The organism is Micromonospora sp. NPDC048063 (assembly GCF_043202855.1).
GTDB lineage: Bacteria > Actinomycetota > Actinomycetes > Mycobacteriales > Micromonosporaceae > Micromonospora.
On record NZ_JBIDBG010000021.1, the window covers coordinates 1 to 57305 of the forward strand.

Annotated in this window: 47 protein-coding genes, 2 tRNA genes and 1 riboswitch (1 of these 50 running past the window's edge); of the genes, 25 read left to right on the forward strand and 24 right to left on the reverse strand. The window is 74.5% G+C overall.

Annotated features, from left to right (window positions below; translation table 11 throughout):
- Nucleotides 1-99: 99 nt before the first annotated feature.
- A complete protein-coding gene (locus tag ACGFZ2_RS30260) occupies nt 100-1830 on the reverse strand; it encodes a glycoside hydrolase family 3 protein (RefSeq protein WP_393459444.1) in 1731 nt (576 codons plus the stop codon).
- 76 nt (nt 1831-1906) lie between these two features.
- Entirely contained in the window at nt 1907-2398 is a 492-nt protein-coding gene (locus ACGFZ2_RS30265; RefSeq protein WP_350707719.1) for a DUF3145 domain-containing protein, read from the reverse strand.
- 307 nt (nt 2399-2705) lie between these two features.
- Here ACGFZ2_RS30265 and ACGFZ2_RS30270 point away from each other — a divergent pair, with 307 nt between their 5' ends.
- Nucleotides 2706-3035, forward strand: a complete 330-nt coding sequence (locus ACGFZ2_RS30270; RefSeq protein ID WP_393263165.1) for a hypothetical protein — start codon at nt 2706-2708, stop codon at nt 3033-3035.
- A 131-nt stretch (nt 3036-3166) separates the two neighbouring features.
- Here the strand turns inward: ACGFZ2_RS30270 and ACGFZ2_RS30275 are convergent, their stop codons facing one another.
- A complete protein-coding gene (locus tag ACGFZ2_RS30275; protein WP_393263166.1) occupies nt 3167-3811 on the reverse strand; it encodes a carbonic anhydrase in 645 nt (214 codons plus the stop codon).
- Between the two features lie 147 nt (nt 3812-3958).
- On the opposite strand from ACGFZ2_RS30275, the gene ACGFZ2_RS30280 reads away from it, so the two are divergent.
- From ACGFZ2_RS30280 to ACGFZ2_RS30295, 4 genes are all read left to right on the forward strand, one after another.
- Nucleotides 3959-4894, forward strand: coding sequence for an alpha/beta fold hydrolase (locus ACGFZ2_RS30280; protein WP_393459447.1), 936 nt, complete (start codon nt 3959-3961; stop codon nt 4892-4894).
- 146 nt (nt 4895-5040) lie between these two features.
- Nucleotides 5041-7158 carry a HelD family protein gene (locus ACGFZ2_RS30285; protein ID WP_393459450.1) on the forward strand — a complete coding sequence of 706 codons (2118 nt, stop codon included), beginning with the start codon at nt 5041-5043 and terminating at the stop codon, nt 7156-7158.
- 92 nt (nt 7159-7250) lie between these two features.
- On the forward strand, nt 7251-8168 hold the full coding sequence (locus tag ACGFZ2_RS30290) for a cation diffusion facilitator family transporter (protein ID WP_393459453.1): 918 nt from the start codon (nt 7251-7253) through the stop codon (nt 8166-8168).
- Nucleotides 8169-8321: 153 nt separating this feature from the next.
- Nucleotides 8322-8453, forward strand: a riboswitch (cyclic di-AMP (ydaO/yuaA leader).
- A gap of 13 nt (nt 8454-8466) precedes the next feature.
- Nucleotides 8467-9528 carry a coiled-coil domain-containing protein gene (locus ACGFZ2_RS30295; protein ID WP_393459604.1) on the forward strand — a complete coding sequence of 354 codons (1062 nt, stop codon included), beginning with the start codon at nt 8467-8469 and terminating at the stop codon, nt 9526-9528.
- Between the two features lie 106 nt (nt 9529-9634).
- On the opposite strand, the gene ACGFZ2_RS30300 is transcribed toward ACGFZ2_RS30295, so the two are convergent.
- Together ACGFZ2_RS30300 and ACGFZ2_RS30305 are read right to left on the reverse strand one after the other, a co-directional pair.
- Nucleotides 9635-10102, reverse strand: a complete 468-nt coding sequence (locus ACGFZ2_RS30300; protein ID WP_393459456.1) for an SRPBCC family protein — start codon at nt 10100-10102, stop codon at nt 9635-9637.
- 183 nt (nt 10103-10285) lie between these two features.
- Entirely contained in the window at nt 10286-10648 is a 363-nt protein-coding gene (locus ACGFZ2_RS30305) for an STAS domain-containing protein (protein WP_350683044.1), read from the reverse strand.
- Between the two features lie 330 nt (nt 10649-10978).
- Here ACGFZ2_RS30305 and ACGFZ2_RS30310 point away from each other — a divergent pair, with 330 nt between their 5' ends.
- The 5 genes from ACGFZ2_RS30310 (at nt 10979) to ACGFZ2_RS30330 (ending at nt 13398) form a co-directional block, all read left to right on the forward strand.
- Nucleotides 10979-11122: a hypothetical protein gene (locus ACGFZ2_RS30310; RefSeq protein WP_350707704.1), complete on the forward strand. Its 144-nt coding sequence runs from the start codon at nt 10979-10981 to the stop codon at nt 11120-11122.
- A gap of 164 nt (nt 11123-11286) precedes the next feature.
- Nucleotides 11287-11694 carry a hypothetical protein gene (locus tag ACGFZ2_RS30315; RefSeq protein WP_393459459.1) on the forward strand — a complete coding sequence of 136 codons (408 nt, stop codon included), beginning with the start codon at nt 11287-11289 and terminating at the stop codon, nt 11692-11694.
- A 186-nt stretch (nt 11695-11880) separates the two neighbouring features.
- Entirely contained in the window at nt 11881-12567 is a 687-nt protein-coding gene (locus ACGFZ2_RS30320; protein WP_393263178.1) for a BON domain-containing protein, read from the forward strand.
- Nucleotides 12568-12694: 127 nt separating this feature from the next.
- Nucleotides 12695-12853, forward strand: a complete 159-nt coding sequence (locus ACGFZ2_RS30325) for a hypothetical protein (RefSeq protein ID WP_393263180.1) — start codon at nt 12695-12697, stop codon at nt 12851-12853.
- Nucleotides 12850-13398 (forward strand): DsbA family protein, encoded by a 549-nt coding sequence (locus ACGFZ2_RS30330; RefSeq protein WP_393263182.1) that lies wholly within the window; start codon nt 12850-12852, stop codon nt 13396-13398. The genes ACGFZ2_RS30325 and ACGFZ2_RS30330 overlap by 4 nt, the downstream gene beginning before the upstream one ends.
- A 17-nt stretch (nt 13399-13415) precedes the next feature.
- Here the strand turns inward: ACGFZ2_RS30330 and ACGFZ2_RS30335 are convergent, their stop codons facing one another.
- On the reverse strand, nt 13416-16466 hold the full coding sequence (locus tag ACGFZ2_RS30335) for a LuxR C-terminal-related transcriptional regulator (RefSeq protein WP_393459462.1): 3051 nt from the start codon (nt 16464-16466) through the stop codon (nt 13416-13418).
- A gap of 232 nt (nt 16467-16698) precedes the next feature.
- Between ACGFZ2_RS30335 and ACGFZ2_RS30340 the strand changes: the two genes are divergently transcribed.
- From ACGFZ2_RS30340 to ACGFZ2_RS30365, 6 genes are all read left to right on the forward strand, one after another.
- Nucleotides 16699-17145, forward strand: a complete 447-nt coding sequence (locus ACGFZ2_RS30340) for a hypothetical protein (RefSeq protein ID WP_393459607.1) — start codon at nt 16699-16701, stop codon at nt 17143-17145.
- Nucleotides 17138-18319 carry a saccharopine dehydrogenase family protein gene (locus ACGFZ2_RS30345; RefSeq protein ID WP_393459465.1) on the forward strand — a complete coding sequence of 394 codons (1182 nt, stop codon included), beginning with the start codon at nt 17138-17140 and terminating at the stop codon, nt 18317-18319. Before ACGFZ2_RS30340 ends, ACGFZ2_RS30345 begins: the two co-directional genes overlap by 8 nt.
- 127 nt (nt 18320-18446) lie before the next feature.
- Nucleotides 18447-19523, forward strand: coding sequence for a MerR family transcriptional regulator (locus ACGFZ2_RS30350; RefSeq protein WP_393459610.1), 1077 nt, complete (start codon nt 18447-18449; stop codon nt 19521-19523).
- Between the two features lie 208 nt (nt 19524-19731).
- Nucleotides 19732-21018, forward strand: a complete 1287-nt coding sequence (gene serS, locus ACGFZ2_RS30355) for a serine--tRNA ligase (protein WP_393459468.1) — start codon at nt 19732-19734, stop codon at nt 21016-21018.
- A 261-nt stretch (nt 21019-21279) separates the two neighbouring features.
- On the forward strand, nt 21280-22728 hold the full coding sequence (locus ACGFZ2_RS30360; RefSeq protein WP_393459471.1) for an alpha-amylase family glycosyl hydrolase: 1449 nt from the start codon (nt 21280-21282) through the stop codon (nt 22726-22728).
- A gap of 87 nt (nt 22729-22815) precedes the next feature.
- Nucleotides 22816-23724 (forward strand): L,D-transpeptidase, encoded by a 909-nt coding sequence (locus tag ACGFZ2_RS30365; RefSeq protein WP_393459474.1) that lies wholly within the window; start codon nt 22816-22818, stop codon nt 23722-23724.
- A 136-nt stretch (nt 23725-23860) separates the two neighbouring features.
- On the opposite strand, the gene ACGFZ2_RS30370 is transcribed toward ACGFZ2_RS30365, so the two are convergent.
- Together ACGFZ2_RS30370 and ACGFZ2_RS30375 are read right to left on the reverse strand one after the other, a co-directional pair.
- Nucleotides 23861-26230 (reverse strand): ABC transporter permease, encoded by a 2370-nt coding sequence (locus tag ACGFZ2_RS30370; protein WP_393459477.1) that lies wholly within the window; start codon nt 26228-26230, stop codon nt 23861-23863.
- A complete protein-coding gene (locus tag ACGFZ2_RS30375; RefSeq protein ID WP_393459480.1) occupies nt 26227-26919 on the reverse strand; it encodes an ABC transporter ATP-binding protein in 693 nt (230 codons plus the stop codon). The genes ACGFZ2_RS30370 and ACGFZ2_RS30375 overlap by 4 nt, the downstream gene beginning before the upstream one ends.
- Nucleotides 26920-27062: 143 nt before the next feature.
- Here ACGFZ2_RS30375 and ACGFZ2_RS30380 point away from each other — a divergent pair, with 143 nt between their 5' ends.
- Nucleotides 27063-27878 (forward strand): sensor histidine kinase, encoded by an 816-nt coding sequence (locus tag ACGFZ2_RS30380; protein ID WP_393459613.1) that lies wholly within the window; start codon nt 27063-27065, stop codon nt 27876-27878.
- Between the two features lie 41 nt (nt 27879-27919).
- Complete coding sequence (locus ACGFZ2_RS30385) at nt 27920-28597, forward strand: response regulator (RefSeq protein ID WP_393263195.1); 678 nt, start codon at nt 27920-27922, stop codon at nt 28595-28597.
- Between the two features lie 268 nt (nt 28598-28865).
- Here the strand turns inward: ACGFZ2_RS30385 and ACGFZ2_RS30390 are convergent, their stop codons facing one another.
- Nucleotides 28866-30464: a hypothetical protein gene (locus ACGFZ2_RS30390; protein WP_393459483.1), complete on the reverse strand. Its 1599-nt coding sequence runs from the start codon at nt 30462-30464 to the stop codon at nt 28866-28868.
- Nucleotides 30465-30510: 46 nt separating this feature from the next.
- Nucleotides 30511-32676 (reverse strand): prolyl oligopeptidase family protein, encoded by a 2166-nt coding sequence (locus tag ACGFZ2_RS30395; RefSeq protein ID WP_393459486.1) that lies wholly within the window; start codon nt 32674-32676, stop codon nt 30511-30513.
- Nucleotides 32677-33012: 336 nt separating this feature from the next.
- Here ACGFZ2_RS30395 and ACGFZ2_RS30400 point away from each other — a divergent pair, with 336 nt between their 5' ends.
- The gene (locus ACGFZ2_RS30400) at nt 33013-34158 is read left to right on the forward strand and encodes a site-2 protease family protein (protein ID WP_393459489.1); all 1146 of its coding nucleotides are present in this window, start codon (nt 33013-33015) and stop codon (nt 34156-34158) included.
- 94 nt (nt 34159-34252) lie between these two features.
- Here ACGFZ2_RS30400 and ACGFZ2_RS30405 read toward each other — a convergent pair whose 3' ends face one another.
- From ACGFZ2_RS30405 to ACGFZ2_RS30420, 4 genes are all read right to left on the reverse strand, one after another.
- Nucleotides 34253-35494, reverse strand: coding sequence for an FAD-binding protein (locus tag ACGFZ2_RS30405; RefSeq protein WP_393459616.1), 1242 nt, complete (start codon nt 35492-35494; stop codon nt 34253-34255).
- Nucleotides 35495-36030: 536 nt separating this feature from the next.
- Nucleotides 36031-36960: an LLM class F420-dependent oxidoreductase gene (locus ACGFZ2_RS30410; protein ID WP_393459492.1), complete on the reverse strand. Its 930-nt coding sequence runs from the start codon at nt 36958-36960 to the stop codon at nt 36031-36033.
- Between the two features lie 192 nt (nt 36961-37152).
- Entirely contained in the window at nt 37153-37839 is a 687-nt protein-coding gene (locus ACGFZ2_RS30415; RefSeq protein WP_393263206.1) for a response regulator, read from the reverse strand.
- A gap of 55 nt (nt 37840-37894) precedes the next feature.
- The gene (locus ACGFZ2_RS30420; RefSeq protein ID WP_393459495.1) at nt 37895-40195 is read right to left on the reverse strand and encodes a sensor histidine kinase; all 2301 of its coding nucleotides are present in this window, start codon (nt 40193-40195) and stop codon (nt 37895-37897) included.
- Nucleotides 40196-40415: 220 nt separating this feature from the next.
- Here ACGFZ2_RS30420 and ACGFZ2_RS30425 point away from each other — a divergent pair, with 220 nt between their 5' ends.
- From ACGFZ2_RS30425 to ACGFZ2_RS30435, 3 genes are all read left to right on the forward strand, one after another.
- Nucleotides 40416-41585 (forward strand): acyl-CoA dehydrogenase family protein, encoded by a 1170-nt coding sequence (locus ACGFZ2_RS30425; RefSeq protein ID WP_393459498.1) that lies wholly within the window; start codon nt 40416-40418, stop codon nt 41583-41585.
- A 686-nt stretch (nt 41586-42271) separates the two neighbouring features.
- Nucleotides 42272-42541, forward strand: coding sequence for a hypothetical protein (locus tag ACGFZ2_RS30430; RefSeq protein WP_350686327.1), 270 nt, complete (start codon nt 42272-42274; stop codon nt 42539-42541).
- Nucleotides 42541-43578, forward strand: coding sequence for a hypothetical protein (locus ACGFZ2_RS30435; protein ID WP_393459501.1), 1038 nt, complete (start codon nt 42541-42543; stop codon nt 43576-43578). The genes ACGFZ2_RS30430 and ACGFZ2_RS30435 overlap by 1 nt, the downstream gene beginning before the upstream one ends.
- A gap of 46 nt (nt 43579-43624) precedes the next feature.
- Here the strand turns inward: ACGFZ2_RS30435 and ACGFZ2_RS30440 are convergent, their stop codons facing one another.
- Both ACGFZ2_RS30440 and ACGFZ2_RS30445 read right to left on the reverse strand, forming a co-directional pair.
- Nucleotides 43625-44803, reverse strand: a complete 1179-nt coding sequence (locus tag ACGFZ2_RS30440) for a hypothetical protein (RefSeq protein ID WP_393459504.1) — start codon at nt 44801-44803, stop codon at nt 43625-43627.
- Nucleotides 44800-45330 (reverse strand): SigE family RNA polymerase sigma factor, encoded by a 531-nt coding sequence (locus tag ACGFZ2_RS30445; protein ID WP_357450806.1) that lies wholly within the window; start codon nt 45328-45330, stop codon nt 44800-44802. The genes ACGFZ2_RS30440 and ACGFZ2_RS30445 overlap by 4 nt, the downstream gene beginning before the upstream one ends.
- A 276-nt stretch (nt 45331-45606) precedes the next feature.
- Between ACGFZ2_RS30445 and ACGFZ2_RS30450 the strand changes: the two genes are divergently transcribed.
- Nucleotides 45607-47862, forward strand: a complete 2256-nt coding sequence (locus ACGFZ2_RS30450; RefSeq protein ID WP_393459507.1) for a DUF4153 domain-containing protein — start codon at nt 45607-45609, stop codon at nt 47860-47862.
- A gap of 45 nt (nt 47863-47907) precedes the next feature.
- On the opposite strand, the gene ACGFZ2_RS30455 is transcribed toward ACGFZ2_RS30450, so the two are convergent.
- From ACGFZ2_RS30455 to ACGFZ2_RS30490, 8 genes are all read right to left on the reverse strand, one after another.
- A complete protein-coding gene (locus ACGFZ2_RS30455; RefSeq protein WP_393459510.1) occupies nt 47908-48717 on the reverse strand; it encodes a hypothetical protein in 810 nt (269 codons plus the stop codon).
- A gap of 150 nt (nt 48718-48867) precedes the next feature.
- Nucleotides 48868-49536: a TOPRIM nucleotidyl transferase/hydrolase domain-containing protein gene (locus tag ACGFZ2_RS30460; protein WP_393459513.1), complete on the reverse strand. Its 669-nt coding sequence runs from the start codon at nt 49534-49536 to the stop codon at nt 48868-48870.
- Nucleotides 49537-49978: 442 nt separating this feature from the next.
- Entirely contained in the window at nt 49979-50548 is a 570-nt protein-coding gene (locus ACGFZ2_RS30465) for a dihydrofolate reductase family protein (RefSeq protein WP_393459516.1), read from the reverse strand.
- A gap of 246 nt (nt 50549-50794) precedes the next feature.
- Nucleotides 50795-51409, reverse strand: coding sequence for a hypothetical protein (locus ACGFZ2_RS30470; protein WP_393459519.1), 615 nt, complete (start codon nt 51407-51409; stop codon nt 50795-50797).
- A gap of 208 nt (nt 51410-51617) precedes the next feature.
- A tRNA-Ile gene (locus ACGFZ2_RS30475) sits at nt 51618-51691 on the reverse strand.
- Nucleotides 51692-51839: 148 nt separating this feature from the next.
- Nucleotides 51840-53081, reverse strand: a complete 1242-nt coding sequence (locus ACGFZ2_RS30480) for an NAD(P)/FAD-dependent oxidoreductase (protein WP_393459522.1) — start codon at nt 53079-53081, stop codon at nt 51840-51842.
- Nucleotides 53071-55191 carry an MMPL family transporter gene (locus ACGFZ2_RS30485; protein WP_393459525.1) on the reverse strand — a complete coding sequence of 707 codons (2121 nt, stop codon included), beginning with the start codon at nt 55189-55191 and terminating at the stop codon, nt 53071-53073. The genes ACGFZ2_RS30480 and ACGFZ2_RS30485 overlap by 11 nt, the downstream gene beginning before the upstream one ends.
- A 201-nt stretch (nt 55192-55392) precedes the next feature.
- Nucleotides 55393-55465 (reverse strand) — tRNA-Asn (locus ACGFZ2_RS30490).
- Between the two features lie 271 nt (nt 55466-55736).
- On the opposite strand from ACGFZ2_RS30490, the gene ACGFZ2_RS30495 reads away from it, so the two are divergent.
- Nucleotides 55737-56141, forward strand: a complete 405-nt coding sequence (locus tag ACGFZ2_RS30495) for a hypothetical protein (protein WP_357450779.1) — start codon at nt 55737-55739, stop codon at nt 56139-56141.
- Nucleotides 56142-56420: 279 nt separating this feature from the next.
- Nucleotides 56421-57305, forward strand: partial view of a ThuA domain-containing protein gene (locus ACGFZ2_RS30500; protein ID WP_393459528.1) — the beginning only. The gene runs 2445 nt beyond the window's last position; only the first 885 of its 3330 coding nucleotides appear in the window; the start codon lies at nt 56421-56423; its stop codon lies beyond the right edge, outside the window.

Genomic DNA, 57305 nt, shown 5'->3' on the forward strand with positions numbered 1-57305 from the left:
AGAGCCGTGCTCGACGCCACCCACCGGACCAGCCGGGATGCTCATGCAACCCCAGGACCACCGGGCTGATCAAGCACCGGAGTCCTTTACATGAGGCGGTCAGCCGGCGCAGGTGGTGGCGGGCAGGCCGGGCACCGGCACCGGGGACCGACCCTCCGGCCGTGCCTTGCCGGCCAGCACCCCGGCGAGGGCGGTCATCGACGCCCGGCTGGACGAGTACGTCGCCAGCAGGGTCGGTGACTTCGCCTTCGCCAGCACGTACGGGGTGTCCATGGCGACCGTGACGGCGGCGTCGGCGCGCAGGTCGCCGGCGCCATCGCCGTACCCGACCAGGTGCACCACCGTGCCGCCGCTGGGCACCACCTTGACCCCGGCCGCGGTGAGCGCCTCGGTCAGCGCCGCCCGGGTGTGGTCGCGCCCGCCGGAGGAGGTGACGGTCACCGGGCCCCGGACCCCGCCGCCGCAGGCGCCCCGGAACACCGTCACGGCCGCCGCCGCCAGGTCCGCCGCCGCCTTGCGGTGCGCCGGGCCGCCCAGCGTGGACAGCTCGGGCGCGGGCCGGTCGGCGAGCTTGAACTTCATGGTCAGCACCCGGGTCGCGGCGTCGACGAGGCGGGCCCGGGGCAACGAGCCGTCGCGGAGCGCGGCGAGCAGCCCGTCGTACGCCTGGCCGACGTGCGGCGTCATCAGGATCAGGTCGTTGCCCGCCTGCAGCGCGCGCACCGCCGCCTCCCCCGGCGACCAGCGCTTCGCCGGCGGCATGTTCATCCCGTCGGTGATCACCACGCCCTGGAAGCCGAGCTGGCCGCGCAACACGTCGGTGAGCAGCTTGCGCGAGAACGTCGCCGCGGTGCCCGGGTCCACCGACCGGGCGTCGAGGTGGGCGGACATGACGGCCATCGCGCCGGCGTCGATGCCGGCGGAGAAGGGCGGCCAGGCACCGGTCTCCAGCGCCTTGCGGGACTGGTCGAGCACCGGCAGGTCCTCGTGCGAGTCGGCGGCGCTGTGCCCGTGGCCCGGGAAGTGCTTGACGGTCGCGGCGACGCCCGCGGCCTGCAACCCGCGGACCGCGCCGGCCACCTGCCCCGCGGTCACCTTCGGGTCCGCCCCGTACGACCGAGAGCCGATCACGGTGCTGCGGGTGGCGAGCACGTCGGCGACCGGGGCGAAGTCGAGGTTGATGCCCATCGCGGCGAGTTCGGTGCCGGCCGCCCGCCAGGCGGCCTCGGTCAGCTCCGGCTTCCCGGCCGCGCCCGCGGCGAGGGCGCTGGGCAGCAGGGTCACCCCGTCGGTGATCCGGGTGACCACGCCGTACTCCTGGTCGGTGCCGATCAGGAACGGCGCCTGACCGGCGGGCAGCCGACCGGCGGCCTCGCGCAGGCCGGTGGTGAGTCCGCGGACCTGCTCCGGGTTGTCGACGTTGGTGGTCTCCTGGTTGCCCTTGGTCGGGTCGTCGGCGCTGAAGCCGACCAGGATCAGCCCGCCGAGCCGGTACCTGGCGATCATTTCGGCCGGGGTGTCCACCCCGGCGAGCGCCTGGTTGCCGGCCTTCGATCCGGGCGAGACCCGGGTCGCCGAGTCGCCGTAGGCGTAGGGCATCAGCACCTGGCCGACCAGGTCCTCGTCGGCGAGCGTGCCGACCAGGGCGGCGGCGCGGGCGGCCGGGTCGGCGGCGGGCAGGCTCGCGCCGGGTGTCGGGGTGGCCGCGGCGCTCGTCGACGCGGGCTCAGGGCGGCGGTCCGCCGGCCCCGAGCATGCGGAGAGGAGCAGCGCGGTCAGGGCGGCGAGCGCGACGCCGGCACGTCGCGGGGTAGTCGACACGCGGCCCATCCCACCAGTTCACCCTTATCGGGGCAACCCGACCTTCGCGCCGCCGACGGGTCGGGACGCGGTCGGACGTGGGACGTCAGCCGACGCGGGTGAGCAGGGTCACCGGGGCGCCGTCGCCGGCGTAGCGGTAGGGCTCCAGCTCGGCGTCCCAGGCGGTGCCGAGCGCCTTGTCGAGCGCGTGCGCGAGGGCCTCCGGCGCCCGCGCGCCCGCCATCAGGCTGCGCAGCCGGTCCTCGCCGAGCTGGATGTCGCCGGCCGCGCCCACGGTCGCGCGGAACAGGCCGCGCCCCGGGACGTACATGAAGCGCTCGCCGTCGGCGCCGGCGCTCGGCTCCTCGGTGACCTCGAAACGGATCATGGGCCACTGCCGGAGGGCAGCAGCCAGCTCGGCGCCCGTCCCCGGACGACCGGTCCACCCGCACTCGGCCCGGCGGGCGCCGGGGTCGACGGGCTGAGCCGTCCACTGCAGGTTGACCGGCGCGGCGAGGACGCGCGCGATCGCCCACTCGACGTGTGAGCACACGGCGAGCGGGGTCGAGTGGACGTATACGACGCCACGCGTTGGCACGGTGACCTCCCGGAGAGCGAGGTGCGTCTTCCCCTACGACCTCGATCACCCGAGTGGCTTCTGGAACACATGATGACTGCTGTGACGGATGGTGCGCCAGGGAATCGGAAAATTCGCCGGTCGGAATAGTCGGACGGGTGACCGCCGTTGACCCCTCCAGACGCGATGACCAGCCAGGGACCGTGGTCGTGTACAGTTCCATCGGCGGCCTGTGCCGCGCACATCTTCCGCGGGCCCACTCACCAGGTGCCGTCCGCACAGCCCCCGGACGTTCCGTCCTCCCGTACGTCTTGCAAGGAGTACCTCCGTGGCGAGCAACACCTCTAAGACCGCGCGCGCGTCAGTCCGGGCCGGCCAGGCTGGCCAGGGTGGCGCCCTCAGCGTGCTGGGCGAGTTCAAGTACCTCATCCCGCTCAACGGCGGCAAGCACGCCTACGTGCGTAACCTGACCAACGGCAAGACCGCGCACCTGCGCACCGACTCCGAGGCCTTCGTCGAGGAGATCCGGACGCTGGCCGCCGCCGGCCACGCCGCGAAGATCCGGGCCGAGCTCAACAACCTCAACGCCACCCACCCGGGTGACGGCTGGGACGCCACCGAGAAGCGCCTCGTCGAGGCCGGCGTCTTCGAGGGCTGAGCCCTCCCCACGCGACACCTGGACCGCCCGTCGGGATCATCCCGGCGGGCGGTTCTTTTCACGCGCGCCTGACGTGTAAGGAAGGGCCCCTTCCTAACGCATTGCGTTAGGAAGGGGCCCTTCCTTACACGTCACCCCTCGAGCAGGGCGACCTCGCCGGTGGCCAGGTCGTAGAGGGCGCCGACCACGGCCAGCCGGCCGGCGGCGACGGGGCCGGCGAGCAGGTCGTCGGCGCGCAGCGCGGCCACCGTCCGCAGCACGTGCCGGCGGACCGCCAGCGGATGCGCCCGAGGATCGTCGACGCCCACCTCGGTCACCGCCGGGGCGATCTGTTCGACGAGGTGCGCCAGCGCGCCGCCCGGTGACCGTCCGCCGCGCAGCGCGTCCACGGCGGAGGCGACCGCGCCGCACCGCTCGTGCCCGAGCACCACCACCAGCGGTACGCCCAACTCCCCGACCACGTACTCGATGGAGCCGAGCACCGCCCGGTCGAGCACGTGCCCGCCGGTGCGGATCACGCAGATCGAGCCGAACGTCTGGTCGAAGATCGCCTCCAGCGGCACCCGCGAGTCGATGCAGCCGAGGAGCACCGCGTACGGCTGCTGGTCCCCGGAGGCCGCCGCGGCGGCGGCGGTGACGTCGTGGCCGTGGATCGGCTGGCCGCTGACGAACCGGCGGTTGCCGGCGAGCAGTTCCGCCAGGGCGGCCCGGGGTGTGCCGCCGGCCGCCCGCCCGGCCGGCGCGGGCCCGGGCGGCGTTGCCTGCGGCGACCCCATGCCCCCAGCTTGGCCGGCCCGGCCGGCGCCCGGACCGGGTTGCGAATCTTCTCACCGGCACGGTTGCCGTGGTGTCATGACGGGTAGCCGGTGTTACCACCGGGTATCCCCGGTGTTGCGGACCAGCGCGGCCTTGGGGAGGTGGCGATGCCGGAGCACGTCGAGGTACGTCTTCCCGACGACGTGCGGCTGCACGTCGAGGCGACGGGGCCGGCCGACGCCGAGGTCACCGTGGTGCTGCTGCACGGCTGGACGCTGGACGGGCGGGCCTGGCACCGGCAGCTCGCCGACCTGCGGGAACGCTTCGACGCCGCGGTACGGGTGGTGACCTACGACGCCCGCGGGCACGGCCGGTCGAGCTGCATGGCGCTGCCCACCGCCACCCTCGCCCAGCTCGGCGACGACCTGGCCGCGGTGCTGGACGAGGTGGCCCCGGACGGCCGGGTGGTGCTCGCCGGCCACTCGATGGGCGGCATGACGATCATGGAGTACGCGCACCGGCACCCCGAGCACTTCGCCGCACGCGCCGCCGGGTTGGTCTTCGTCTCCACGACGGCCGAGGGGCACACGCACACCGTCTACGGCCTGTCGCCCCGGATCGCCCGGTTGATCCGGCTCGCCGAGACCACCGGGGCCGGCGTGCTGGCCCGGTGCGGGTCCTGGCGGCCGCCCCGGGCACTGCTGCGGGCCCTGCGCCCCAGCATCCGCTGGATGCTCTTCGGCGACCGCTGCGACCCGCACGACATCCGGCTGGTCACCTCGGCGGTGGCCCGCGCCTCGCTCCGCTCGATCGGCGGGTTCCGCGCCTCGATCGGGGCGCAGCACCGGCTCGACACCCTCGCCCGGCTCGCCCACCTGCCGGCGGCGGCGCTGGTCGGCGACCGGGACCGGCTCACCCCGCCGCCGTGCGCCGAGTCGATCGCCGCCGCGCTGCCGGCGACGGAGCTGACCGTCTGTCCGGGCGCCGGGCACATGCTGATGATGGAACGCCCCGCCGAGGTCAACGCGGCGCTGGGCGGCGTGCTCGGCCAGGTGCTCGACGACGCCCGCTCCGCCGCTCCCGCCACCACCCGCAAGGGGTGACGCGGGCCGGCCGGGCGGGGTGACGCGGGCTCCTTTCCCGCACCTCAGGCGCAGCTGGTTGCGCGCGGGCCGTACCCTCTTGCGGTTGGCCTGGCGTGGTTCGCGCGGTTCGCGCCGCCCGCCGCCCACGTCAGGAGGAGCGACCGTTGACCGACCAGACCACCCTGGCGCAGGAGACCGCCGTCGAGCAGCGGCACCTCGACCGGGTGTACGCCCGACTGGCCGAGCTGCGCCGGTCGGCGGTCCGCGCCGAGAAGGAGGGCTACCGGCTCGCCCGGGTCGGCAACTTCGGGGCGCTGGTCGAGCGGGACGCGATGGTGTTCCACGCCGCGCAGCGGCGGCACGTGCTGGACGCCGAGCACGAGGGGCTGGTCTTCGGCCGGCTGGACCTGCGCGACCGGCAGGTGCTGCACGTCGGGCGGCTCGGCATCCGGGACGAGGACGCGACCACCCTGGTGGTCGACTGGCGGGCCCCAGCCGCCGCCGCCTTCTACCAGGCCACCCCGGCGGAGCCGCTGGGCGTGGTGCGGCGGCGCATGATCCAGTCCTCCGGTGAGCGGGTCACCCGGATCGAGGACGACCTGCTCGATCCCGCCGCCGCGCCCGCCGACATGGCGGTGGTCGGCGACGGCGCGCTGCTCGCCACGCTGTCGAAGGCCACCGGCCGGGGCATGCGGGACATCGTCGCCACCATCCAGCGGGAGCAGGACGAGGCCATCCGCTCCCCCGGTTCCGGGGTGACGATCGTCTCCGGCGGCCCGGGCACCGGCAAGACGGCGGTCGCCCTGCACCGGGCCGCGTACCTGCTCTACTCCGACCGCAGCCGGTACGCCGGCGGCGGCATCCTGGTGGTCGGCCCGTCCTCGGTCTTCGTCGAGTACATCGCCTCGGTGCTGCCCTCGCTCGGCGAGGACACCGCCACGCTGCACTCGCTGGGCACGCTGTTCCCGGGCATGAGCGCCACCCGTACCGACCCGCCGGCCGTGGCGGCGGTCAAGGGCTCGCTGCGGATGCGCCGGGTGCTGGAACGGGCGGCCCGGGACGCGGTGCCGGACGGCCCGGCCGAGCTGCGACTGCTCTACCGGGGCGAGCTGCTCCGGCTGGACCGCCGCGAGCTGGACGCCATCCGGGAGCGGGCGATGCCCCGGGGCGCCCGCCGCAACGAGGTGCGCCGCGCCGGCTTCGACGGCGTCTTCGCCGCGCTCTGGGCGCAGGCCCGTCGGCTGGGCATCGGCCGGCTGCCCGAGCAGCGCGCGTTCGAGGACGAGGTCGCCGAGCGGCCGGAGTTCCGGGAGTTCCTCAAGGCGTGGTGGCCCCGGCTGCACCCCCGGCACGTGCTGGGCTGGCTGGCCCGCCCCGACCGGCTGCGCCGGTACGCCGGCGGGATCCTCTCCGGCGCCGAGATCCGGCTGCTGACCGACGCGTACCGGAGCCTGGACCGCGCCGGGCTGACGATCGCCGACATCGCGCTGCTGGACGAGCTGGACGCGCTGCTCGGCAAGCCGATGAAGCCGGCCCGGCCGAAGCGGGACCCGTTCCAGCTGGCCGGCGGGGTCCGCGAGCTGAGCACGTTCGCCGACCGGCAGCGCGCGGCCCGCGAGGCGGCGCGGCAGCGCCCGGAGGACTACCGGGAGTACGCGCACGTCGTGGTCGACGAGTCGCAGGACGTCTCGCCGATGCAGTGGCGCATGATCGGCCGGCGCGGCCGGCTGGCCTCGTGGACGGTGGTGGGCGACCCGGCGCAGACGGCGTGGACGGGCGACCCGGAGGAGCTGACCCGGGCCCGGGACCAGGCGCTGGGCCGGCGCAAGCGGCACCACTTCACCCTGACCACGAACTACCGCAACTCGGCGGAGATCTTCGCGGTGGCGGCGGCCGAGATCCGCCGGCTGCACCCGGATCTCCCGCTGCCCAGGGCGGTGCGCTCCACCGGCGTCGACCCGGTCGAGCTGGTGGTGCCGCCGGCGGAGCTGGAGACCGCCGTGGTGACGGCGGCCACGGCGCTGCTGGCCGAGGTGGAGGGCACCGTGGGCGTGATCACGCCGGTGCCCCGCCGGGACGAGGTGGCCGGGTGGCTGGGCGGGCTGGGCGCGCCGCGCCTGCAGGTGGTGACCAGCCTGGAGGCCAAGGGCATGGAGTACGACGGCGTGGTCCTGGTCGCCCCGGGTGAGATCCGGGCCGACCCGGGTTCGGGCGTACGGACGCTCTACGTCGCGCTGTCGCGGGCCACCCAGCGGCTGACCACCGTCGACCCGACCGGCTGAGTCGTCCCGGCCGCCGCCGGGCAGTCACTTGCACATATTGCGATGTGAGCATAGATTGAACCGGGTCCGGACGGGTGACGGAAGGTGGGCGCGTGGGTGCAGGTCATGACCACCACCACGGGTCGGTCGCGAATGCCGCGCACCGCCACCGGGGCCGCCTCTGGGCGGCGTTCGCGCTGCTCGGCGCCCTGATGGTGGTGGAGGCGGTGGCCGCCTTCCGCACCGGCTCGCTGGCCCTGCTGAGCGACGCCGGGCACATGTTCACCGACGTGCTCGGCATCGGCATGGCGCTCGCGGCGATCACCGCGACCCGGCGCGCCGGCGCGGACCCGCAGCGCACCTTCGGCCTCTACCGGCTGGAGGTGCTGGCCGCCCTGGCCAACGCCGTGCTGCTCTCCGGCGTCGCGGTCTACGTGGTCGTCGAGGCCGTACGCCGGTTCGGCGACCCGCCGGAGGTGCTCGCCGGCCCGATGCTCGCGGTCGCCGTGCTCGGCCTGCTCGCCAACGTGGCCGCCTTCGCCCTGCTGCGGTCCGGGGCGAAGGAGAGCATCAACATGCAGGGCGCGTACCTGGAGGTGCTGGGCGACCTGCTGGGCTCACTCGGCGTGATCGGCGCGGCCCTGCTGATCGCCGTCACCGACTGGTGGTGGGCGGACCCGCTGGTCGCGGTGGCCATCGGGCTGTTCATCCTGCCCCGCACCTGGCGGCTCGGGCGCGCCGCGCTGCGCATCCTGGTGCAGGCCGCGCCGGAGCACCTCGAGGTCGCCAGGGTGCACGACCGGCTGGCCGCCGTGCCCGGCGTGGCCGAGGTGCACGACCTGCACGTCTGGACGCTGACCTCCGGGATGGAGGTGGCCTCGGCGCACCTGACCATGGCGCCGGGCGCGGAGGTCGGCGCGGTGCTCACCGCAGCCCGGACGGCCCTGCACGAGGACTTCCAGATCGAGCACGCGACGTTGCAGATCGAGCCGGGGGCGTCTCCCGGGGCCTGCGGGTCGGTTGAGTGGTAATGAGCACAGCCTTAAATCTGGGAGAGTATTGTTGACTTATGTCGGATTTGACGGTAAGCGGACAGGCACCCTCAGTCACCTGTGCTACACCAGTCACACCCGCACCGGTAGGCTCGGTTCCGGCCTCCGCCAGGCGGCACCCACCGGTGCCGGCGGTGGCCGCCGCCTAATCGCCCGGCGGGGCGAACCGGGGAACCAAGTTCGTGGGGTGCATCCGCGTCAGCGGTAGGGATCTTCCGTCCCGAACCCGTCAGCTAACCCGGTCGGCGGCTGACGGAAGGACACGTGTATGCCAGTGATGGCACCTGTACGACGACGCGCCGCCCGGTTGGCGGCCCTGATCGCCGTGACGCTCACCCTCGGCGCCGCGGTCGCCCCGGTCACCACCGCCCCCGCGGCGGCCGCCTCCCGGGCCGGCCTGCTCGCCGCAGCCCCCGGCCAGGACCAGGAGGGCGGCACGCCCGCCCTGCGGGCCCAGCTCGAAGCCGCCAGCAAGGGCTACCTGGACGCCAAGCGGGCGCTGGACACGTCGGTCAAACGGCAGCAGCAGCTCGCCACACAGCTCAAGGCGACCGAGAGCGAGCTGACCGAGCGGAGCAGCAAGGTCGGCGAGATCGCCGGGGTGGCCTACCGGACCGGCCGGCTGGGGGTGGTGTCCGCCCTGCTCAACAGCAGCTCGCCGGACGGCTTCATGGACCGGGCCGCCGCTCTCGACGCGGTGGCCGCCAACGAGGACCGGGCGCTCCGCGAGCTCCAGGAGACCCGTGACCAGGCCGCCCGCACCAAGCTGGCCCTGGACGGCGAGATCCGGGAGCAGCGCAAGCAGGTCACGCTGATGGCCAAGCGCAAGGACCAGGCGGAGCGGGCGCTGACGGTGGCCAACCGGTCGCAGTCGAGCGGCGGCGGGCCGGGCGGCAGCTCCACCGCGACGGCGAAGCCGGCGCCGCGCAACTCCGACGGGTCCTGGCCGTCCGAGTCGTGCAGCGTCAACGACCCCACCCCCGCCAACGGCTGCATCACCCCGCGCACCCTGCACGCGCTCAACCAGGCCAAGGCGTCCGGCTTCACCCGCTACGTCTCCTGCTACCGCCCCGGCGGCTCCGGCGAGCACCCCAAGGGCCGGGCCTGCGACTTCGCGGCTCAGAAGAGCGGGTTCGGGGGCGACGCCACCGGCGGCGACAGGACGTACGGCAACAACCTGGCGACGTACTTCGTCAAGAACGCCGACCGGCTCGCCGTGCTCTACGTGATCTGGTACAGGCAGATCTGGCTGCCCAGCAGCGGATGGAAGTCGTACAGCGGCGCCAACGGCGACCCGTCCAGCGACCACACCAACCACGTGCACCTGTCGGTCTACTGACGCCCCGGCCCCGGTGACCCGCTCGCGGGTCGCCGGGGCGACCGCCTTCCCGCCGCCACCTCCCCGGCCGACGGCCGGGCATGCCGCCGTGTCGTCGATGCCCGGCTCAGGCGGGCGGTGACTCCGGCGGGTGCCCGCCCAGGGCGACGCCGAGCCGGGCCGCCAGCCCCAGGTGGGCGGCGCGCGCCTGGCTGAAGGCGTAGCCGAAGAGCGGGACCGGCGCGGTGAGGGTGATCTCGACGTCGATCCGGACCACGCCGTCCGGCTCGGCCCGCAGTCGGGTCCGGTTGCGCACCGTGGTGGCCGGCCACTGCCGCGCCACGGTGACGATCTCGTCCGGCCCGTCGACCAGGACGTCGGCCCGGTAGGTGACCGGCAGGCGCAGCGGCCCGACGGCCAGCCGGTCGGTGATGAGGTAGCTGGCCCGCGCGCCGCGACGGGGCGACACCCGGCGGACCCGGGCGATCAGCGGGTGCAGGTCCTGCTGCCGGGCCGGGTCCGCGAGCAACCCTGCGGCGTCGGCGAGCGAGCAGCGCGCCTGGACGGTGTAGCTGAAGGAATCCCGCCTGAGCACGCCGTCTCCCCACCGTCGCCGTCGCCCGATCGTCGCGCACCGGCGGCGCGCTGGCAACGGCGCGCCGCTCCGCGCGGATGCCGGCCTTGCGATCCGCGCGTCACCGAGGCGTCCGACATCGACCTGTCGGGCCGCGGCGACGACTGACGCCAACGGGGCACCGGCGGGACCCCTGCCGGCGGGTCAGGCGCCGGGGAGGACCTCGGGGGCGGGCGCGCCGGCGTAGTAGGGCTCAGGGGCGCCGAAGAGGCCGAGCAGGCCGGTCACCCAGAGCTGCCGGTGCACGAACCGGCTCGGCTCGGTGACGACGAGCTTGACGCCGCTCACCTCGGCGGTCTGGAAGCCGGCGACCATCGCGCTGATACCGACGGAGTCGATGAAGGTGACGAGCCTCATGTTGAGCTCGATCCGGCTGGGGCGCCCCTTGGCCAGGACCTCGGCGATCGCCTCGCGCACCTCGTATGCGGTGTCGACGTCGATCTCGCCCCGGGGGGCGATCTCGATGACACCACCGGGCATAACCGACTTCACGATCGACAGGCTCACGCGAGCACCTCCACTCGCCCGTCCGACGGGCGCCTCATCAGTACGCGGGCCGCGACCGAGAGTATTCCTCCGACGGCCTCGGTCGCCACCCCTCGGGATGAGCAATTCGCGGATGAGGGCGCACCAAGTCGCCCTTGTCCGGACTTTTCACTTCTTGTTCACCCAACGATCAGCTGCCGCTGACGCGTCGCCGACCCAGGGTAGCCGTCTCCCGCCGGCACCGCCCGGCACCCGAACTTCCTGGCGTGGCCGGCCCCGCTCCCGCCCGCGGGTTGCCCATCCTGCCTAGCATCGGCCCGAAGAACGAGTGCCACGACGGGAGGACGATCGATGATCAGGAGACTTGCCGCGCTGGCCGGTGTCGGCGCGTTGCTGGCCCTCGTGCTGGCCTGCGGCTTCGGCGGCGGCGACGATGACGACGACGATGACGACGACTTCGCGCGCGGCGTGACCGCGGTGGTCACGCTCCGCTGACGCACGGCGAGGGCCCCAGCCCGGTGTCCGGGCTCGCCCCGCGCCCGGCGAGGGTTTGCGGAGGTGCCCGGTTGGGCACAGGCGGAACGAGCGAGCCATGACGCGCCGGTGAGACGTCGAAGTCCGAAGTGGCCGCCGGCTTCGGCCCGAGGAGGTAACCCACCATGTTCGGTACCAATCTGCTGGATCGCCGCAGCAAGCCCGAGCGGATCGCCGACCAGGCGTGGCAGAACCTGGTCTCGGCGGTCAGCTCCGCGGGCGACAGTGTCCGCGACACCGCCCGGTCGGCCCGCCGCGGCGGCTCCGGCCTCGCCGACGAGGCCGGCGACCTGGTGGGCTCCGCGGCGGACGAGGCGCGCCGCCGGGCCACCCTGGCCTTCGACGCGCTCGCCGGCCGCCGCCCCACGCTGCCCTGGACGCTGTTGATCGGCGCCGCGCTGGTCGGCGCGGCGATCGGCTGGGCCGCCGGCACCGCCGCGCGGGCCGCCGGCAGCCGGGACGACCGGGCGGCGGACGACATCGAGTTCGTCGACGTGGACCGTCCCAACTCCCCCGTCGGCCTCGACGGCTGACCCACCCCGACCTACGGGCACACCGCGGGCCCCGGTCGACCCCTGAGGGTCGGCCGGGGCCCGCGCCGTACCTCCCGGACAGGGCACAGCCACCCGGGTCGGGTGAGGGTCGCTCACCCCCGCCCGCGCCAGGATCGGTCCCGGCGGGCCCGTGTGCACAGGCAGCTATCCCGTGAGGAGTGACAGATGGCCATCGAGACGATCACCCGTACCGACCAGGACATCCAGTCCGCCGTCCTCGACGAGCTGACCTGGGAACCCCGGGTGAGACCGCACGAGATCGGCGTGACCGTCTCCGAGGGCGTGGTCACGCTGACCGGTCGGGTCGACAGCTACGCCAAGAAGTGGGCCGCCGAACGGGCGGCGCACCGGGTCGCCCGCGTCCGGGCGGTCGCCAACGACCTCGCGGTACGCATCGGCACCGGCGCCGAACGCGCCGACCCGGACATCGCGGCGGCGGCGGGGCACGCGCTGGAGTGGGACGCCTTCGTCCCGCTGGAGCAGCTCGACGTGACGGTCTCGCAGGGCTGGGTGACGCTGCACGGCGAGGTGGACTGGGAGTACCAGCGCCGCGCCGCCGAACGGGCGGTGGCCCGGCTGACCGGCGTACGCGGGGTCAGCAACGGCATCACCGTCCGCCCCGCCATCCGGCCGGACGGGCACGCCCTGGCCGCCCGGATCGTCGACGCGCTGGCCCGCAACCGGGCCACCGAGGCGGAACGGATCACCGTCCGGGTGCACGGCGACACGGTGGTGCTCGGCGGGCTGGTCCACTCGATGCCGGAGCGGGCGGAGGTGGAACGCACCGCCTGGTGTGCCCCGGGCATCCGGGAGGTGCAGAACCACATCGCGGTCGCCCCCGTGCTGGCCTGAGCCGCCGTGCCCCGGTCGGCCCCCGACCCCGGCGGCGAGGCCTCCGACGTGGCCCGACGGGCACGCGGGCCGAACCACCCGGGCGGGGTGAGCCGCCCTCACCCCGCCCCGGGCCAGCCTGGGAGACATGACTGATCCGAAGGGGTCGACCCGTGCCGGGCGCGCCGCGCCCGGGTCCCGCCCGCCGGCCACCCGGCCCGGCGCCGCACGCCTCCGGCGGGCGGACGACGGCCGGCTGCTCGCGCCGGAGCGCCTCGGCACGGATCGGCGGGTGACGACCGGATGACCACACCACTGCAGGTCACCGCCCGCCTACGGACCCCGGTGACCGAGCACGACCACGTCCGCGGGCCGGTGGACGCGCCGGTGACGATCGTCGAGTACGGCGACTTCCAGTGCCGGTTCTGCGGGGCCGCGTACCAGAACCTGCGGGAGGTGCTACGGCAGCGCGCCGAGACGGTGCGGCTGGCGTACCGGCACTTCCCGATCACCAACATGCACCCGTACGCCGAGCACGCCGCCGAGGCCAGCGAGGCGGCCGGGCGGCGGGGACGGTTCTGGGCGATGCACGACTGGCTCTACGAGCACCAGGACCAGCTCGACCCGGTGCACCTGTCGCTCGGCGTCGCGCAGCTCGGCCTGCCCGCCGACGAGGTCAACGCGGAGGTGGAGCGGCAGGCGCACGGCGACCGGGTACGGCGGGACTTCGTCGGCGGCATCCGCAGCGGCGTCGAGGCCAGCCCGACCCTGTTCGTCAACGGGGTCCGCCACGACGCCGGCTACGACCTCGCGGACCTCCTGGCCGCGGTCGACGCCGCCGCCAACCCCTGACCCACCCGCCCACGCGGTCAGATCAGGTGGAGGTCGCGGGCGCGGCGGACGGCTTCGCGGCGGCGGGTGGCGTCGAGCTTGCGGTAGATGTTGCGCACGTGGGTCTTGACCGTGTTGACCGACAGGGACAACTCGGCGGCGATCTCCACGTTGGACAGGATGCTCTGCAGATAGCGCAGGATGGTCAGCTCGCGCTCGGTCAGCGGCTCGTCCAGCGCCGCCGGGCGCTGGTCCGCCGAAGTCCGGTCGGGCGGCGTGTCGGCGCCCCGGACCAGGTCGCTGACGGTCGGCCAGTGGGCGGTGCCCGCGTCGAGGTGGGCGGCGAGCAGGTCCCGGACCCCGGGTTCGGCTCGGGTGAACGCCCGCCGGAACCCCTCCGGGCCCGCCAGGTCGAGGGCCCGCTCCAGCACCCGTCCGGCCCGCCGGTCGTCGCCCGCCCGCCGCGCCAGCACCGCGTCCAGCACCGCCGCGTCCAGGCGTACGGGCAGCGGCCAGTCGGCCGCCCCGGGCGCCTCCCAGTCGGGCAGCGCGTACCCGGCGGCGCGCGGGTCGCCGGCGCGCAGCTCCACCCGGGCCAGCGCGATCGCCAGCGGCGGGTCGGCCCCGTCCCGGACCCGGTCGGCGAGCAGGTGCCGGGCCGTGTCCAGGTCGCCCCGGATGCCGCGCAGGTCCGCCTCGGCGGCCAGCAGCCAGGACGCCAGCTCGGCGGCCCGCGGCCGGTCGGCCAGCCGCTCCCGGGCCTCGGCCAGCGCCCGGTGCGCACCGGGCAGGTCGCCGGCGTCCCGCAGCAGGCCCGCCCGGCACAGCGCCGCCGTCGCCGCCACGGTCGACTCGCCCGTGGCCGGCGCGGCCAGCGCCAGGTGCGCCTCCGCCTCCTCGGGTTGGTCGCGGTGCAGCGCGACCAGGGCCAGCGCCAGGTACCCGTGCGCACAGTCCTCCCGGCACGACCAGCCCCGGCACGGCGGCATGGCCAGGGCGTCCCGGGCCAGCGCCTCGGCGGTCCGCAGCTCGCCCCGCACGGCGTGCAGGAGCGCCGCCCGGCTGGCGCACACCAGCTCGGTACGCGGCCGCCCCGCGTCCCGGGCCGCCGCCAGCGCCCGGGCGAAGGCGGACCCGGCGGCGGCCAGGTCGCCGTCGGCCAGGTCGGCCAGCCCGAGCGCGGTGCCGGCGACGGCACGCACGTCGGCGTCCTCGACGGCGTCGCCGCGCGGCTCGACCGGCAGTGCCGGCCCCGGGGCGAGCGGCCAGGCGGCGGTTCCCAGCCGCTCCCGGCCGGTCGGGGACACACCGGTCGGCCCGCCCGTCGCGAGCACGCCGGTCGGGCCGCCGATGGGCCCGCCCGTTGTCGGCACGCCGGTCGGGGGCACACCGGTCGGGGATGCGTCCGTCGCGGGAGCGCCGGTCGCCGGTGGCGAGGACGGAACCGTCGAGCCCGGCGCGGGGCGGCCGGCGAGCAGCCGGGCGGCGGCGGCGCGTACCGCCTCGGGGTCGCCGGCCAACCGGGCCAGGGTGACCTCCAGCGCGGCGACCAGCCGACGGAACCGGTCCCGGCGCGGCGCCGGCAGCGACCGGGCGGCGTCCACGGCGGCGCGCAGGTGCCCGGTGGCCGCGGTCGCGTCCCCGGCCCCGGCGCGCTCGGCGGCGCAGGCGAGCGCCAGCTCCGGGTCGCGCCGCACGGCCTCCGGCGGCGGGGGGGCGGGCGCCGGTCCCCCGGGCTCGTCCCGGTCGTACGGGACCAGCTCCGGCCAGCGGGTGACGAACAGCTCGGTGGCCCGGTCCCAGTCCCCGCCGGCCAGCGCGTGCCGCAGCCCGTCGGCGGGCCGCCCGTTGTCGGCGTACCAGCCGGCCGCCCGCAGGTGCAGGTCGCGCAGCTCGTCGGCGGGCAGCCAGCCCAGCTCGGCCCGCAGCAGGTCGGCCAGCAGCGGGTGGCAGCGGTACCAGGGCGGGCGGCTGTCGTCGCGGCGGAGCAGCCCGCCGTCGCCGGCCAGGGCCGCCAACGCCTGCTCGCCGTCGGCCCGCCCGGTGAGCGCGTCGACGAGCCCGGCGCAGACCGCGTCGGCCACGGCGGAACGCCGCAGCACGTCCCGGGCCTCCGGCGCCAGCCCGGCCAGCACCTCCTCGCGCAGGTAGCCGGCGACATCCGGCTGGTCGCCGCCGAACTGCTCGGCCCAGCGGGCCGGGTCTGGCTGCCCGCGCAGCGCCAGCGACGCGAACCGCAGCGCCGCCGGCCAGCCGCCGGTCCGCTCCCGCAGCCGGCGCACCCCGGCCGCCGGCAGCGTCACCCCGTGCGCGGTCAGCAGGTCGGCGACCTCGTCGCCGGTGAAGGCCAGCTCCTCCGGGCCGATCTCGGTCAGCTCCCCGGCCAGCCGCAGCCGGTGCACGGCCAGCGGCAGCCCGCCACGCGCGCCGACCACCAGCCGCAGCCGCTGCTCGGCGTGGCGCAGCAGGAAGTCCAGCCCGGTCAGCGCTGCCGGGTCGGTGATCCGGTGCAGGTCGTCCAGGACCAGCAGCACCGGCCGTTCCCGGGCGGCGAGGGCCGCGGCCAGCACCTCCAGCTGGTCGGGGCGGGGCGAGCGGTCGGGCACGGGCGGACCCGGCGCGTCGTCGGCGGGATCGGCGGCCGCGCGCAGCGCCGCCGCCAGGTAGGACCAGAGCCGGTCCCCGTCGTCGCCGGCCTCCACCGACACCCACGCCGGCAACGGCCGGACGGGCCCCGCCGGGGCTTCCGCCGCGCCGAAGTCGCCGGGGCTCGCGCCGGACGCCACCGTGTCCCGGGCGCCCTCGGCCGCGGCCGTCACCGGCCCCTCCCCCGTCCGGCCCGGGTGGCACCCGGCCTCCCCGGCAGCCCGGAACCAGGAGGCGAGCAGCGTCGTCTTGCCCCACCCCGCCGGGGCGCAGACCAGGGTGACCGGGCCGGCCGTCCCCGCGTCCAGCGCCCGCAGCAGCCGGGGCCGCAACAGCAGCGGCTCCGGCGGCGCGGCCGGGCTCAGCCGGGACGCCAGCAGCGGCGCCCCCGCCGGCCCGCCCGCGACCGCGACGACCCCGGTGTCCCGTACGTGCTCCGGCATCCGGCCCCACCCCCACGGACGCGTCCACTCCCCAGGCCATGCGACGGGCGGTTACCCGGCCGGGCCCGGTTCACCCCTTCGGGGGGAGCCTGCGTCACCCGGGCCACGGCGACTTTGGTGGCACGCGGGCGACCGGCCGCGCCCGACGGCGCGCGACCCGGGGGGCCGGTGGGACGGAGGACACCGAGGTGGACGCGCGAGGACGGAGGGACCGGTGGGACGCATCGCGGGGATGGCCGGAGCCGGGCTCGCCCTCGCCGCGGCGGCCGGGGCGGCGCTGCGGGCGCTGGCCGTACGCCGGCAGGGACGGACCTGTCCCCGTGCGGCCGGAGCCGACCCGCGGCCCGCGCGCTGGCAGGTGGTGACCGTCGACCGCGCGCCCGGCGAGGTGCTGCCCGGCGGACGCTGGCCGGAGCCCCTGCGCCGGCTCGGCGGCGCGGTGCAGGTGGAGCTGCGCCCGGCGCCCGGCTGCCGGGGCACGGAACTGGCCGCGCGGCCGCTGGCCGGCGCGACCCCCACCGGACTCGCCGCCCACCTCGTCGGCGACGATCCGGGGCTGCTGATCCGCCAGGCGCTGCGGGAGGTCAAGCAGCTCGCCGAGACCGGCGAGGTGCTCCGCGCGGACCGCTCCGCCGTCGACCGACCGGCGTCGTGGGTGGCAGACTCGGCGGATGCGTGAGCAGCGGGCGTACGACGTCGTCCTGTTCGGGGCCACCGGCTTCACGGGCGGGCTGACCGCCGAGTACCTCGCCCGCCACGTCCCGCCCGGGTTGCGCTGGGCCCTCGCCGGGCGCAACCCCGGCAAGCTCGCCGCCGTCCGGGACCGGCTGGCCGCGATCGACCCGGCGCTGGCCGGGCTGCCCCTGCTCATCGCGGACGTCACCGATGCCGCCTCGCTGCGGGCGGTGGCCGAGAGCGCCCGGGTGGTGGCCACCACCGTCGGCCCGTACGTCCACCACGGGGAGCCGCTCGTCGCCGCCTGCGCCCGCGCCGGCACCGACTACCTGGACATCACCGGCGAACCGGAGTTCGTCGACCTGATGTACGTGCGCCACCACGACGAGGCGGTGCGCACCGGGGCGCGGCTGGTGCACGCCTGCGGCTTCGACTCGGTCCCGCACGACCTGGGCGTCTGGTTCACGCTCAGGCACCTGCCGGCCGGCGTGCCGATCACCGTCGACGGCTTCGTCCGGGCGGGCGGGCGGTTCTCCGCCGGCACGTACCACTCGGCGCTGCTCGCCTTCTCCCGGCGGGCCGAGACGTCCCGGGCGGCGCGCGAGCGCCGGCAGGTCGAGCCGCGCCCGACGGGGCGGCGGGCCCGCGCGGTGCCCGGGCGGGTCGGCCGCGACAGGGCGCTGGGCATGTGGACGGTGCCGCTGCCGACCATCGACCCGCAGGTGGTACGCCGCTCCGCCGCCGCCCGCCCCGAGTACGGCCCGGACTTCCGCTACCGGCACTTCGCCGCCGTGAAGCGGCTGCCCACGGTGCTGGCGGGCGCGGTCGGGCTGGGTGGCCTGGTCGGCCTGGTGCAGCTGCCGCCGGCCCGGCGCTGGCTGCTCGGCCGGCTCGCCGCCGGGCAGGGGCCGACGCCGCGGCAGCGGGCGAAGTCCTGGTTCCGGGTCCGGTTCGTCGGCACCGGCGGCGGCCGGCGCGTGCTGACCGAGGTGGCCGGCGGCGACCCCGGGTACGACGAGACGGCGAAGATGCTCGCCGAGTCCGCGCTCTGCCTGGCCACCGACGACCTGCCGGCCACCTCGGGCCAGGTCACGCCGGTGACCGCGATGGGCGACGCGCTGCTGGACCGGCTGGTGCGGGCCGGGATGACGTTCCGGGTGCTCGACGAGCCCCGCTGACCCGTGGGCCCCGACCGACCGGCCGACGTGACCGGCGACGAGGCCGGACACGACCGGCGGCCCGGGCGGTCGGTGGCTTGACCCTCGACCAGGTTGAGACGACAGGATCACCGCCGTGGAGAGCGACCTGCGCAGCATCGGCGAGCTGGCCCGGGCCAGCGGGCTGACCGTGAGCGCCCTGCGGTTCTACGACTCGGCCGGGGTGCTGACCCCCGCCCGGGTCGACCCGGTCACCGGCTACCGCTGGTACACCGGCGACCAGGTGGCGCCCGCCCGGCTGGTGGCCGGGCTGCGCCGGGTCGGCATGCCGGTGGCCGAGATCGCCGCCGCGCTGCGGTCCGCGCCCGCCGAGGTGCACCGCCTGCTGGACGCGCACCTGCGCCGCCTGGAGGACGGCCTCGCCGACGCCCGCCGCGAACTCTCCCGGATCCGTACGCTGATCGATCCCGAGGAGCGCCCCATGGCCACCCGCCTCGTCCTGTCCCGTGTCGACCTGGCCGCCGCCGTGGACGCGGTCCGCTTCGCGGTCGGCACCGACCCCGACCTGCCGGTGCTGACCGGCGTGCTGTTCGACGCCGACGGCGACGGCGTACGGCTGGTGGCGACCGACCGGCACCGGATGGCCCTGGCCCGGGCGGCCGGCCGGGTCGACGGGCCGCCGGCGCGGGTGCTCGCCCCCGTCGCCTTCGTCGACGAGGCGCGGGCCCTGCTCGACACGGGCGCGGGGAGCACCCCCGAGGCACGCCTGACCGTGGCCGGCGGCGCGATCTCGGTCTCCGTCGCCGGCCGTACGGTCGACGCCGCCGTCCTGCCGTACGACTTCCCGGACTACGCCCGCCTGCTGCGCGCCGCCCCCGGCGACGGGCCGGCGCACCGGCTGACGGTCGACGCCGCCGCCCTGCGGTCGGCCCTGACCAGCGCCGACGCCCCCGTCGTCAGCCGGCGGCACGACGGCGCCCCGCTCGCCGTGACCGTGCTCGGGCCGGACGGCCGGGGCGGGGTGCGGCTGCTCGGGGCCGACGAGCTGGCCGGGGAGGAGGACGCGTTCCGGGTCGGCGTCAACGGCGACTACCTGCTCCAGGCCCTCGACGCCGCCGGCCCGGGGCAGTTGCTGCTGGAGCTGGACGGCCCGATCGCGCCGCTGGCCGTCCGCCGCCCCGACGACGCCGACGCCTTCTCCATCCTGATGCCGATCCGGCTCTGAGGTGTAAGGAAGGGTCCCTTGCAATCGCCTGGCGATTGCAAGGGACCCTTCCTTACACGAGGGCGAGCACGTCGGGCTCGCGGGTCGCGCCGCGCGGGGCGGTCGTGGGGGCGGCGGGCGGTGTCCGGCCCGGCCCGGGGCGCGACCGGGCCGCGACGGTAGCATCGGTGGGTCCACCTGACGTCCGGACGGAGGCGTACGGAGCAGCATGCTCGACATGGAGTTGATCCGGAAGGATCGCGAGGCGGTGGAGACCGCGCTGGCGAAGCGACTGGATCCCGCCGAGGTCACCCGCGCCCTGGACGAGATCCAGCGGCTCGACCAGGAACGCCGTGCCCTGATCAGTGGGATCGACGCCGAGCGGCAGCGCCGCAAGGCCGAGGCGCGCGCGTACGCGCAGGCGAAGCGGGCCGGCACCGAGCCGCAGGTGACCGCCCCGGAGGCCGAGCGCAAGCAGCTCGCCGAGCTGGAGAGTCAGCTCGACGAGGTGCAGACCCGGCTGCGCGACCGGATGAGCGAGCTGCCCAACCTCCCGGCCGACGACGTGGTCGGCGGCGGCAAGGAGGCGAACCGGGTCGTCAAGACCTTCGGTGCGCCGCCGGCCATCGAGAAGGTCCGCGACCACGTGGAGCTGAGCCGCGCGCTGGGTCTGGTCGACCACGAGCGCGGCGTGAAGCTCGGCGGCTCCGGCTTCTGGATGTACACGGGCCTGGGCGCCCGGCTGGAGTGGGCGCTGGTCAACTGGTTGATCGAGCGGAACATCGAGGCCGGCTACGAGTTCCTGCTCCCGCCGCACCTGCTGCTGGACACCGCCGGCTTCGCCGCCGGCCAGTTCCCCAAGTTCTACGACGACGTCTACCACCTGGACCGGCAGTCCGCGCCGCGCGGGCAGTTCCTGCTGCCCACGGCGGAGACCGCGATCCTCGGGGCGTTCCAGGACGAGATCCTGGACACCGCGAAGCTGCCGCTGAGGGTGTTCGCCTACACCCCGTGCTACCGGCGCGAGGCGGCCGGCTCACACTCGGACGAGCGCGGCACGGTGCGGGGCCACCAGTTCAACAAGGTGGAGATCTTCCAGTTCACCCTGCCCGAGCAGGCCGACGCCGCGCTGGAGGCGATGGTCGGCCACGCGGAGAGCCTGGTCGAGGCGCTGGGCCTGCACTACCAGCGCACCCTGCTGTCGGCCGGCGACGCCAGCGCCGCGATGCGGAAGACCCTCGACATCGAGGTGTGGATGCCGAGCACGGGCAAGTACAAGGAGGTCTCGTCGGTCTCCTGGGGCGGCGATTACCAGGCCCGCCGGGCGGCCATCCGCTACCGGGAGCCGGGCGGCAAGCAGACCCGCTTCGTGCACACCCTCAACGGGTCGGCGCTGGCCACCAGCCGCCTGTTCCCGGCCATCCTGGAGCAGTTCCAGCAGCCCGACGGCTCGGTGCTGGTGCCGGAGGTGCTCCGCGACCGGTTGGGCACCGACCGCCTCACGCCGGCCCGCTGACCTTCGGCCCTCGCCCCCGCCTCGCGTCTGCCGCGGGCGGGGGCGACTCGGCCGTGGCGAGCCGCGGTGCCGCCCGCACGGACGGCGCGACTGCCCTTCACTTCACGACAACACAGTGACGCATGTGCATGCGTTGACAGTCACTGCAACGCGCTTGTAATCTTTCGGAAACTTTCAGACCGGGCTGCAACTTTCCGGCAGCATCGGGCCCTCCCCCGGCCCGCCGCCGCCCCGCCCCCGCACCCCGTCAGGAGTCCTCCGATGCAGAGACGTCGACGTCTGTCGGCGATCGTCGCCCTCGGCGTGATCGCGGGCCTGATCGTCCCCACCGCCGCGACGGCGCCCCCGGCGGCCGCGGCCCCGGCCGGCAGCAAGAAGGTCATCGCCAACCTCTTCGAGTGGAACTGGGCCTCGGTGGCGACCGAGTGCGGGACCACCCTCGGCCCCCGGGGCTACGGCTGGGTCCAGGTCTCCCCGCCCCAGGAACACGTCCGGGGCTCGCAGTGGTGGCTGGCCTACCAGCCGGTCAGCTACCGGATCGAGTCCCGCAAGGGCACCCGCGCCCAGTTCAAGTCGATGGTCGACGCCTGCCACGCCGCCGGGGTGAAGGTGATCGTGGACGCGGTGGTCAACCACATGTCCGGGCAGGACAACGGCGGCACCGGGTGGGCCGGCTCGTCGTACGGCCACTACGACTACCCCGGGATCTACCAGACCCAGGACTTCCACCACTGCGGTCGCAACGGCGGCGACGACATCGCCAACTACAACGACCGCTGGGAGGTGCAGAACTGCGAGCTGGTCAACCTCGCCGACCTGAAGACCGAGTCGGACTACGTCCGGACACGGATCGCCGGCTACCTCAACGACCTGCTCTCGCTCGGCGTCGACGGCTTCCGGATGGACGCCAGCAAGCACATGCCGGCCGCCGACATCGCCGCCATCAAGGGCAAGCTGTCCCGCCCGGCGTACCTGGTGCAGGAGGTCATCCACGGGGCCGGCGAGCCGATCCAGCCGGGTGAGTACACCGGCAACGGCGACGTGCACGAGTTCCGCTACGGCAAGGACCTGGCCCGGGTCTTCCGCTCCGAGAAGCTCGCCTACCTGCGCAACTTCGGCGAGGGCTGGGGGCACCTGCCCAGCGGCTCGGCGGCGGTCTTCATGGACAACCACGACACCCAGCGCGACGTGGGCGGCGTGCTGACCTACCGCGACCGGGGCATCTACGCGCTGGCCAACGCGTTCATGCTCGGCTGGCCGTACGGCTCCCCGACGGTCATGTCGAGCTATACGTTCAGCCAGCGCGACCAGGGCCCGCCCTCGGACGGCTCGGGCCGGACCCTGGACACCACCTGCTACTCCGGCTGGGAGTGCGAGCACCGCTGGCCGGTGATCGCCAACATGGTCGGCTTCCGCAACGCCACCGAGGGCGCCGGCGTCGCCAACTGGTACGACAACGGCAACAACCACATCGCCTTCAGCCGCGCCGGCAAGGGCTATCTGACGGTCAACGACGAGGACCACGCGATCACCGGCCGGTCCTACCACGCCGGGCTGCCGGCCGGCCGCTACTGCGACGTCATCCACGGCACCTTCGCCAACGGCACGTGCAGCGGGCCGGTGATCACTGTGGACGGCAACGGCTGGTTCGCCGCGAACATACCCGCCCACGACGCCGTCGCCATCCACGTCGGCGCCCGGCTCAGCTGACCCGCCACCCCACCGACGGCCCCCGCCCCCGGTCGACTTTCCGGCCAGGGCGGGGCTTCGTCGCTCCCCACCCGTTACAGTGACTTTGTGCGTTTTGACCGAATGATCCGGCGACGGGCGGGCCTGCTGGCCGTCGCCGTGGGCGTACCCCTGCTGCTGGCGGCCGTCGGGGCCACGGGCTGGGCACTGACCTACCGCACGCCCTCCGCACCTCCGGTCGTCGCGCCGCCCACGCCGACCGTCGCCGCGCCGAGCAGCGCGGCCCCGACGCCGGAGCGGGTGCCCGTCGCCGCGCCCGCGCCCGACGACCTGCCGGTGGTCGACTACGACCCGGCACCCACCGGATTCCCGGCCGACCCGGACACCCTGGACACCACGCCGCTGACCGAGGGCCTGCACCCGACCCGCGAGATCGCCGCCTACACCGCCCCCGGCGGGCGGCCGCTGGCCTTCCTCGCCCCCACCATCAACGGCGTTGAGCTGACCATGCCGATCGCCCAGCGGCGCGCCGGCTGGACGGCCGTGCTGCTCCCCTCGGCCAACCGCACCCTCGCCTGGCTGCCGCCCGGCGGCTTCACCACCGTGCCGCTGCGCGACCAGCTCGTGATCGAGCGCAGGCCGCACCGGCTGACCTGGTACCGCGCCGGCCAGGCCGTCCAGTCCTGGGAGATCAGCCTCGGCCAGCGCGGCCAGGAGACCCCGCTGGGCCGGACCTTCGTCCTCGGCCGCACCCCGCCGCCGCAGGACGTGTACGGGGGCGTGGACATCTTCGCCCTCGGCGCGGTGCCCGACGACCCGGAGTCGGTGCCGGCCAGCCTGCGCGGGGCGCACATCGGCATACACAGCTGGTACCACGACGGCGAGCTGGGCAAGAAGACCACCAACGGCTGCATCCGGCTGACCAAGAGCGGGCAGCGGAAACTGCTGGCCGAGGTGCGCCCCGGCACCGAGGTGGTGGTGGTCGACGAGCTGCCCACCCCACCCCCGACGGCCTGACGGCATCGACGCCGCCCGCACCGAACGCAACCGTCCGGACGAGCGCTTCCGGTAGCAGAAGTTCACCACTGCCTGCTTCCGACCCTGTCAGCTCGGGGCTTGCGGTACCTGCGTCCAGAGGCCCCGAGCCGACAGCTCACTCGGTGTGGAGCACCTCGGCGATCGTGAGCCGGGCCGCGCCGCGGGCCGGGACCAGTGCACCGAGGAGCGCGATCACGACGCCAGCGAGGGCCATGAGCGCGAGCGTCGGCGCCTGCCACACCTCCAGCACCGAGTGTGGGATGGCGATCCGGGCCGCGTCGGCGGTGGTCGGCACGATGTACCTGTGCGCGACGATCCCCAGGGGGATGCCGAGCACACCGCCGGCCGCGCCGACGACGGCCATCGACGTCAGCACCATCGTGACGACCTGGCGCGGCGTCATCCCGATCGACTTGAGCATGCCGAGGTCGCGGCGGCGTTCTCGGACGTTGAGCACGACCGTGTTGAAGACGCCGAGGGCCGCGACGGTGGACAGCAGTAGCGAGAGCACCGACGAGAAGCCGATCACGGTCACCGCGAAGTCGCTGAGCTGGGAGGTGTCCCACGCGTCGATCCCCGGGTCGGCCGCTTTGACCGCGGCGACGTACGCCGCGACGTTGCCACCGGTCTTGAGCTGGACCTGGTAGTACACCTCGTGTGGTTTGACGGCGCGGTCCGGTGCGAGTTCGGTGAGGACGCGCCAGTCCACGAACATGCCGGGCGGTCCGGGCGCGCCGTCCATCGTCTCGCCGATCACGGTCAGCACCGTCCGCCGTCCGCCAAGCTCCAGGGTGAGCTTGTCTCCGACGTTCAGTCCGCGCTCACGCATGAGTTCCGACGGCACGACTGTCTCGTGCACCCGCGTCATCCAGCGTCCGGCGGTGAGCTCGTCCTGGTACCCCATCGACGAGTAGTCACCGCGAACGAAGTTGACGGTCAGCGGCTGGGTCTGCCCGAGGGCGGGGACCGGCAGTCTGAAGACGGGGGTGACCCGGGCGACGTCCGGCAGCCCGCGCAGCAGCTGCTCGACCTGGGCGTCGGTCCGAGTGGTGGTGGCCTGCGGCCCCGTGGGCGGCAGCTGACCTTCGGGGGCGATCCGCGTCCGGCCGTCTGACGGCCGGACCCCGATCTGTCCCGAGGCCCGGTCTTCGATCGTGGAGATCCGGGTCAACGTGTCGGCCAACCCGGTCGCGAACGTCACGGTGGTCACGCCGAGCAGGACGGCCACGACGGTGAAGGCGGTCCGGCCCGGTCGCGCGAACGGCAGGCCCAGCCCGAGGGTGACCGGACGCGACAGCCGGACACCGGCGAGCCAGCGCTGGATCCGCGTCCCATGCCCGGTCCGTGGGGAGCTGCCGGCGCTGATCGCCTCGGCGGCTGACAGCCGGTGTGCCCGGACGGCGGGCACGAACGCCGCCAGGGCGACGAGTGCCGGCACGCCGCCCAGCCCGGCGGCCCAGATCCAGACGCCGACGTTGATGCCGACGTCGAGTCCGAGGCCCTGGAACCCGTCGCTCAGCAGCGGCTGGGCGGCGAGGGTGCCGACGACGGTGCCGAGGACACAGCCGATGAGGGCGGGTACCGACACCATGACGAGGTAGACGGCGACAACCTGGCGTGGTGTGAATCCGAGCGCCTTGAGGATCCCGATGTGCCGGAAGCTGGAGACGACCGCGCCGCTGACCACGTTGCCCACGATGACGACCGCGACGATCAGTCCGAGCATGCCGAACGTGGCGAGGAACGGCACGTACACGCCGATGTCCGAGGCGACCTTCTCCTTGACGACGAGATACGGCTGCGCGGCGATCAGCGCGCCCGCCGGCAGGCTGGCCGTGACGGCGGCCAGGTCGGCGTGGACAGCGGGCTTCGTCGACACGTCACCGGTGAACCGGTAGAGCATCTGGGCCGACGTGGGGTGCAGCGCGGTCATCTGTTCCGGTGACACCCAGGCGTCAGCGGTCTGGCTGAGACTGTGAGCCCGGCCGACGACGGTGTACCGCTTGCCGCCGAGGGTCATTTCTCCGCTGTCCGGCGGGAATCCCCTTGGGTCGGCGCCGGGATCGGGCTGGTTGAGGACGATCTCACCGGGGGCTGTGGGCCAGCGCCCCTGCCAGAGGTCGAGACGGTCCACCGAGCCGCCCGGGTCGGCGCGTCCCACGACGGTCAGCGGACCCCGTGGGCCCGGCCCGCCGCCCTCGGTAAGGTCGAGCGTTACCTGCCCGAACGGTCCCGCCGCGGCCGCCACGCCGGTTCGCTGGCCGGTGAGCTGCGCGTCGTTGACCTTGGCGAGGTCGTACACGGCGATCGCGTGTGGCCCCTGCTGCCTGGCGAAGGCGCGGTCGAACGGCGCCGAGGACGCCTCGAGCAGCGCCAGCGCCACGACGATCGTCGTGGTGGAGAGCAGGACGACCAGGCCGATGACGAACGTCTGCACCCGGCGTCGCCGGACTGCGGCCCGCGAGGCCCGCCACACGGCACTCATGCGCGTTCCAGACTGCGTTCGCGGGTGATCCGCCCGTCGGCCAGTTCGACCACACGGCTGGCACACCGCGTCGCGAGCCGCTCGTCGTGGGTAACGATGAGCAGGGTCTGTCCGATCTGGTTGAGGTCCAGCAGCAGGTCCATCACCTGCTCGCCGGAGCGGCTGTCCAGGGCACCGGTCGGCTCGTCAGCGAGCAGCAGTGCCGGGCGGTTCATCAGGGCCCGGGCCACCGCGACGCGCTGGCGCTCGCCGCCACTGAGAGCCGCCGGATACGCGTTACGCCGGTCGGCGATGCCGAGTTCGTCGAGCAGTTCCATGGCCCGCTTGCGTGCCGGGCCCGCCTTGGTACCGGTCAGCTGGGCGGCGAGCGCCACGTTGTCGATCGTCGACAGGTCGTCGAGCAGGTTGAAGAACTGGAAGATCATGCCGATCCGGTGCCGCCGGAACAGCGCCAGCTTCGTTTCGTCCAGCCGGCCCAGCTCCTCGTCGTGGACGCGCACCGATCCGGATGTCGGCCGGTCCAACCCGGCGATCATGTTCAGCATGGTGGACTTGCCGCAGCCCGACGGGCCCATCACCGCCACCGCCTCACCGGTGCGGATCTCGAGCGACACGCCGTCGAGGGCGGTCGTGTCGCCGTACTCTTTGCGGACTTTGTCCAGCCGCACGACGCAGGTGTCAGTGGTCATGGCAGCACGCTATGGCCGCGGGTAGCGCCCGGCCGTCGGTCCCGGGATGTAAACCGTCGGGGCTGTCATCCCAGGGATGTACCCGGCTGGACACCGGGGATGATGTGGCGCCGATCCGCGTTTGCGAAGATTCTTGGGTGGGATTGGGGGCGGTGTGGCTGGTCGGCGCGCTCGTCGCAGCCTGCGCGACCGCGGTATGGCTCGGTATCGCACTCGGCCGGGCCCGGCGCGAGCACCGTCGGGCGCTGGAGGAGCGGGGCTGGCTCCTTGAACGGGAGCGGGAGAGCGCGGCCCGGACCGCGGTCGACGCCGAACGTGCCCGCATCGCCCGGGAACTGCACGACATCGTCAGCCACAACGTGAGCCTCATGATCGTGCAGGCCGCCGCCGCACGCGAGGTGCTCGCGACCATGCCCGAGGAGGCCACAGCGGCGCTGTCGGCAGTGGAAGGCGCCGGAAGGACCACGATGACCGAGCTGCGGCATCTGCTCGGTCTGCTGGCACCCCCGGCGGACGGCGCCGATGGCACGGACGGAGCCGATCTGGCACCGCAGCCCAGCCTGAGCAGGCTCAGCCCATTGATCGACCGAATCGCGTTCGCCGGCCTGCCGGCAGAGGTGCGCATCTCCGGTGAGCCCCGGCCACTGCCGTCCGGGATCGACGTCACCGCATACCGCATCGTCCAGGAGGCACTGACGAACGCGCTGAAGCACGGCGCCGGAGGCAAGGCGGAGGTGACGATCCGCTACGCCGAGCACTCACTGCGGGTGGAGGTGCTCACCACGGGCCCCAGCGTGCTGACGGGCGACCAGCCTGCCCCGCGCGCCGGAGACGGCGCCGGGCGAGGATTGCTGGGGCTGCGACAGCGCGTCGCGGTCTACGGTGGCGATCTCGACGCCCGCCGGCGGCTCGGCGGCGGATACCGGGTCCGCGCCCGCATCCCGGTGGAGCACCCGTGAAGGCCCAGCCCGCCCCTGCCAGGCCGCCCGGGCCGGCGCCCTTGCCCTCGCCGCGTGTGCTCATCGCCGACGACCAGGAGCTGATCCGCACCGGCTTCCGGCTGATCCTCACCGCCCGCGGCATCGACGTGGTCGGCGAGGCCGCTGACGGCGTCGAGGCGGTGGCGGCCGAGCGGCGGCTGCGCCCCGACGTCGTGCTCATGGACATCCGCATGCCGACGATGGACGGGCTCGAGGCAACCCGACGCATCCTGGAGTACGGCCCCCGCTGCCGGGTGCTCATGCTCACCACCTTCGACCTCGACCGCTACGTCTACGCCGCCCTGGCACTTGGCGCCAGCGGCTTCCTCCTGAAGGACGTCACCGCCGACCACCTCGCCGCCGCCGTACGCCTCGTCGACACCGGCGACGCCCTCCTCGCGCCCTCGATAACCCGGCGGCTCGTCCAGCGCTTCGCCGGCGCGGACCGATCGGCCGGCGACGGACCCACCCCCGCCATCCACCGGGATCTCGCCGCGCTGACGCCGCGCGAGCTGGAAGTGCTGACTCTCCTCGGCCGCGGTCTCTCCAACACCGAACTGGCCCAGGCGCTGACCCTGAGCGAGGCGACGGTGAAGACCCACGTGGCGCGGATCTTCGCCAAACTCGCCCTTCGCGACCGTGCGCAGGCGGTCGTCCTGGCCTACGAGACCGGCCTCGTCACGCCCGCCGACACCTGATCATGCCCCGCGCGTGTGGGACGTACGGCGTGGTCGGAAACGGTCGCTATCGGCGGGCCTGCGGGCCTCGATATCAAGGCGGCGCCCGCACCGCCAAGGACGCACAGCGTGCGCGGTGACTGCTGAGTGGCTGCCGAGCGACACGGAGCCACCGTCCTGCACTACGACGGCGACCTCGACCTGATCACCGCGATTACCGGCCAGCCCACGACCTGGGTGGTTCCGGCCGGCACCGCCGACTGACGCGGAGCAGCCACCCTACTCGGCGTCAACCGCCCCCGGTGCAGAGCGGCACGTCGGGGATGGTCTGCGAGCGTTTCACGATGTCCCACAGGAACTCGCTCTCCAGGTCGGCCTTGAACTTGGGCCGGCCGGGAAGGCGATCACCGATGAGCTTCCCCAACTCGCCGTCGATGTTGATGCCCATGCCGAAGCCGCCCTTGATGACCAGGTCGACCCGGGTGCACCGGGCCAGCGGAGCGCCGAACGCCGAGCCGTTGGTCACCCCCGCCGCGAACCGGAACTTCGCGTACGGGCCGGCGGACGCCCCGGGCACCCCGAAGCCCAGCGAGAACTTGAACTCCGGCGCGATCACGAGCCCGCTCGGGCCGAGCGTGATGCCGCTGATCGAGTCCATCATGCTCGTGATGACGCTGAACGTGGGCACCAGCGGCGTGCCCGACTGCATGCCGAGCGCTCCCACCAGCCCCCACTTGCCGGACGCGGTGAGCGTCGAGTTCTTCCCGGTCAGCGCCGTCTCGACGACCAGCTTCACCTTGCCGACCAGCACCATCGGGAGGCCGTTGACCATGATCGGTTTGTTGAAGATCTCGGCCGGCACCTCGAGTTTCACCTTGGAGTTGCTGTCGGTGCCGCCGCCGAGCCCGGCCTGGAGCTTGACCTCCAGCGACTCGAGGCCGTGCAGGGCGACGACCGGGTTGGTGACCATGGTCCCGCCGGTCAGGGCGACGTCCGTGGCCAGCCGCAGCGTCTTGAAGCCGAGGGTGATGTCGGCGCCGAACTTCAGGTGACTGCCTTCCTTGCGGTACACCGAGACGGTCAGCCCCTTGGCGTCGAGCGCCGTCGTCACACCCCAGTCGTTGAGGGCGACGTCCAGCTTCTCCTTGGCCGGCGACGGCAGCTTCTGGTCCGACCCGGCGATCTTCCCGACCGGCTGTTGTGGCACCGTCACGGCGGCGAACCGGTGCGCCGCGGCTCCCGCGCCGAGGCCCGGCTCGCGGGCGACGCCCGCGCCGCCGGCCGTGGCGAACACGGTCGTCGACTGCCGCGCGCCCCGGGCGGGCATGCTGACCGGTCGCAGGTCGGTGTCGGCCCGATCCGGGGTCGCGACGGTGCCGGGCAGGTCCGGGATCTCCTGGATGCCGATGCTGTCGGTGCCGATGTCCGCGACGTCGATCGCGGCGTCGACCTTGATCCGGCCGTCGCGGATGACCTCCTGCGGCTGCACCGGCACGAGCGTGACCGCGACATCGCCGCCGACCCGCTCCTTCGCCGCGACCCGGCCGACCGCCCGCGAGGTCAGGAACATGACCTCACCCACGTCGAGGTCGCCCAGGCCGCGCACGCCGCCGTCGATCGTCCAGACCAACCCGTCGCCGCTCACCGACCGGACGGCCGCCGCGCCGCCGTCGACCACGACCACGTCCGGCTGGTACGTGAACCCGGACGGATCCTTCGCCGGGGACTGGCCGTAGCGGGCCGTCAACTCGGGCGACTCCCCGGCGGTCGAGGTGCCGCCCGGGGTGGACGAGCAGCCGACGAGCGCCACGCAGCAGGTGACCGCGAGCGCGACGCGGGCCCTGGTGGCGCCGCGACCCGGCGCAGCCGGGAACAGTCGAAGCGTCATGCCGCGACGCTAGGCGCTGGCGCGCGCCGCGTAATCGGTCGTTTCCCTATCCTTCGAGCCCCTGATCAGCGGGGACGCTGCTCCCCCGCGTCTGTGAGCTGTCGGCGCCGGATTCTCCGGCCAGACCCACCGTCGGCACGTCGACCGGCGGAAGCTGGCGCGGCAGAGGCTGGCGCGGCTGTCCGGCCAGCTTCCGCCACAGGAACTCACACGTCAGCGCCCAGATGAAGGCGCGCTGCTCGCTGTTCGACGCCGCGCCGTGCCCGCCTTCGACGTTCTCGTAGTAGGACACGTCGTGGCCGTGCTCGCGCAGCCGGGCGGCCATCTTGCGGGCGTGCCCGGGATGCACCCGGTCGTCGCGGGTCGAGGTGATCAGCAGGACCGGCGGGTACGCCGACCCGCCACTGACGTTGTGGTACGGCGAGTATTCCCGCAGGTAGGCCCAGTCGGCCGGCTCGTCCGGGTCGCCGTACTCGGCCATCCACGAGGCGCCGGCCAGCAGCCGGTGGTACCGCCGCATGTCCAGCACCGGCACGCTCGCGGCGACCGCGCCGAAGAGCGACGGATAGCGGGTCAGCATCACCCCCATGAGCAGCCCGCCGTTGCTGCCGCCCTCGATGCCGAGCTGCGCCGGCGTGGTGATCCCGCGTGTCACCAGCTCGGCCGCCACCGCCGCGAAGTCCTCGTACGCCCGGAGTCGGTTCTCCCGCAGCGCAGCCCGGTGCCACCGCGGGCCGTACTCCCCGCCGCCCCGGATGTTCGCCACCACGTAGGTGCCGCCCCGGGCCAGCCATCCCCGGCCGATGATTCCGCTGTAGTGCGGGGTCTGGGAGATCTCATACCCGCCGTACCCGGTGAGCAGCGTCGGCCCGGCGGGTGCCTGCGGATCCCCCACCACGAAGTACGGCACCCGCGTGCCGTCGGCCGAGGTGGCGAAGAACTGGCGCACCGTCAGGCCCTCCGCGTCGAAGAACGCCGGCTCCCGCTTGAGGGTCTCGACCGGGCCGCCGACGTGGCCGAGCCGAAGCGTCGCCGGCCGGAGGAACCCCTCGGAGGCGAGCAGGTAGGCGTCGCTGTGGTCCGGGTCGGTCCGCACGATCCCGCTGTGGTCGAACTCCGGCACCCCCGCGAGCGGCTCCCGCCGCCACCCCGTCCCGTCCGGCGTCAGCACCTCCAGCCGGCTCCGCACGTCGGTGAGGGTGGCCAGGATCAGGTGGTTGCGCGTCCAGGAGTGGTCGCTCAGCGCCGTGCGGTCGTCCGGTCGGAAGAGCACCGCCAGCTCGCGCTCCCCGGCGAGGAAATCGTCGAACCGGGTCACCAGCAGGGCGCCCGCGGGATGGGTCGTCCCGCCGACCGCCCACGGCGAGCGCAGCCGGATCAGCAGCCACTCCCGGCGTACGTCCCACTGGGCGTCCTCCGGCACAGGGATCCGGATCCGCTCGCCGGCCGCCGTCAGCAGGTAGTTCTCGGTGCGGTAGAAGTCCAGGCTGCGGCCCACGAAGTCGCGCTCGAAACCGGGCGTCGGGTCGTGCGAGGCGTACACGGCGACGTCGTCCGTGGAACCCTCGTAGACGACATCGGCCTCGCTCAGCGGCGTGCCCCGCCGCCACCGTCGGACGGTGCGTGGGTGGCCGGAGGCGGTCAGCGAACCGGGCCCGAAGTCGGTGCCGACGTAGACGTGGTCCGCGTCGATCCAGCAGACGTCGCTCTTGGCCTCGGGCAGCGTGAAGCCGTCCTCGACGAAGGCACGGCGGGCCAGGTCGAACTCGCGCACCACGACCGCGTCCGCGCCGCCGCGGGACAGGCTGACCAGACAGCGCCGGTAGCCGGGCCGCAGAACCGTCACCCCGCTCCAGACCCAGTTCTCGCCCTCCTCGGCGGCCAACGCGTCGACGTCGAGCAGCACATCCCACTCCGGCTCGGGCCGGCGGTACTCGTCGAGCGTGGTCCGCCGCCACACCCCGCGCGGGTGCGCCGCGTCGGTCCAGAAGCCGTAGTAGAAGCCGTCCCCACGCCACCCGGGATAGGGAATGCGGTCCTCGGCGTCGAGCACCTGCCGTAATTCGGCCCGCAGCGCGGCGAACGCCTCGCCGCCGGTCAACGCGGCGACGGTCTCCGCGTTGCGGTCCCGCACCCACCGGACCGCGTCCGCCCCACCAAGATCTTCCAGCCAGAGGTACGGATCGTCGCTCTCAAGGGTCAGGCCCGCCACCCTCGCAACTATCCCGACGAGCGACCCTCATCCATGCCCAGATGTCGGCATGGCGACTCAAGCCATCCAGGGGTGTGACGTGGGGCCTTCCGCCCCTGTCCCCGGACCGGCGTCGACATCGAGGATCTTCGTCCCATGGGGGCACCGGCCCCTTCGGTGCTCAGCACCGGCCCGTCGGCGGCGGCGGGCGACCCGGGGAAGCCGGGGCACCCGCCCAAGGCCACCAGAGCGGTCAGAGTTCCTGCACCCAGTACCCGGTGACGTCCATCCAGCCGTTGCCCGGCCGCGCCGTACTTTTCAACGCATGGAAGCCCTTTTCGGGGGTAGTCCCGAGGCATGAGGGCGAGTTTCCGGCTCGGCCGGATCGCGGGCGTGCCGGTCGGGGTCAACTGGAGCGTCCTGGTCATCTTCGTGCTGATCGCCTGGGCGCTGTCGGCCAACCAGTTCCCCCGGGCCTACCCGGACCGGCCCGTGGCCGCGTACGTCCTCGCGGGGCTCGCCGCGGCGGTCGTCTTCTTCCTCGGCCTGCTCGCCCACGAGGTCTCCCACGCGATCGTCGCCAAGCGCAACGGGCTGGAGGTCGGCAGCATCACGCTGTGGCTCTTCGGCGGGGTGGCCGAGCTGCGCGGCGAGGCGCCCAACCCGGGCGCGGAGCTGCGCATCTCCGGCGTCGGCCCGCTGGTGAGCCTTCTGATCGGGTTCTTCTTCGGCGCGATCGCGGTGGTGCTCTCCCTGGCCGGGGTCGACGGGCTGCCGCTCGGCGCGCTGGCGTGGCTGGCCGGCATCAACGTGCTGCTGGCGGTCTTCAACGTGCTCCCCGCCGCCCCGCTGGACGGCGGGCGGCTGCTGCGCGCGGCGGTCTGGAAGGCGACCGGCGACCGGACGAAGGCGTCGGTCGTCGCCGCCCGGGCCGGCTGGGTGCTCGGCGCGCTGCTGATCGGCCTGGGGCTGTGGCAGTTCCTGGCCGGGGTCGGCTTCGGCGGGCTGTGGCTGGCCCTGATCGGCTGGTTCCTGATCGGCGCCGCCGGCATGGAGGAGCGGCAGGCCCGGATGGGCAGCGCGCTGCGGGGGATACACGTGGCCGACGTGATGACGCCGCAGCCGCAGACCGCGTCGGGGCAGATGACCGTGGCCGACTTCGTCGACCACTACCTCTTCGCGTACCGGCACACGGCGCTACCGCTGACCGAGGACGACCGGCCCGTCGGCCTGGTCACCCTCGACCGGGTCCGCGGCATCCCGGCGGACCGCCGGGCCGCCACCACGCTGGCCGAGGTGGCCTGCCGCGCCGACGAACTGGTGCTGGCGCGGCCGGAGGAGCCGCTCAACGACCTGCTGCCCCGGCTCAGCGAGTGCGCCGACGGGCGGGCGCTGGTGGTGACCGACGGACGGCTGGTCGGGATCGTCTCGCCGAGCGACATCAGCCGTGCGGTGCAGCGCGGCAGCCTGCGCGAGCAGATGGCCGGCCGACGCGGCGGCTGACCGGAGGAGGCGCCGGCCCGCATCTGAGGCCTGACCGAGGGCGTCGACGCCTGACCAACGGTGTCCGGGGCCGGTACCGACGGCGTCGGGGACGCTAGTCCCGGGGGAGGTAGCGGTCCAGCAGGTCGGTGCGGAACGTGCCGGCCGGGTCGAGCCGGCGCACCAGGTCGAGGAAGTCGGCGTACCGGGGCCAGGCCGCGGCGACCGCCGCCGGGGCGAGCCCGAAGACCTTGCCCCAGTGCGGGCGCGGCGCGAACGGCGCAAGCAGCTGCTCCACCGCCGTCACCACCGGCAACACCGCCGCCGGGTCGGCGATCCAGGTGAAGTGCACGGCGAGGCTGTCCCGCCCGTGGTTCGGGCTGAGCCAGAGCCCGTCGGCCGCCACCGCCCGCAGCTCGCAGACCTGGAGCACCGGCGCGATCAGGTGCGCGACCGGCGCCAACGCGGCCAGCACGGCCGCCCCCGCGCCGCGCGTTACGTGGTACTCCGACTGGAGTTCGTCGCCGCTGCTCGGGGTGAACCCGAGCTGGAAGTGCGGCAGCCGCTCGTGCCACGGCCCGGGCACGCCGAGCTGCGGGGTGCAGTGCTCCGCCGGCATGCCGGGCACCGGATGTCGCGGCGCGTCGGCCGCCGTCGTGCCCAGCCAGTCCGCCGGGGGTGGGGCCGCGTCCGCGCGCTGCTTCAGCCACACCTCCCGCAGCCGCGGCCCCCGGAGGTCGGTGAAGACGCTGACGCTGTACGCCGAGGCGAACGCCGCGTCCAGCGCTTCGGGGGGCAGGCCGAGGCGGACATACTGGCGCAGGTCGTACGCGGGCACCATGTCGAGGGTGAGCCGGGTGACCACGCCCAGCGCGCCGAGCGAGACGACCATCCCGGCGAACGTGTCCCCGTCCGCCGCCCGGTCGACGGTCAGCAGGTCGCCGTCGGCCGTCACCAGCTCCAGCCCGGCGACGGACGTGGCCAGGTTGCCGACCGTCTCGCCCGAGCCGTGGGTGCCGGTGGCCACCGCCCCGCCCACCGAGATGTGCGGCAGGGAGGCGAGGTTGGCCAGGGCGTACCCCCGCTCGTGCAGCCGGGCGGCAAGGTCCCCGTACCGCATGGCGGCCGGCACGGTGACGGTCTGGCGGTCCGGGTCCAGCGCGACGGTCGCGGGCATCCCGGCCAGCGAGACCAGGTCACCGGCGGTGTCCCCCAGCCGGTTGAAGGAGTGCCCGGTGCCGACCGCCCGGACGCGGTCGCTGCCCGCCACCAGCCGGCGCAGCTCGTCGAGCGACGACGGCCGGTGGCGCCGGCGGGCGGCGTAGCGGACGTTGCCCGCCCAGTTGGCGCCCGGCACCGCCCGGCCGGTCGCGTCGCCGGTCGTGCCGCCGGGCGGGGCGGCGTCGCCCCGGGGGCGCGGCGGGCCGTCCGTCCGGGCCGCCCCGGCGCCGTCGAGTTCCACGTCGATCTCCCTGCCCGTGGCCGTGGTCGTCGGGGTGCGTCGCCCGTGGACGGGTGCCCGTCGGTCGGCGACGGTTACCACCGCCGTCGTCGGGGAACCCTACGCCGATGAGCAGCTACCGCGACCCCGCCCCGCGGGGCGACGTGTCCCCCTCGCCTGAGGAGGTCGACCCGACCGGTACCGGGCCGGCCCCGTCGAGCGCGCCGCCGGCCGGGGCACACCCGGTGGGCACGACGCCCGGGCCCCGACCGACGCCCGCGCCCCCGCCCGCGCCGCACCCGGTGCCCCATCCAGGGCCGGCGCCCCGGGCCGGGCAGCCGGCCGCGCGGGCCTGACGGCCGCCGGACCGAGGCCGGTCCGAAGCCGCACGGCCCCGTATCGCCTGGACGGCTACCCGGACCGCCGGACGGCTAGCCGGATCGCCGCGCGGCTCAGAGCTGGGGCATCACCTCGGCCGCGACCAGCTCCAGGTGATCCAGGTCGGCCAGGTTGAGCACCTGGAGGTAGAGCCGCTCGCTGCCGGTCTCCGCGTACCGGCCGATCTTGTCGACGACCTCGGCGGGGGTGCCGGCCAGGCCGTTGGCGCGCAGCTCGTCGGGCTCCCGGCCGATGGCGGCGGCCCGCCGGGCCACCTCGGCGTCGTCCCGGCCGCAGCAGAGCACCAGCGCGTTGGACCAGCACAGCTCGGCCGGGTCCCGGCCGGCCTCCGCGCAGGCGTCCCGGACCCGCCCGAACTGGGCGGCCGAGTCCTCGACCGAGGCGAACGGCAGGTTGAACTCGTCGGCGTAGCGGGCGGCCAGGCGGGGCGTCCGCTTCGGGCCCATGCCGCCGAGCAGGATCGGCGGGCGCGGGTCCTGCACCGGCTTCGGCAGGGCCGGCGAGTCGCTGACCGGGTAGTACGTCCCGGCGAAGTCGAACGTCTTGCCCGGCGGCGTCGCCCAGAGCCCGGTGATGACGGCGAGCTGCTCCTCCAGCCGGTCGAAGCGCTCCCCGAGCGACGGGAAGGGGATCCCGTACGCGGTGTGCTCCTCGGCGTACCAGCCGGTGCCGATGCCCAGCTCGACCCGGCCGCCGCTCATCTGGTCGACCTGCGCCACCGTGATGGCCAGCGGGCCGGGCAGCCGGAAGGTGGCGGCGGTCATCAGCGTGCCCAGCCGGATCCGCCGGGTGTCCCGGGCCAGTCCGGCGAGGGTGGTCCACGCGTCCGTCGGGCCGGGGTCGCCGCTCACCGAGCCCATCTTCAGGTAGTGGTCGGAGCGGAAGAAGGCGCCGTAGCCGGCGTCCTCCGCGCAGCGGGCCACGGCGAGCAGGTCGTCGTAGATCGCGCCCTGCTGGGGTTCGGTGAAGATCCGCAGTTCCATGGCCCGAGCATAGGGAGCCCGCCCGGCCCCCGCCGGAGCTCGCCCCGGTGGCCGCCGCGGGCTGGCACCTCTGCCTCGACGTCGCCGCGCACCTGCTCGACGGCGACCCGGTCGGCCGGTCCGGGGCGCGGAGGCGATGGAGTTCGGCTGGCCGGCCCTGCGCGACGCGTACGCCGCCCGCCTCGACGGGGCTCAGAGCTGACCGAGGCCGGCCTGCCGGGCGCGCTGGATCGCCTGGCCCCGGTCGGCGACCTGGAGCTTCGTGAGCACGTTGGACAGGTGGTTGCGGACGGTCTTCGGGCTGAGCGTCAACCGCCGTGCGATCACCACGTTGCTCAGGCCCTGGGCGACGAGGTCGAGCACCTCGCGCTCCCGGTCGGTCAGCTCGGGGAACGGCACCGGGCCGGCCGCCCGGGCGCCGGCCAGGAAGCCCACCGCCCGGGCGGCGACCGCCGGGCCGAGCAGCACCTCGCCGTTGGCCACCGCCCGGACCGCCCGTTCCACCTCCCCCGGCGCGGCCCCCTTGAGCAGGTAGCCGCGGGCGCCGGCGCGCAGCGCCGCGAAGACGGAGTCGTCGTCGTCCAGCATGGTGACCACGAGCACCCCGATTCCGGGGTGCCGCCCGACGATCTCCCGGGTCGCCTCCACCCCGGACCGGCCGCCCAGATGCAGGTCCATGACCATGACGTCCGGGCGCAGGGTGTCGGCCACCCGCAGGGCCTCGTCGGCGTCTGCGGCCTCGCCGACCACCCGCAGGCCGGCGGTGCTCGCGAGCAGCGCGGTCATGCCGAGGCGGAAGACCGGATGGTCGTCCACCACCGCGACCCGGATCACCCCGCCGTCCGTCCCGGTCACCGCGCCACCGCCCGTCCCGGTCACCGGGCCACCCCCACCGTCCGGCCCACAGCCAGGCCACCCCCACCATCGGTCCCGGTCACGACGCCGCCCCGACCGTCCGGCCCACAGCCAGGTCGACGACCGTCCGGTCGCCGGGGCCCGGCGACGCCGCGCCGTCGGGCGTCGACACCACCGACGCTCGGCCTGGGTGCGACGGTGTCGTCGCTGGTCCTGCCTCGCGCGACGACACCGCGACGTGCGATGGGCTCGTCGGGCTCGTGCCGGCGGTGCCCGCGCCCTCCAGCGGCCGCGGCGCGCGGTCCGGGGGCCGCTCCGCCGGGGCGCGGGTGGGCACGGCGCACCGGTCGGCGGGCACCCGGACGGTGACCAGGGTGCCCCCGGCCGGCCCTGGGCCGACCGCGCACGTCCCGCCCACCCCCTCGGCCCGCTCGCGCATCGACAGCATGCCGACGCCGGGCGGTGCCCCCGGCGGGATCCCGGCCCCGTCGTCGGCGACGGTGAGCGTGAGGCCCGCCTCGTCCACGGTCAGCGCGATGCGGCAGGTCCGGGCGGCGGCGTGCCGGTGCGCGTTGCGCAGCGCCTCGGCCACGATGCCGTACACGGCGGTGGCCACCGGCTCGGGCAGCGGCAGCGGGTCCGCGTCGACCTCGACCAGGAGCGGCGCGCCGTCGTACCGCCGGGCCAGCTCGTGCACGGCCGGCACCAGGCCCCGCTCGCCGAGCACCGGCGGCAGCAGACCCCGGGCGAGGTCGCGGACCTGCTCGACGCTCTGGTCCATCTCGTCGCGCAGCCGGTCCAGCAGCCGGCCGGCCGCGTCCGGGTCGACGGCGAGCAGGTTCCGGGCGGCCTGCACGCCGAGCGCCACCCCGGCCAGCGCCGGCCCGAGGCCGTCGTGCAGGTCCCGGCGCAGCTTGCGCCGCTCGGAGTCGCGGGCCTCGGCCAGCCGGGCCCGGGACGCGGCCAGCGCGCCGCTGGTCGCGGCGAGGCTCGCCGCGGAGGAGACCAGCGGCACCAGGTCGAGCAGCGCGGCCCGGGTGCGCCCGTCCAGCCGCTCCCCCGCCCGGGCCCACGCGGTGAGCCGGCCCACCTCGCGCTCCCCCCGGCGCAGCGGCAGCACCAGCGGCGCGCCGGGCGGCCCGGCCGACTCGGCCCGCGCGGAGCAGCCCTCGGGCCCGTCCACCTCGATGGCGCAGGCGCCGAGGCGCAACAGGTCGGTCAGGCTGCGCGCCACCTCGGTGAGCACGTCGGCCGCGTCCCCGGTCGCGCTGATGCGGTGCCCGACGCGGCGCACCACGCGCAGCGGCTCGGCCGCCGCGCCGTGGATCAGCCTGTCCACCCGGCGCTGCACCCGGATCCGGCCCGGCTGCACGCCGATTGCGACCAGCGCCGTGACGAGCGCCCCGGGCACCGCCGGGGTGGCCGGCAGCAGCGCGTCCAGCACCGACACCCCCAGCACGTACGCGGCGACCAGCAGGAACGTCATGAGGAACCAGACCAGGGTGCGGCGGACGGCGATCTCGATGCCCCACAGCCGCTGCCGGAGCACCACCGCCAGCACGGCGGCCGGGAAGAACGCCTGCGAGGCGAGCATCGCGACGGGGGCCGCCTCGTCGGGCACCGGCCGGGCCCAGCCCTCGGGGAGGGCCACCGGCGCGAAGCTCAGGGCGAGCAGCAGCGTGCCGACGGCCAGCCAGCCCAGCCCCACGCGCTCGGCGGGCGCGCCCCGGCGACGGCGGGTGGCGACCCCGGCGGCGGTGAGCAGCCCGAGCGCGGGGACGGCCACCAGCAGGGCCGGCTGCACCCGCTCGATGAACTCCGCCCACCCGGCGCTGGCGATCGGCAGCGGCGCGCCCGACCCGCCCGCGTCCGGGCCGGGCCAGGTGATTTGGAACGACACGTAGCCGGCGACGACCACGGCGCCGGCCAGTACCGCCGCCCGGGCCGGCCGCGGCAGCCGCCCCTCCCGGACCAGCCAGGGCAGCACCACGATCAGCGAGAGCATCCCCGGTGCCCAGGCCCAGTGCCGGGCCGAGGTGAGCAGCACCGGGTCGGGCAGCCCGGGGTGCACCCCGAGCAGGTCGACGTACTGGGCGCTGAGCGCGGCGAACCCGCCGCCGAGCCCGGTGGCGGCGAGCAGCCAGGCGACCGGGTGGCCCCGGCGCAGCAGGATCAGCCAGGCCACCACGCCGTAGACGGCGCAGTCGGTGAAGTCGACCAGGAAGTAGAGCTGGGACAGCCCCCAGGGCCGGCGGGCGAGCACCCAGCAGACGGCGGTGGCGACGAAGAGCAGCGCACAGCCGACGAGGACGAGCCAGGCGGCGACCGGGTGCCGGCGGTCGCCGTGGGTCACCGCGGGCGGGGGCTGCTGGACCGACATGCCGAGAATCCTGGCAGTCGCGGGGCCGGTTGGTGATCCCCCGACGTTCCAGTGCGAATGTCGGTCCGGCGACAGTCGCCTGGAGTGCGGGCCGGTTCGCCCCGGCCGGATGGACGTCGCGCGGCGCGGGATGTCCCGGGCATCCGGTGCCGGTGTCCCTGGCCCCCGGGTCGCCGACGGGTCCACCGTGGTGGGTGAGCCACGACGCGAGGAGGAAGCCATGGAGGAGCGGCACCGGGACCGGCTGGTCGGGGCGGTGGACGAGCTGGTCCCGGAGGTGTCCCGGCGGGCCGGGGAGATCGAGGCGGCACGGGCGCTCCCCGCCGACCTGCTCGACGCGCTCCGGGCTGCCGGCTGCTTCCGGATGTTCGTCCCCCGCAACCACGGCGGGTACGAGGCTGACCTGCGCACCGGGCTGCGGGTGCTGGAGACGCTGGCGCGGGCGGACGGCTCGACGGGGTGGACGGTGATGATCGGCGCGGAGACGCCACACCTGCTGGCGATGCTGCCGCGCGACCGGTTCGACAAGCTCTACGCCGACGGGCCGGACGTGGTCGTCGCGGGCGGCTTCGCCCCGCAGGGGCGGGCCGAGCTGGCCGACGGCGGCTTCCAGGTCACCGGCCGGTGGGCGTACGCGAGCGGTGCGCGGCACGCCGACTGGATCTTCGGCAACTGCGTGCTGACCGGGGACGGCGAGCCGCTGCCCGGGCCGGCGGGGGCGCCGCCGGAGGTGCGTTCGATGCTCTTCCCGGCCTCCCGGTTCACGGTGCACGACACGTGGCACGCGCTGGGCCTGCGCGGCACCGGCAGCCACGACGTCGAGGTGGCCTCCGCGTTCTGCCCGGCGGAGGAGAGCTTCGACCTGTTCACCGGCGCGCCCTGTGTGCCGGGGCCGGGCTTCGTGGCCCCCCTGGTCCACTTCGTCCTGCACCTCGGCGCGGTGGCGGTCGGCATCGCGCAGGGCGCGCTGGACGACATGGTCGCGCTGCTCGACGGCGGCCGGCAGCGCCTCTACGCCCGGCAGTCGCTGGCCGACTCGCCCGCCTTCCGCCTCCAGCTCGGCCGCGCCGACCTCGACGTGCGGGCGGCACGGGCGTTGCTGCGGGACCTCGCCGACGACCTCTGGGCGGCGTGCGCCACGGACCCGGCGGCGATCCCCGGGCTGCACCCCCGGATCTCCGCCGCCCTGCCGTGGGTGACCGAGCGGGCCGCCGCCGCGGTCGACACCTGCTACCGGGCGGCCGGCGGCGGGGCGGCCCGGGACTCGTCCCCGCTCCAGCGGCGGTTCCGGGACATCCACACCTTCAGCCAGCACGCGGCAGCGGCCGAGGGCTGGCTCGGCAACAACGGCGCCCGGGTGCTCGGCCGGCCGGTGGAGCTGGCCTACTGACGCCGAGGGCGGGGACGGCCGTGTCGCCCGAACGCCCCACCTTCATCCCCCGGCGAGGCGCGACCGAACGCCCCGGACGCCCCCCGAGCGTTCCGGGACACCGCGCGGGGACCCGGACGCCGCGCGCCGAACCCGCCGCGCGGCGGATCGGCAGCGCCGTCCCGGCCGGCGACGACGCGCACCGCACAGTTCCACGTCGACCGCAGTCGTCTGGCCGACGGAACGGCGGTCGGGTAGCGGACAGGACGCCGGCCACCTCGGCGTCGCACTGTTGTAGCAGGTGAGAGGCGTAAGGATGGCGGGCCACATCCCATTCCTCGGGTCCGGCGGGGACAGCACCGTCCCCGCCGACGCCGCCACCACCGAGCCCGGCCCCGCGACGGCCCCGGCGTAACGCAGCGCCGACCGGCCCGCACACCGCGAGGCCGCGCTCCGGCAGCCACCGTCCCGGGCGCCAGGGCCGGTGCGGCCTCACCGACACCGACGTCACCACTCCGGCGGCCGTCGGGCCGCGCGCGGCGACCCCGAGCCGAGCGCGGTCGGCGAGTCGTACCCCGGACCGGTCCCCGGCCGCGTCGTCGCCTGCCCGGCGGCCGGCCGTCGCCCGACCCCGATCCCCCGCAGCCGGACCGGCCGTGACCACGCGCCGGAGCCGGCCCGGCGACCGAGCACGAGAGGAGCCGGCAATGGCCGCTCCCACCGCGACCGCATCCCTGAACGCCTCGACCTACTCGCCCGGCGACCAGATGACCCTGACGGTCACCTACGGCGACGCCGACACGAAGCCGGTGACCGTCACGATCGTGGTCACCGACGCGCAGGGCAACAGCAGCGCCCCGGTCAAGGTCACCGCCGTCATCGACCCGCTCACCGTCACCGTCACCGACGACTCCGGCCGCACCTGGACCCGGCTGTCGGACAACGGCTCGGTGGCCGTCTACCGGGCGGTGGCGTGATGCCCCGGGTCACCGTCACGGTGCGCGACAACGGCGGGCGCACCGCCACCGCCACCGCCGACTACACGATCGCCGCGCCGGTGCTGGGCGGCTACTACCTCTCCGGCGGCGCCGACCCGACGGCCGACATGGCCGGCGGGAACTTCCGCTCACTGACCCAGTACCGCAGCCTCGCCGACGGCTACACCTTCCCCGGCTACCAGCGACCGTGGCTGATCACGCTGGGCAAAGCCGGCGTGCGGATGAACATGGTGCTGGAGCTGAAGCACTACGGCGCGCCCAACTTCGGGCCGCAGTCCTTCACCGTGGACGGCGTCACCTACACCGTCCCGGCGCCCGCGATGACCATCCAGCAGCGGCCCGGCACGACCTGGCCCCGGGCGTACGGCTACAGCCAGGTCCTCGCCGGGCACTGCGACGGCCTGCTCGCCCGTGCCCTGTCCCAGTACCGGACCATGGGGTTCGGGGTGAACATCCAGCTCGCCTCCGAACTGGACACCGACCACGAGTTCGGCACCACCGAGGCGGGTGTCAGCTACACCTGGGCCCAGTCGGACGCCCGGGCGGTGCAGGCGATGACGTACATCGTGGACTGGTTCAGGGCGCGGCAGCTTCCCGCCGGCACCACCTTCTCGGTAGGGGTGGGCGGCTTCGACCGGGGCTGCTACCAACGCACCCACCCCGAGGCGCTGATGGCGGAACTCGACTTCCTCCAGTGGAACGCCTACGCCACCAGCCCCACGCACACGGCGCTGGCCCGGTTCCGCCGGGCGAAGGACTGGGCGGTGGCCGACCTCGGCCCGGTCGCGCTCTCCCGGCCGGTGATCATCGCCGAGTGGGGCGTACGGGTGGCGGAAATCCCGGACCAGGCGGCCTGGATCGCCACCGTGCCGGCCGCGATCGCCCAGCTCAACGCCGAGCGGGGGCCCCGGATCGTGTGCACCAACTACTTCAACTCCGGCTGGGGCACGCTGTCGCCGAAGCCGGCGGGGCTGGCCGCGCTGCGGGCCGCGTACGCCACCCGGCCGTACGTCTGACCGGCCCGGCGGCGTCGGGTCCCCACCCGGCGCCGCCGTCGGCAGGTCAGCGGGGTGGCGGCCCGAGCAACCGGGTGAGGGCGGCGAGCAGCTCCGGCGTGGGCTCGCTGCCCCGGTGGTACGCGCGGACGGCGCTGCGGCAGGGCGTGTGCCGGACCCAGAACTCGGCGGTGGCGCCGGTCGCGTCCGCCACGGTCACAATGTCGAACGCGGTCGGCGGCGGGTAGCCCGGCCAGTCGCCGCAGTCGCTGGCCGGCACCGACCGGGCGAAGGCCGCATTGAGCACCGGCCGGAGCGCGTCCGCCCCGTCCCGCCGGGTCTCCCGGCGCACCAGCCGGGCGTTCCCGCCGTCCACCTCGTACCGGCAGGCGGCCAACGCGACCAGCGGGGTCATCAGGACGGTGTCGTGCCAGGCCTGGTTGACCGCGATCCGGTCGGGTGGCCCGGGGTTCGAAGGGGTCAGCCGGACCCGGTCGACCGGCATGCTCGTCTGGCAGACGGGGGTGGCGACGGTGGCCGGGTCGGTGGCCGCGGCGAGCTGCGCCCGGTACCGGTCCAGGAACGCGCCGAACAGCCGGCGGTCCAGCCCCCGGCCGTGGCTGTCGGTGACCGCGACCGCGCAGTTGTCGTCGGTCCACACGGTCACCGGCGCCCGATCGGGGTAGCGCAGCACGTAGGCGGTCTCCGCGTACCGGCCCGCCATGGTGCACCGCAGCCCCGGGTCGGTCGGGTCGGCCACGCGGGGCCGCCCGTCCGGCCCGGTCTGCGTCGGTGGCATCGCGTTGAGCAGCCCGACGATCTCGTCGACCCCGACGGTGAGCACCCGGGGGCCGACGCGGTCCGCCGCCCGCGGCCCGCCACCGACCGGCACCTGGCAGGCGGTGACCTCCACCGCGCCCGCCGGCACCAGCGGCACGTCGTCGCCGTAGCGCACCGCCTCCAGATCCGGCCGACGGCGGATGTCGTCGGGGCAGGCGGCCGCGCCGACCAGCCCGTCGGTGGCGACCGGCGCCGGCCGGCGGCCGCCCCGGTCGCCGGCGAGGAACTGCGGCGCGCCGACCGTCAGCCCCACCGCCAGGACCAGGGCCGCCGCCGAGCCAGCGGCCAGCCGCCGCCGGCGCCGGCGGACCCGGGAGCCGACCGCCGCCAACCGGTCCGGCGGGGCCGCCAGCGGCGGTACGGCGTCGGCGAGCAGCCGCCGGACGTCGGAGTCGTCAGAACTCATGGCACGACCTCCCGATCGGTGAACAACCGCAGATCCGGGTCGGCGCGCAGGCTGCGCAAAGCGCGCGAGGACTGCACCTTGACCGTGTTGACCGAACAGCCCAGCACCTGCGCGGTCCGCTCCACGGACAGGTCCTCGACGTACCGCAGCACCACGATCGCCCGCTGCTGGCGGCTGAGCCGGGCCAGCGCGCGGCGCACCGCGTCCCGGTCGGCCGACTCGCCGGCCACGTCGCCGGTCCCGCACGTCTCCGGCGTCGTGGCGGCCGGCACCTCGCCCCGCCACCGCCGCCGCCACCAGGAGGCGTACGTGGTGAAGAGCGCCCGTCGCAGGTAAGCCTCGGGATGCCCACCGTGGACGATGCCGGGCCAGCGTCGCCAGGCGACCGCAAGCACGGTCTGGAGCAGGTCCTCCGCCCGGCCGGCGTCTCCGGTCAGCAGCCACGCCGAGCGCAGCAGGGCGCCGGACCGGGCCGCCACGAACTCGGCGAAGCCCTCCGGTGGCGGCGGGTGCGGGCTGTCGGACATGCGTACCTCCCGCCAGGTGAACGCGGTGGCCGCGCCGGGAGGTTAACGCGGGTCCGTGCCCTTCGTGGCGGCGGCCCGCACACCCGGTTGGTTGCGCATTCCCGGAACGGCCACCGGCGCCATCCGCGATTCCAGCCTGACCACCCTGGACGGCCGACCCCGCCGACCACCCGACATCACCTCCGCGTGCGGGGCGGATCGCGGAGCGTCCACCGGGCGGCGAGGGGATCGGGATCGGTCGTACAGTGTGCGGACCATTCGATCGAGGAGGGTCCCGTGACCCAGCCGCCACCGGTGCCGGGGTCCCCGGAGACCGCCGGGGGGCCCGCGAGCGCCGACGGTGAGAACCCCGGGCCCGCGACGCCGTACCTGCTCGTCATGCCGCCCGTCGACGGTGCGCCGCCCAGCATGGTGTGGCCCGGGGCGGAGGGCACGCCCGCCTGGGCGATCCCGGTCAGCATCCCGGCGGGCACGCGCGGGTACGCCGTGTTCATCCCGCTGGTGCCCGCCGCCGCCCCGACGCCGACGGGCACGGACACCGACCCGACCGCCACGGCCCCGACGTCGACGCCGACGGGCGCGGACACCGGCCCGGCCGCCACCGCCCCGACGCCGGCGGGCACGGACGCCCGCCCGCCCGCCGTGCCGCAGCGGCAGGCGGACGGGGAGGTCCGGCCGGCCGTCGTGCCGAGGCAGGCGGACCCGGGCACCCGACCGGCTCCGACGGCCGCCGCCGACGCGAAGGGCTCGCCGTCAGCCGTCGAGCCGGCGCCGGAGGCCCCGCGTGCGGCGACGGCGTCCTCCGCCGGAAACCCGTCGCCCTCCCCTGCCGGCCCGCCGCCCGCCGTCGCCACCCCGGCACCTGCGGCGGGCACGCCGCCCCAACCGGCCGCCGCGCCGGCACCCGTCGCCACACCCACGCCGGTCGCCGCCCCGCCATCGACCGCCGCCCCGCACCAGGCGCCGTACGGGACAGGTACGCCGGCCGCGTGGCCGGCGCCGTCCTGGGGCTACCAGCCGCCGCCGGTCCGGCCGTCGTTCCTCGAGACGCGGTGGCCGGGCCCGAAGGCGGCGCGGGACCGCTCCGTGCCGGCCGCCGTCCTCGCCGGGGCGCTGGGGCTGGCGTGCTTCGTGCCGCTGACCCGCACCGGCATCGGCTGGTTCCTGGGCTGGCTCACCCTGACCGTCGCGGTGGTCGTCGCGGTCCGCCGCACCGGCGCCGACCTGCCCCGCGCCGAGCGCTGGGTCCGCGCCGGCTGGGCGGGGGCCGCGCTGGCGCTGCTCTCGGTCCTGGCCTTCCGTAACGCCTGGTGGCTGGTGACGTTCTGCGTCCTCGGCGCGCTCGGCTGCGCGACCCTCGCGATCGTGGGCGGCCGGCTCGTACGCTCCATCCTGTTCAGCCTGGTGGCGGCGCCGTTCGCGGCGCTGCGGGGGCTGCCGTGGGTGGGCGGCCACCTCCAGGCCCCGGCGAGCCCCGGCCTGGCCCGTCGCGTCGTCGGGTCCGCCGCAGCCACGGTGGCCGCGCTGGTCGTCTTCGGCGCGCTCCTCTCGTCGGCCGACGGCGCCTTCTCCGTGGTGCTCGACGGGCTCATCCCCGAGGTCGACGCCGGCGCGAGGTTCGAGTGGCTCTTCCTCGCCGGCATCGGGGGGCTGAGCGCGGTCGCCGCCGTCTACACGCTGGCCGCACCTCCCGACCTGTCGACGGTGGACCGGCCCGGCACGCCCCGCCTCGGCGTCCTGGAGTGGGCACCGGTCATCACCGCGCTGACACTGCTGTTCGGCGGTTTCGTGGCGGTGCAGTTCACCGTCCTGTTCGGCGGCGAGCGGCACGTGCTGCGCACCGCGGGCCTCAGCTACGCCGAGTACGCGCGCAGCGGGTTCTGGCAGCTCGTCGTCGTCACGATGCTGACGCTGGCGGTGCTCGCCGGGGTGGCCCGGTGGGCACGGCGGGAGCGCCCGGTGGAGCGCCACCTGCTCCGGATCCTGCTCGGCCTGCTCAGCGCGTTCGGCTTCGTCATCGTGGTGTCGGCGCTGTCCCGGATGTACACGTACCAGAAGGTCTACAGCTTCACCGGGGAACGTCTCTTCGTGATGGCGTTCGAGCTGCTGCTCGGCACCGTCTTCCTGATGATTCTGGCGGCCGGGATCCGGTGGCGGGGAGCCTGGATCCCCCGGCTGACCGTGGCGCTCGCCGTGGCGATGCTGCTGAGCCTGGCCGTGCTCAACCCCGAGGACTACGCGGCGCGCCGCAACATCGCCCGCTACGAGCAGACGGGGAAGATCGACGCCTGGTACCTGCGGGCGCTCTCGGCCGACGCGACACCCGCCCTGTCCGGCCTGCCGGACCCGGTGCGCCGCTGCACCCTGAGCTGGATCGCGGGCGACCTGGAGGAGCCGGACCCCTGGTACGCCTGGAACCTGGGCCGGGTCCGGGCGCGCCAGGCGCTCGACCGGGTCGGGCCGGGCGCCGTCGGTGGCACGCGCGACTGCAAGGCCGCCGACCAGTTCGACCTGCCCAAGAGCCGCCGGTGACGGACCCGACGCCCCCGCCTGGCCGGGGGCGTCGGGTCGGCCGGGTCACCAGGGCTCGGGGATGCTGATCGCCACGCAGCGCTGGGTGCCGGGAATCGGCTGGTAGCAGGCGGACGCCTCCAGGTTGTTGGTCAGGTCGGACCGGTGGAAGGACGTGCTGCCACCGTTGACGCAGGTGCCGCCGCTGGTGGTCACGCCGCCGGTGACCTTGGCCGTGGCGCAGCCGACCGTGCCGGCGGTCTTCTCCACCGTGTTCAGCGAGGAGCGCTGGTCCGCGTACTGGTGGGCGCCGTAGCCGGTCAGCCGCACGCCGGGACGGGTCACCGTGTACTGGAACGCCGTCGAGGTGTAGTACGACCAGCTCGCCCCGGTGCCCACGGTCCGCAGCTCCGGGTCGGCCGACGAGCCGGGGACGAACATGGCGAAACCCTTGTCATGGGTGGTCGTGCCCGGGATCATCCGGTAGACGATCACCAGGAGTCCCTGGCTGTAACTGCCGGTGGAATAGGTCAGGTAGCTGCCGTTGCCGCAGGTGGTCCGGTCGGCGATGTAGCCGACGCCGTTGGCGTAGAGCATCACCCGGGCGCAGCGGGAGTCGGCGGCGGTGTCCTCGATGGTGCCGACCGTCGTGCTGGTGCCCGAGTTGTCGGTGGCGTACCCGGTCAGCCGCACGCCCGGCAGGGTGCCGGCGTACTGGTAGGCGCTGGGGTGGTAGTAGCTCCACGAGGCCGACCAGCCGCTGCCGGACGGCAGCGCGAACGCGGGCGAGGCGGGCAGCAGGGCGGCGACCAGTGCGGTGGCCAGGGCCGCGACCAGCATCGCGCCGGTCGACCGCCATCGGGGGTGGGTCCTCATCGCTCCTCCGATCTCCACGACGGGCGGACACCCGGCGTCAGGATCAGGTTGACCGAGGATGCCGACCGCGAAGACGGCTCAGTCCCGAAGCGGACAGCCGGATCGACGTCAGCCACCGTCGGCGCGGTCGAAGGCTTGACCTTCGGTGGGTCAAACGACGGTGAGCAGCGCGTCGAGCGGCCGCGGCAAGGTATCCCGGCCAACTGCCGCCTCGACGAGCAGGCGTGCGTAGCGCAGGTTACGGCGCGAACTGCTGCGCAGGAACCGCCACATCTGCGCTTCGGGCTCCCGGCCGCGCCAGGCGGGCTGGCTCTGGAACGAGCGGAACAATCGGAGGTCGCCCTGTGAGTCGAAGAGTGCTTCGACCCGGGCGGCACCCAGGGCGCGGATCAGCTCGTCCTCCAGATCCTTGACGCAGACGTAGAACCCGAGGTGCTCCATGTCGGCGCGCGTGCGGGGTGAGCCAACATGGGTCACCTCCAGTCCGCGCCGGAATATCTCCTCCTCACGCAGGTCACACAGACCGGCAAGTCGCACCCGGGTGCCCAGGGGGGCCAACCTCGTCAGGAAGCGGCCGATCGCGTGCGCCCCGCCGATCGGCACGATCACGACCCGCTCCGCCTCGAGATCCCGGCCGCGACCCACTGCGGCCGTTTCCAGTGCGATCTGGTCGCTGATGCCCTCGACGAGCACCACGGCCACGGCGGACCCGACCTTTGCCAGGGCGCGGGCCGTCGCCCGGATCGAGGCGGCATTGCCACCCAAGTGGCCATCGACCGCCCCGTCGGTGAACATCTCAGCTTGTCGGGTCGTGGCCATGGTCGTAATCATCGGTGATACGCCTACCGGCCGACCAGGGATTAGCCACGGCCCATCTCGTCGACACGCTCCCGACCTGGACCAGGTGGCGGACCGCCTCGACCGGGCGGCGGCTCTTGCTGCTGCGGGCTCAGTGCGGACCGACGGCGTCGGCCCGGATCTTGACGCGGTTCGTCCGGGTCACCGACACCATGACGGACCAGTGGTTTTCCTGGTGGCCCGGACCGAGCACTACGGAAACAGGCGACGTCAGGTTGAGAGGCTTGCTTCTGAGTGGAATCAGGGCTCTGGCGTGGGCGCGGGGATCGACGGGGAGCCGGATGATCCGCTGATCGGGGCGTCGACAGAGCCAAGGAGACGGGGCACGGCCAGCGCGGGGCAACGCGACCCCAAGCCGTCGTTCCGTCGCGAGGGAGCGGCCAACGTGCCAGGACAAATCACGTCAAGCCGGAACTCGCGTGGGCCGGTATCGCAGGGCGACCGCCCCCGACCGGAACTCGTGGCGACCCACGAGTTCGAGCTGGATACGCTCACGCAGACCGGCGAGCAACGTCGGCCCGTGTCCGGCAAGGACCGGCTGCACAAGGAACTCGTACTCGTCGATCAGTCCCAGATCTGCCAACGCCAGGGGGAGCGTCACGCCGCCCACCCACAGGCCCTCGCCTGGCTCCTGCTTGAGCCGCTGAACCGCTTGCTCCAAGTCGCCTCGCACCAGCTCGGCATTCCAATCGACCTCGCTCAGCGTGCTCGACACGGCGTATTTCTTCGCCCGGTCGATGGTCTCGGCGAACGGGACCTCCCACTCATTCATCCAGTCAGGCCACGTGCCCGTGGCCGGCTTCCGCCACGCCGACTCCATCATTTCGTAGGTCACGCGGCCGAATAGCAGGGCATCGGCTCGATCCATCTCAGCGGTCCAGTAGCGCATTGACTCCTCGTCCGGCGAGAGCCCTGCCTCGTGATGGCAGCAGCCGTCGAGCGTGATGTTGATCGAGTATCGAAGTGGTCTCATCTCGTCACTCTCCCTTGATGCGCGCCCCGCGTTCACCGGACCGTACTCAGACGACTGCCGGCGCCATTTCTTATCGGCACCCCGATCGGACCTACTCAACACCGGCGTGATGCGAACCAGACCGCACCGAGCGCGCGACCGATTCGGCACTCGGGGCGTTCAGGTTCGCAACGGGACGGCGCCCATAACGCTCGACCTCGATGCACGGTGCCACGCACCCTACCGCAGGCTCCCCTCGACGCGCTCTCAGATCCACCACACGTCTGCACCGCAGTGCTGAGCCTGGTCCATGCGACCTCGCACACTCCGAGTTCCCATCGTCCAGGCCCACACAATCGGAGCTGTCACACGTCTTTCAGACGAGGAGCCGGGCTGCTGCACCGCGGGTCGTGTGGGTCGCGGATGCTGCTGGACTTCGCCACCAACCCGCGCGGTACCACCTACGCCTACTTCGTCCGCTCTGGCCGCGCCGCGAAGAAGACCACCTGCACCCGCCGTGCCGTACCCGTCGCGGTCGCAGAGCGGCTCGTCGAGGACTCCTACGCATCGATCACGATCAGCGAAGCCGACTACCGACACCTCGTCGCCGAAGTCGATGCCGCGTTCGACAAGCGCTCGACGGGCAGGGATCAGGAGATCGCCGACCTCACAGCGAACCGGGCACGCCTGGAAGCCGAGAGCGACAAGCTGCTGGCCGCGCACTTCGCCGACGCCATCGACCTCCCCACCCTGAAGCGCCACCAAGACCGCATCCGAGCCGGCCTCGCCGACATCGAACACCGCCTCGCCCAGCACGACGAACAGCACACCGGAGGGCGGGCATTCCTCCACGACAGCCTGCGACTGCTGACGGACGCTCACCGCATGTACACCCGCTCAGGCGACGGCGACCGGCGGCTCGCGAACCAAGCGTTCTACACGCGGTTGGAGATCACCGAAGACGAGCACCTACGCCCACGCCTCTCGGAACCGTTCGCCACCATCGTCACCGAAGCCCACGGGAGCAAGAAGACCAAACGAGAACACTCGCCATCTTCCGATGTCGCATGTTCCCGTAAGGCACTTTGGGTGGGGCGGACGGGACTCGAACCCGTGACCGATCGATTATGAGTCGACTGCTCTAACCGGCTGAGCTACCGCCCCGGCACCGCGCCGGATCCTATCCCGCCCGGTCGATCACCGGCCAGCACGAAACCCTGGCTTCACCGCCCCGCGGTGGCGGCACGATGGGCAACGCGAGGATAACAGCGAGCAGCCGGCCCGCCGCGCCCCGTACCCGCCGATTCAAGCGTCAGGAACCCGCGCGCAGCTCCGCCAGTACGGCTCCGGCGGCGCGCCAGCCGCTGGCCAGCGCCCCCTGGATGGACGGGCTGTCCCGGTGGTCGCCGGCCACGAACAGGCCCTCCCCCAGCGCCACCGGCTTGCGCAGCCGCCCCTGCGGCGGCGGTGCGGCGGGCAGCGCGTCCGGGACCGACACGGTGGTCAGGTGGGTCCAGTCCGCCGTGGACCGTCCGTAGAGCCGGGTCAGCTCGGCCCGCACGGTCGGCTCGGGCGGCGCCGACGGGCCGACCACGGAGGTGGCGATCAGGTGCCGGCCAGCCGGCGCGTACGTCGGCGCGGCCCGGCTGACCACCACCGTGTTCGCGACGATCTCCCGCCGGTCGCCGTCGACGAGCAGGATCGGCTCGTCCAGCGGCGCCTCCTGCACGCTGTGGTAGTAGGTCGTGTAGCTGTGCGTGCGTACCGCCGGCAGGGTCGGCAGCAGCGTGGCCGCCGCCGGCGGGTCGACGGCGACCACGACGGCGCGGCAGCGGATGTCGCCGGCCTGGGTGCGGACCCGGCCGGGCGCCACCGCCGAGACCGGGGTGTCCAGGTCGATCAGTTCGGCCGGCAGCGGGTCGGCGACGGCGCGGGGCAGCGCGGCCATGCCCTCGGCGGGCAGGCCGATCCGCCCCCGGGCGAAGGATCGCAGCACCATCGACAGCACGCGGCTGGAGGTCTCCAGCTCCCGTTCGACGAAGACACCGGAGAGGAACGGCCGCAGCAACTCCTCGATGATCGTGTCGGAGAGACCGGCGCGGCGCAGCGCGGTCTCGGTGGTGGTCTCGGGCGCGGCGAGCAGCCGGCCCTTCGGCAGGGTCGCGCAGCCGGTGGCGAGCGCGGCGAGGCGCAGCCGGTCGCGCAGCGACCCGACGCCGGCCAGGGCGGTGCCGGGCGCGCCGGTGGGCTCGCGCAGCGGGTTGACCAGGCGGGCGAGCCGGTCGCCCTTGCGCACCAGCACGCCGGAGGTGAAGTGGCCGAGGCGCAGCCGGTCGACGTCGAGCAGGGTGCCGAGCCGCGGATAGGCGGTGTTGAGCACCTGGAAGCCACGGTCGAGCAGGTAACCGTCGACCGCGTCGGTGGCCACCCGGCCGCCGAGCCGGCCGCCGGCCTCCAGCAGCCGCCACGGCACGCCGGCGCGGTGCAGCCGCCGGGCCGCGGCCAGGCCGGCCAGGCCGCCGCCGACCACGACGACGTCGGTCTCAGCGAGCATCGCGCGCCTCCCGCTCACCGTTCGTCCGGGACAGCCGGCCCGGCCACCAGATCGTCGGCCCGATGTCGTACGCCAGCGCGGGCACCAGCAGCGAGCGGACGACGATGGTGTCGAGCAGCACCCCGACCGCGACCGCCACGCCCAGCTCGACCAGCACCACCAGCGGCAGCACGGCGAGCGCGGAGAACGTCGCGGCGAGCACGACCCCGGCGGAGGTGATCACGCCGCCGGTGACGGCGAGGCCGGTGAGGACGCCGGCCCGGGTGCCCCGCCTGGCGGACTCCTCGCGGACCCGGCTCATCAGGAAGATGTTGTAGTCGATGCCGAGGGCGACCAGGAAGACGAAGGCGAAGAGCGGGAACGAGGTGTCCACGCCGGGGAAGTCGAGGACGTGGCGGAAGATCAGCGCGCAGAGGCCGAGGGTGGCGGCGAAGCTGAGCAGTACGGTCGCGATCAGCAGGATCGGCGCGAGGAGCGCCCGCAGCAGCAGCGCCAGGATGATCGTGATCACCGCCAGCACGACCGGGATGATCACGTTCCGGTCCCGTGTCGAGGCGTCCGCCGTGTCCAGGTTGATCGCGGTGAAGCCGCCGACCACGGAGTCCGAGCCGGGCACCGCGTGCACCGCCGCCCGCAGCTCCCGGACGGCCCGCTCGGCGCCGTCGCTGTCCGGCGGGTCGGCGAGCGTCGCCTCCAGCTGCACCCGGCCGTCGACGACGGTGGGCGGCGCGTTCGGGTCGGGCGGCCCGGTCCGGTCGGCGGTGACGGGCCGGACGGCGGCCACCCCGGGCACGCCGCGGGCCGCGTCGGCGACCTGCTCGGCGGCCTGCTGGTTGGTGAAGATGGTGGCGGGGCTGCCGGTGCCGGCCGGGTAGTGCCGGGCGATCACCTCCTGGCCGGCGACCGAGTCGGTGCGTTCGGTGAACAGGTCGGACTGCCCGAGCGTGGTCGCGCCGAGCTGGGTCAGCCCCAACGCGAGCACGGCCAGCGCGAGGGTGGTGAGCACCCAGACGGGCCGGGCCCGCCGCGCCACGAAGCCGGCGATCCGGCTCCAGATGCCGTGCTCGGTGCGCGGGTCGGCCTGGTCGGGCCGGGGCCGGCGCGGCCAGAACGCCCACCGCCCGCCGAGCACCAGCAGGGCGGGCAGGAAGGTGAGCATGACCAGCAGGGTGGCGGCGATGCCGATGGCGGCGACCGGGCCGAGCGCCCGGTTGGAGTTGAGGCTGGACAACAGCAGGCAGAGCAGGCTCACGATCACCGTGCCGGCGGAGGCGACGATCGCCGGGGCGGCGCCCTTCCAGGCGGTCCGCATCGCGTCCCAGGGACGCTCGTGCCGGTGCAGTTCCTCGCGGTAGCGGGCGACGAGCAGCAGCGCGTAGTCGGTGCCGGCGCCGAAGACGAGCACGGTGAGGATGCCCTGCGCCTGCCCGTTGAACTTGAGCACGTCGGCGTCGGCGAGCAGGTAGACGAAGACCGCGGCCAGCGCGAAGGACATCCCGGCGGCGAGCAGCGGGAAGATCCACAGGATCGGGCTGCGGTAGACGACGAGCAGGATGACCAGCACCACGCAGAGGGTGACGGCCAGCAGGGTGCCGTCGATGGCGGAGAAGACCTCGATGAGGTCGGCGAGCAGGCCGGCGGGCCCGGCCACGTCCACGGTCAGCCCGTCGCGGTCCCCGCCGGCGATCGCGCGCAGTTCCTCGACGACCGTGCCGATCCGTTCGCCGTCGGCGTCGTCGATCGGCACCACCACCTGGAGGGCCTGCCCGTCCTCGCTGGGGATCGGCGGCGGCAGCGGGCCGACCACCCCGGGCACCTGGGCGAACCGGGTGGCGTCGGCGGCCGCCCGCTGCGTGTCGGCGTCGGTGATGCCGCCGGCGCGTTCGTAGACCACCAGCGCGGGGGTGGTCTGCCGCGCGACGAACCGTCCGGCCAGCTCCTGCGCCCGGGTCGCCTCCGCGTCGTCGGGCAGGAACGAGGCGTTGTCGTTCGTGGCGACCTCGCCGAGCCGGCCGGAGAACGGCCCGGCGACGGCCCCGACGACCAGCCACGCGAGCACGACCGCCACGGCGACGAGTGTGATCCTGCCGTGGCCTCCTCTTCCGGGCATCCGCACCCACCCCAAGAATCGACGCACCGATCGACGCAGAGGGAGTCCAAGTCGACACCGACCATCCTGCCGGGCGGGAGCGCCCGCGGTGGCGGAAACCGGGCGGCCGGTGCGGGGCGAAGACACCGAGCCGGCGGCGGTCGGCGGGAGCACGGAACGACGAACGCCCGCCGGCGGGGCCGACGGGCGCAGGTGTGGAAGCTCCCCCGTTTGGACTCGAACCAAAAACCTGCCGGTTAACAGCCGGCTGCTCTGCCAATTGAGCTACGGGGGACCGCTGCGTCGTCCGGTGCGGATCTCCCCGCGCCGTGCGACGGGGACAAGAGTACAGGACTCCGGGGGGTGTTGGTCCAGGGGGTTACCCCTGCGACCCCTGCCCAGCAGACACGACAATAAACCAGACAAATCGTCATCACGGCACAAGGAGGCATGAGCGGAGAGCAGGATGGGTAGTTAGCTGCGGACAGAGGAGACAGGCGCGATTTGGTCGCCTCCGGCGGGGTAAGCCGCCGGACGACGGCGCGTCAGGTACGGAAGGAGCCGCCATGCGCGGAAAGATCATGTTTCTTGGCGGGCTGGCTGCGGGATTCGTCCTGGGCGCCCGTGCCGGTCGGGAGAAGTACGAGGAGCTGGTGATCCGGGGCCGCAAGGTGCTCGACCACCCGACCGTCCAGGAGGCGGCCGGCGTCGCGCAGGCCCAGGCGACCCGCCTCTACAGCGAGGGCAAGGACAAGCTCGGCCAGTCGAAGCTGGGCGAGAAGCTGAGCAGCAACGGCAACAAGCAGGAGTTGACCGCCGCCGACGACGCGTTCGCCGGGACGCCGGCCACGGTGGGGGCGAAGGCGGGCTCCGGCTCGTCGGGCACCGGCTCGACCTCCGGGTCGACGTCGGCCACCACCACCCCCCGCAGCAAGCCGTCCGGCTCGGGCACCAACAACAGCACCCTCTGATCGCACCTTCGCGCGGGCCGGTCGCCAGTTGGTGACCGGCCCGCTCGCGTGCGTACGGGCACGTCACGGCCGCCCGGCCCCCACGCCTGTGGCCACTTTCGCCGATTGAAGCGAAAGTTCTGCCCATCCATCGAAAACTTCCGCCGCCAACCTCTTCACTTTGGTCCGAGGCGCAAATATCGTCCTGCGTAGAACCTGGCCAGGCTCTTGGTACCCCCCGCGACCTCCTCAGCGACGTCCCGGCGCTGAGGCGGACCCGCCCGACCAGAGCGAGGTTCGATGCGCAGACCGATCGGCCGAAGGGCCGCCACCTACCTCAGCCTTCTCACCCTCGTCGGCGCGACGCTCGTCGCGACCGCTCAGCAGCAGCCGGCACCGGCACTCGCCGCCCCGGCACCGACCAGCAACGGCATCCAGTACAAGGTCCTCGTCTTCACCCGGTCGGCGGACGGCAGCCACCCCGCCACCGCCGCCGGCGTCGACGCGATCCGCCAGCTCGGCAACGACCGGCGCTTCACCGTCGAGGTGACCGACGACGCCCGCAAGTTCGACGAGGCGCACCTCAAGCAGTTCCGCGCCGTGGTGTTCCTGAACACCTCCGGCGACGTCCTCGCCGACGACCAGCAGGCCGCGTTCGAGCGGTACTACCGCGACGGCGGCGGCTTCGTCGGCGTCCACTCCGCGATCGAGGCCGAGCCGGGCTGGTCCTTCCTGGACGACGTGCTCGGCACCCGGGCGGTGGGCGCCGCCACGGCGGCGGCCCCGGCCACGGTCACCGTGGCCGACCGGGTGCACCCGGCCTCCGCGACCCTGCCGGAGCGCTGGGCGCACACCGACCGGTGGTACAACTTCGCGGCCAACGTCCGGGGCGTCTCGCACGTCCTGGCCACCGTGAACGAGAAGACGTACGCCGGCGGGTCGATGGGCTTCGACCACCCGGTCACCTGGTGCAAGGACCACCAGGGCGGCCGGTCCTTCTACACCGGGCTCGGCGCGACGCCGGAGAGCTTCGGCAGCACCGACCTGCGGGCCCACCTCGGCGGCGCCATCCAGTGGGCGGCCGGCGTGACCGACGGCGACTGCGGCGCCACCGTCCTGGCCAACTACCAGATGACGGTGATCGGGGCGCAGCCCAACGTCAACGAGCCGATCGGCTTCGACGTG

What these genes read in the sequence shown, in the direction of transcription:
- ACGFZ2_RS30420 (WP_393459495.1), bottom strand. Translation starts at nt 40,195, where the DNA reads ATGTCGGTCCAGCAGCCCCCGCCCGCGGTGACCCACGGCGACCGCCGG.
- serS (WP_393459468.1), top strand. Translation starts at nt 19,732, where the DNA reads ATGCTCGACATGGAGTTGATCCGGAAGGATCGCGAGGCGGTGGAGACC.
- ACGFZ2_RS30370 (WP_393459477.1), bottom strand. Translation starts at nt 26,230, where the DNA reads ATGAGTGCCGTGTGGCGGGCCTCGCGGGCCGCAGTCCGGCGACGCCGG.
- ACGFZ2_RS30400 (WP_393459489.1), top strand. Translation starts at nt 33,013, where the DNA reads ATGAGGGCGAGTTTCCGGCTCGGCCGGATCGCGGGCGTGCCGGTCGGG.
- ACGFZ2_RS30430 (WP_350686327.1), top strand. Translation starts at nt 42,272, where the DNA reads ATGGCCGCTCCCACCGCGACCGCATCCCTGAACGCCTCGACCTACTCG.
- ACGFZ2_RS30445 (WP_357450806.1), bottom strand. Translation starts at nt 45,330, where the DNA reads ATGTCCGACAGCCCGCACCCGCCGCCACCGGAGGGCTTCGCCGAGTTC.
- ACGFZ2_RS30485 (WP_393459525.1), bottom strand. Translation starts at nt 55,191, where the DNA reads ATGCCCGGAAGAGGAGGCCACGGCAGGATCACACTCGTCGCCGTGGCG.
- ACGFZ2_RS30375 (WP_393459480.1), bottom strand. Translation starts at nt 26,919, where the DNA reads ATGACCACTGACACCTGCGTCGTGCGGCTGGACAAAGTCCGCAAAGAG.
- ACGFZ2_RS30360 (WP_393459471.1), top strand. Translation starts at nt 21,280, where the DNA reads ATGCAGAGACGTCGACGTCTGTCGGCGATCGTCGCCCTCGGCGTGATC.
- ACGFZ2_RS30410 (WP_393459492.1), bottom strand. Translation starts at nt 36,960, where the DNA reads ATGGAACTGCGGATCTTCACCGAACCCCAGCAGGGCGCGATCTACGAC.
- ACGFZ2_RS30325 (WP_393263180.1), top strand. Translation starts at nt 12,695, where the DNA reads ATGACTGATCCGAAGGGGTCGACCCGTGCCGGGCGCGCCGCGCCCGGG.
- ACGFZ2_RS30460 (WP_393459513.1), bottom strand. Translation starts at nt 49,536, where the DNA reads ATGGCCACGACCCGACAAGCTGAGATGTTCACCGACGGGGCGGTCGAT.
- ACGFZ2_RS30260 (WP_393459444.1), bottom strand. Translation starts at nt 1,830, where the DNA reads ATGGGCCGCGTGTCGACTACCCCGCGACGTGCCGGCGTCGCGCTCGCC.
- ACGFZ2_RS30480 (WP_393459522.1), bottom strand. Translation starts at nt 53,081, where the DNA reads ATGCTCGCTGAGACCGACGTCGTCGTGGTCGGCGGCGGCCTGGCCGGC.
- ACGFZ2_RS30295 (WP_393459604.1), top strand. Translation starts at nt 8,467, where the DNA reads ATGGCACCTGTACGACGACGCGCCGCCCGGTTGGCGGCCCTGATCGCC.
- ACGFZ2_RS30440 (WP_393459504.1), bottom strand. Translation starts at nt 44,803, where the DNA reads ATGAGTTCTGACGACTCCGACGTCCGGCGGCTGCTCGCCGACGCCGTA.
- ACGFZ2_RS30455 (WP_393459510.1), bottom strand. Translation starts at nt 48,717, where the DNA reads ATGAGGACCCACCCCCGATGGCGGTCGACCGGCGCGATGCTGGTCGCG.
- ACGFZ2_RS30315 (WP_393459459.1), top strand. Translation starts at nt 11,287, where the DNA reads ATGTTCGGTACCAATCTGCTGGATCGCCGCAGCAAGCCCGAGCGGATC.
- ACGFZ2_RS30280 (WP_393459447.1), top strand. Translation starts at nt 3,959, where the DNA reads ATGCCGGAGCACGTCGAGGTACGTCTTCCCGACGACGTGCGGCTGCAC.
- ACGFZ2_RS30320 (WP_393263178.1), top strand. Translation starts at nt 11,881, where the DNA reads ATGGCCATCGAGACGATCACCCGTACCGACCAGGACATCCAGTCCGCC.
- ACGFZ2_RS30310 (WP_350707704.1), top strand. Translation starts at nt 10,979, where the DNA reads ATGATCAGGAGACTTGCCGCGCTGGCCGGTGTCGGCGCGTTGCTGGCC.
- ACGFZ2_RS30340 (WP_393459607.1), top strand. Translation starts at nt 16,699, where the DNA reads ATGGCCGGAGCCGGGCTCGCCCTCGCCGCGGCGGCCGGGGCGGCGCTG.
- ACGFZ2_RS30330 (WP_393263182.1), top strand. Translation starts at nt 12,850, where the DNA reads ATGACCACACCACTGCAGGTCACCGCCCGCCTACGGACCCCGGTGACC.
- ACGFZ2_RS30275 (WP_393263166.1), bottom strand. Translation starts at nt 3,811, where the DNA reads ATGGGGTCGCCGCAGGCAACGCCGCCCGGGCCCGCGCCGGCCGGGCGG.
- ACGFZ2_RS30435 (WP_393459501.1), top strand. Translation starts at nt 42,541, where the DNA reads ATGCCCCGGGTCACCGTCACGGTGCGCGACAACGGCGGGCGCACCGCC.
- ACGFZ2_RS30465 (WP_393459516.1), bottom strand. Translation starts at nt 50,548, where the DNA reads ATGAGACCACTTCGATACTCGATCAACATCACGCTCGACGGCTGCTGC.
- ACGFZ2_RS30345 (WP_393459465.1), top strand. Translation starts at nt 17,138, where the DNA reads ATGCGTGAGCAGCGGGCGTACGACGTCGTCCTGTTCGGGGCCACCGGC.
- ACGFZ2_RS30425 (WP_393459498.1), top strand. Translation starts at nt 40,416, where the DNA reads ATGGAGGAGCGGCACCGGGACCGGCTGGTCGGGGCGGTGGACGAGCTG.
- ACGFZ2_RS30390 (WP_393459483.1), bottom strand. Translation starts at nt 30,464, where the DNA reads ATGACGCTTCGACTGTTCCCGGCTGCGCCGGGTCGCGGCGCCACCAGG.
- ACGFZ2_RS30495 (WP_357450779.1), top strand. Translation starts at nt 55,737, where the DNA reads ATGCGCGGAAAGATCATGTTTCTTGGCGGGCTGGCTGCGGGATTCGTC.
- ACGFZ2_RS30335 (WP_393459462.1), bottom strand. Translation starts at nt 16,466, where the DNA reads ATGCCGGAGCACGTACGGGACACCGGGGTCGTCGCGGTCGCGGGCGGG.